Raw genomic sequence first — 56,082 nt, 5'->3', positions numbered from 1 at the left:
GTTGGAAGAAGGAAACGACATGATCATTGGAAATACAACGATTAAAATTCAACCGATTTATTCTCCGGGGCACACGATTGGGTCCACTTCTTTCATTGTCGATGATCTGTATCTTCTTTCAGGTGATATTTTGTTTATTGATTCAATTGGCAGACCAGACTTAGCCGGTATGGCAGAAGATTGGGTAGGGGATTTAAGAAAAACGCTTTATAGCCGTTACAAAGCGTTATCAAAGGATTTAATTGTATTACCAGCACACTTTACGATCATTGACGAGCTAAATGAGGATGGAAGTGTTGGTAAAAAACTAAGTACATTATTTAGCGAGAACCATGGTTTGAACATTGCGGATGAAACAGAATTTAGACACCTAGTAACAGATCATTTGCCTCCGCAACCAAATGCATACCAAGAGATTCGAGAAACAAACATGGGGAAAATCAGCCCAGATGAAGAAAAACAGCGTGAAATGGAGATTGGTCCAAACCGCTGTGCAATACGGTAACACAAGTTTCTATTAAAAAGAGGAGAGATGAACATGAAATCAGATAAAGTATTAGACGCAAAAGGCCTGGCATGCCCAATGCCAATCGTCAGGACAAAAAAAGCGATGAATGAACTGGAATCAGGTCAAATATTAGAAGTGCATGCAACAGATAAGGGAGCTAAAAGTGATCTTGCAGCTTGGTCTAAATCAGGCGGGCATGACCTTTTAGAGCAAACTGATGAAGGTGATGTATTTAAATTCTGGATTAAAAAAGGCTAATAATGTGAAAGGGTATCGAATAAAAAGATACCCTTTTCCTTTGAAAGGAGGAAACCAAAGTGGATATTGCCTTTATCACAACTCTTTTCATTATAGGGTTTATTGGTGCCTTTATTTCCGGAATGATTGGTATTGGCGGAGCAGTTATTAATTATCCAATGCTATTGTACATTCCTTCTTTAGTGGGAGTGATGTCATTAACTGCCCATGAAGTTTCAGGGATAGGGGCTATTCAAGTTTTCTTTGCGACACTCGGCGGTGTTTGGGCTTATCGTAAGAGTGGTCTTCTAAATAAAGCATTAATTATTTACATGGGAAGCAGCATCCTTTTAGGGAGTGTATTGGGGAGTTACTTTTCTCATTACATATCTGAAAAAGGAATTAACTTTATATACGGAATTCTGGCTATTTTAGCAGTTATTTTAATGTTGATACCTAAAAAAGGACAAGAACATAGCGAAGACAAAGAAGTGATATTTAATAAATGGTTGGCTTCGTCCCTAGCGTTAATCATAGGTGGTGTATCAGGTATTTTAGGAGCTGGCGGCGCCTTTATCCTGGTCCCCATTATGTTATCGATTTTAAATATTCCTGTTAGAATCACAGTCGCTTCATCTCTTGCGATTACATTTCTTTCATCTATTGGCGCAACAGTTGGAAAAGTAATCACGGGCCAGGTTCTTTTTGTACCAGCTCTGGTTCTTATGATTGCTAGTTTAATTGCATCTCCTATTGGTGCATCAGTTGGGCAAAAAGTAAATACAAAATTCCTGCAATGGGTTTTAGCGCAATTAATAGGTGCGACAGCTATTAAAATTTGGTTAGAGCTCCTTTGATATGAGCCAGCGGGTAAAATGAAAGATTAAAAGATTCATCACTCGTTGGTTTCTTATTAATGTTATGACACTTGGCCGCGTTCAATAAATGTTTCAAGTGTTTGATGAAATTCATTTTGATAATGGTGACTTGGACAAGTCTTGACTATAGTACCATGAAATGCATTTGACTTAGTGGTGTCCAGTGTTGTTTTGCATTAAGACAGCATTCATAAAATAAAAGAGACCATAACTTAATCTTTGATCACCTTTTTTAAAACATTTTAATCCTGATTGGTTTAAGGGGTATGGTATGTGATGGGTATAATGAGTCAATATAAATTATGTCTATTTTGTGCCCAAAATAAATAGAGGGACTCGAACTAAAAAAGAGGATGCCAAACTATATAGGTATCTTTGTTTGCTTTAGAGTTATTATATTTGAATATGACATGCCACGTAACAACACGTTATTGCACATATAATTAAGAAGCAACTACTAAGGCAGATTCTTCTCTCTTTTAACACCATATCCAATCAGCCTCAAATGTAATATAATGTTGCCAAACCATATTGGTTGTGGCACCGAGGAGGAAATGATAGGTGGTTTATTTCGTAGCATTTTTTTGTTTTGCTATTACACTTCATAATATTGAGGAAGCTATTTGGTTACCTGAGTGGTCACAACAATCTTCAAAGTTTCAAAAGCCAGTAACTTCAAATGAATTTCATTTTGCTGTCATTGTTATAACTATGTTGGCTTATTTATCTGCATTTGGTTTTTTATATATGCCAGAATCAGATATTGCAAAATGGATTTTCATTGGCTTTCTAGGTTCTATGGTTATCAACGCTATTTTTCCACATCTTATCGCAACTGTTGTAATGAAAAAGTATGCACCTGGACTTCTTACGGGCTTATTGCTTAACATTCCAGTAAACTCATTAGTTATTTATCAAATGTTTTTAAAGAATTTGATTGTATGGAAGGAGTTAATAATATCTACGTTGGTTGTAGGAATTATTTTATTAGCACTTATTCCATTATTATTTAAAGTTGGTGATAAAGTATCTCCTTAATGAGTTTAAATTGGTAAGGATTGAGGGAAAAGATGGAAATTTTCTAAATAATGGATTATTCTGTATATCGGATTTCTACAAAACAATGTCTTAAGTCATCATTGATTTTGGTGCCCAATTAGTTGCCCTGAATTCATGAAAAAGGATAAAATAGGTGTAAATAAAGTTGCTATTTTAAAATTAGAATCAATTCATTATCGTAAAAAATAATAACTAATTGGCAAAGAAAGGATAATCAGTCAAATGAAAACATTAGTTATCGTTGTACACCCTAATTTGGAAACGTCTGTTGTCAACAAAACCTGGATGAATCGTTTAAAGCAAGAGAATGACATTACGGTTCATGACCTGTACGGTGAATACCCTAATTTTATCATTGATGTAGAAAAAGAGCGGCAGCTCCTGGTAGATCATGAGCGTATCGTTTTTCAGTTCCCAATGTATTGGTACAGCAGTCCCGCGTTACTCAAACAATGGGAAGATGATGTGTTAACACATGGCTGGGCTTATGGAACTGGAGGAACTAAATTGCATGGAAAAGAACTACTCTTAGCTATCTCCTTAGGCGCACAGGAATCTGATTATCAAGCAGGCGGAGAATATAATATCACGATCAGCGAGCTTATCAGACCGTTTCAAGTCACTGCTAACTATATAGGAATGCGTTTTCTTCCTGCGTTTACACAATATGGGACACTTCATCTTTCAAAAGAAGATGTTAAGAACAGTGCGGAGAGATTGGTTGACTATCTTAAAGCCGAGCATTAATCCGGTATTCGCGAGGGAAGCTGAAACAAATGATGTGTTATGAAATAAGGGTTTGTGACAGATTTTCATAAACTTAATTTCAAAGTTACATCAAATACTTAATTCAGGGGGGGGGCATAGTGCGAGGGCTTAAAATTAATTAAAGCAGGGCAATGAGTACGTATTTCTTAATGAAATGTAGAGTTCCTTGGCCTCTAATAGGTACCCGATTTGTGTCCAGAATTCTGAAAAATGATGAAAATAAGTATAAATAAAATAAACATATGCTTTGAATAAAAGCTTTTGTAACTCATGATATGTTTTTACTATGTTGAGGGACTAGTGGGCGTGGTATATGTCAGAAAAGAAACCGATGATTCAAAGGTGTTTTGACCCCTGTTTATGAGACAGGGATCAAAACACCTTTTAAACATCATTATTACCTTCCTCTGATAATGAAATATAAAAAAGTTACCAGCAACTCTCTGCGGCATCTCGCCGTGTTCAATTGTTTAGTCCTTTTTTTTCATAATCTTTACAAATCTGAAAAAGTCATCATCATTCAGTAGGGGCTTGTCATCTTCACGTCCATTGCGATGCATATGCGGATCAGAGTGATGTTCATTGTAGAACTCTACGATATGAAATCCACACTTATTCACATAGAAGTTGATATTTCGCTTTTCGAAATAAGGTGTCACGGTTTCCCAAAGCACAGTATCCGGATACTGTGCTTCAATGGCTTTCCAAGCAGAAAGACCAATCCCTTGGCTGTGATATTCTGGAGATACATAGAATAAATCTAGCGAATTATGATTTGTTTGGCTGTTGATACGTACTACTGCACCACCGACATTCTTACCATCCTGAAGAATATGATATACCACTGCTCCGGGAGCATTGAAAGACTCCTGAACATCATTGTCCGATGGAATCGGCCCATCTTCGCAATCACCGAACGTTTCAATCACGGCGATCGCAAAGGCTTCTTGTAATTTTTTTTGGAATTCTGGCAGATCAGATTCCTTTGCTAGTTCCAGAATAACTTTTGGTTCATTTTTAGTTTTCATGATTGTTCACTCCCTCAGTTGCTAAAATATAGAGTTCAGTCGTTCAGTAAAACATTCGAGCTGCTCTGCGAGGCCTTTTCACAAAAAAGTGATTCCATCGCTCTTTCTTCCGCGGTAAATTTGGCGTTAAAATACTTCAAAAGCTTTCTCCTGTCTTTTTGTATGATTCTTTTTCTTTGTTTCATTGGAAAACAAGCTGCATGTAACCCTAATTTACTATTGTTCACTACCGTATTAAGTGTCGTATGCGGGATTTGTCATCATTCTCGAATTTTTCCTGCGAAAAGTTACAAAAATAGTCGAATGAGGCGCCTTTGACTATGAACATGCGTAAAAGATTCAATTTAGATTCGATCATGAGCAATGCACATTGAGTAAACTCTGGTGGATTTATTAGCCCAAAGAAGCCTAAATGATATAAAAATAACTAGTCCATATATCAAATCTGTCCGTTTAATGCCCGCTTCATTCAACAACACTAATTTGAAGTCATGCAATCTGTGCAAGAGGGTTATTTCTGAATAGATTTTTCCGAATGCAGCGGAGTTGCTTTGGGACTCCCGTTTACTTTGCCGTACGTCAGCTTGCGCCATACTAATTCCATCGGACCGTACCTAAACCGTTTCAACCACAATGTACTAAAGCTCATAAGAACGAAGTACACGGCCAGACTGAACATGAACGTGCCGGCGGATTGAATATGATCCGCAAGCCCGAATCCGTACCTGAGGAATAGAACTGTTCCAATGATAGAGTGAAGCAGATAACAGGTCAATGACATCCGTCCGACTTTGGTGAATATCATCATAGGGCCTCGCAGCTGAGGAAGGTATAGAAACAGCATTGCAAAAGTGCTCATATAAAACATACTTCCGGTTAAGCCGCCATTTTGACCCAAGACAGAGGAAATGTCCTTCCACAGCATATTCTCAGAAAGATTAAACATGTCTAGTAATATACTGCTTTGTGTTATTAGAAAAGCGATTGTGCTAATGATCCAGATACGCTTCCATATAGGCTTTTTCGCTTCCATGTCTTTGAAAAATTCCATCTTAACAAAGTACACGCCCAGCAGAAACATGAGAAACATGGAATAGATCATAGAGAAAGAGCCGGCAGCCATCGTGACCATATCTGTCCACCGAGTGCTGATGGATTCCATGTAGGTAAGGCTGCTGTGGCTAAACAAAGTAAACTCTGAAAAATTCGGGTTTTTTGACCCTGCAGTATTGATGACATTGTACAACATTGTGAAAACAGGAGTCAGGAATTGAAACACGATAAGTGCGATAATCCATCTAAGCACCGTTTTGGCCGTGCGTTTATAGAAGGCGAGTAACAGGAAGCCACTTACGGCGTAAAAGGCCAATATGTCACCGACCCAAACAAATGTGATGTGCAAAATGCCAAATCCCAACAGGATAGATAACCTGCGGGCAAACAGCTTGTTGGGACTCTCTACCTTCTGCGCGGCTCGATCCATAAAGATCATAAACCCGACTCCGAACAGGAAGGAGAATAACGTAACGAATTTCCCTTCGGCAAACCAGGAAACCAGCTTATGCAGTACGTCATCGGAGGCCATTTCGAATCCCTTTACTGAATCTACGATCAGAAAATAATTGACAATAATAATGCCAAGCAAGGCAAATCCTCGTACGATGTCCAGAAAATGAACCCGTTCCCGCAGACTCACCGGTTGCCCGCGTCCTTCTTTTTGTACAATCATATCAATACTCCTTTCCCATTTATCACGGCAATGTGTAGTGCGGATCTGAAAAACTTGAGCCTTACAATGGATAAATATAAAGACCGAATCTTAACAATTTATGAAGAGTCATCATTTTTTTTAGAAAATGTGACAAATTTGTGGCGAGCATCAGCTTTCATAAATTGTTAAGATTTACGTAGTATCTTATAACGTACTTATTACTATGAACGATATATAGTAAGGACACACGAGAAATAACAACAAGAATCATGAGGTGAGAGAGACATGGCCTATCGAATATTAGTCGTAGAGGATGATGAGGATATTGGTGATCTTTTGGAGGAATCCCTTACACGTGCAGGTTACGAGGTGCTAAGAGCCAAGGATGGAAAGCGAGCATTGCAACTTGTGAATGACTCGCTTGATTTGGTTATTTTGGATATTATGATGCCAGGCATTTCGGGAATTGAAACATGTCAGCACATCAGGAAATCCTCTAACGTCCCGATTCTGTTTCTGACGGCCAGATCGAGTACACTCGATAAAACTGAGGGATTACTCGCCGGCGGCGATGATTATATGACTAAACCATTCTCGGAAGAGGAACTTCACGCTAGAGTGATTGCTCAATTACGCAGATATACTATCTATCAGGAAAAGAAGGAACAGGAAGAAACATTTCTTATCGGGGGCAAACTAAGAGTGAGCGAAGAATTTAATGAGGTGTGGAAAGAGGAGAAGCAAATCAAGTTGTCAGATCTGGAGTATCGTATCCTGAAACTTCTGATGAACAAACGCAACAAAATATTTTCTGCCCAAAATATATATGAGAGTGTGTGGGGACAGCCTTACTTTTACTGTTCCAACAATACGGTGATGGTGCATATACGGAAGCTGCGCTCCAAAATTGAGGATGATCCGGCACGTCCGGTTTATATAAAAACTGAATGGGGAAGAGGATATCGATTTGGCGCATCTTAAATTTACGCTAACCAAAAAACTGGCTTTGCTGATAATGGTTGCTGCGATTGTGAGTGGTGTGATCTTTCTGACGTTGCAAAAGATCACAGATGATCTGATCGAGGGATATCTGAGTTCGGAAGAGTATTATCACGAGGAGTCAGCAAGATACATTCAAAAATTCAGCAAGTACGTTTCAGAAAATGAGTTGTCTACATCAGATAGAAAAGCGTTTGGCGAGTGGGTCAAAAAAGAAAATTACATTAACCTCACCATATTCAAGGATCAGGAGCTGCAATATGATTCTATTTATTCCGAATCGGATTATGGAAAGGAAAAGCTGACTCAGTACGCTCAAAATCATTCACATCCTGTCAAGTTTAGCGATGGTGAAGGACGAGTCATTATCGACGGTTTCTACTCTTCCCGATATTATGATCTGGCCTTTGCATTGGATTTGCTCGGGGCAACCCTCATCTTTTTAATCATTGTTCTCTTCGGAATTCGCCAAAGTCTTCGCTACCTTAAAACGATTCATCAAGAGATTCATATTCTTGAAGGGGGCGAACTGGACTACGAGATGACGATAAAAGGGCATGATGAATTAGCGATGATTGCAAAGAGCATTGAGGATCTGCGGAAAGCTTTCCTGGATAAACTTAAAGCTATCGAGGAATTGCAAGCTGAGAGCCGCAGCCTGGTTACCGAAATGTCGCACGATATGCGCACACCGCTGACGTCGCTGATCATGAATCTGGAGTTTGCCAAAAAAGAGGGAGGCGAAGCGGGTGCCAGCAAAGATCGGTATGTAGCCAATGCTTATGGTAAAGCACTGCAATTAAAAAGCTTGTCTGACAATCTGTTTGCGTATTTCCTGCTGAACAAGGAATATGAGGCCGATCTGGAGACCGTTGCAGTGAAAGAAGTGATCTACGATCTAATATCAGATCAGATTGCTATCCTTCATCAGGAGCATTTTCGGGTCCATATTTCAGGCGAGCTGCCGGAAACCTATATTAACGTGAATTTGGAGGAGCTTGGTCGTGTATTTGATAATGTGATGTCAAACTTATTGAAATACGCAGATCCGGAAGAAAAAATCAGTATCACGTTTGTATCGGATCAAGAGATATTTGAGATCCATGTTAGCAATACGATTAAACTTGCAGATATAACACCGGAAAGCAACGGACTCGGTGAAAGAAGCATTGCGCGAATGATGTCCCGCATGCAGGGACAGTTTCACAGTATACAAAAGAATTCTAAGTACTACATTGTGCTACGATTTTGGAACACCAAGATGTAGGCTGAGAATAAAAACCACGAATATATTGAAATAGGAGACAACATGATGAGATTTTCTAACAAATTCAAAAAGGTGCCTTACCTGTTACAAGCGCTTCTCAACGTCTGTCTGTTCTTTCTGGCGTTAGCCTTAAGCGCACTTCTGATCAGCGAGACTTGGTACATTGTGCTATTCGTATACAAGTCACTGTTCAACAAAGTGGACAGCTATTATGAGATGCTTGGAGAACTGCTTATATTCTTCATGTACTTTGAGTTCATTGCTTTGATTATCAAATACTTCAAATCAGACTTTCATTTTCCGCTTCGCTACTTCATTTATATTGGCATCACAGCTGTCATTCGTTTGATTATCATCGATCATGATCAGGCGATCTCAACGTTCTGGTGGGCGATGGCCATTCTTGCAATGATTTGTGGATTCTTTATTGCCAATAGACGAAATTCTGTTGTTGAACATTAATAAATTAGTTCGCATTATGCCGAAACGCCGCCGAAATGTCCTAATTGTGAAAGGGAACTGGTACAGATTTTTATAACTCTATCTGTTTAATGTCAGCTCAGAAATCTGTAGTGGATCAAATTGAATCGTGGTTGTAAGTGGATATCCGAATGTATTTATTGGCTACTTTAACAGACATGTCCCGATGAAATAGCATTAACTGTTTGGAGATGAAAATCGCTTCTTTATTTCACAAGGAAGAGGTTAAAATTCTTAATAAATAAGATGAAAAAGTTAGGTTGGACGTTTATTGGGTTTTTGTAACCATTTTTTACCATAATTGATATAAACGTATAGAAATGATAACAAATGAATATATAGTGTGTAATGAAAATAAGCTTTCATAACCAATGAGCTAGATTTACTATATTGAGGGCCTAGTGATATAGAAAACAGATCGATGGTACAAACCATCGGTTTTTTTATTTGTTTTCATACTCATTGAAAATCACCTCATTAGGACAAACAGGTATTACGCAGCATTACCCAAGGGGTGATGTATTTTATGAAGGTAATAATCATCGAGGGACTGCAAACTGACAAATGCATGAACGATTGCTATCATTATTTAATAAAACTTTATAGGCAGGAGATCCAGGGTGATAGCAATATATCGTGGAACAAGCGATCAAGGGATCGAGCATCGACAGCCAGATCGAGGCCTGTATAAAGAAAGCAGGGACTAAAGATGTACTGAAGTATACCGATCTAAGGATTTTCTCAGGAGAGCTTTTAGAACGTCCGGCTTTGAATGCCTGCGGGAGGATTATAAGTCAAGTTATTTGTTACGATCCTGCCTGTCTTTCTCGGAGAGCTTATCAGCGATGAAAAAAATGATTTTCATAACTCTTTCAAATAGAGAAAGCCGGAGTATGAGATCCGGCTTCTTCTGCATTATTTCCCCTTCGCCTTCTTCCGCTTTTCCTTCTCTGCCCGATAAAACTCATGAAACATCTTCATCAGCGCCCGCTTTTCAATCCGCGATACATAGCTGCGTGAGATACCGAGTTCTTTGGCAATCTCTCGCTGCGTTTTTTCCTTCTTCAAATCAAGTCCAAACCGCCCGACAATCACTTCCTTCTCACGGTCATCTAAAATGTCAATGTATTGTTTCACTTTTTCAAGCTCCATATTGAGCTGGATCGTATCTATCACGTCTTCGTTTTCTGATTTCAAAACGTCAATCAGGCTTATTTCATTCCCTTCCTTATCCTGCCCGATCGGATCGTGAAGGGAGACGTCTTTTTTTGTTTTTTTCAATGCGCGCAAATGCATGAGGATTTCATTATTCATTACAAAAGGGGGGTGCATAAATTTCCCATAACAGTTTGACTAAATAAATGTTGAGTCAGTTTCCTGTAATAAATGCTCAAACGTTTCTTAGCGAATGAAGGGGATACCTTAAATAACCAAGCTACATTTTCAATTGCATGTGATTGTATGTACGAAAGATTAATATTACGCAACATGAAAGTTGGAATGCAAAAGTGATATGTAAAATAATTCGACTGCCACTCCAAATAATCAGTCCAGGTTGCAGGCATTGTTTTTTTATCGCCTTCATGTCTATATATATGGCAAAATTCATGAGCAAAATCATACCATTGATCAACTCGGCTTTTTCGGCTGTCCAAGCATATGTTATAAATTCCGCTGTGTTTAAGTGCGAAGCTTGTAACAGGTTTAAACGAAAGCCTGATATCTAATGACTCAGCAATCCGTTCAAAATTAATTTGTTCAGGTTCTGTAATATCAATCTTTCTGTATAAGTTTTCAATCCAATCCTCTAAATGACTGTTTGTATACCTCAAGATAAAAAACCTCCTTAAAGACGACAATCTAAAAATTGGATTCGTTTAAATATTATAGGGAAATCAAGACTTTTTTCATAGGAAAATGCGTCTAATGAGATGGAATATGAATAACACGCATCTGGATTTCTCTAGAAAAGTAAAGGTCTTTAGGGATTTATGTCAAAATAATAGTAGGTACCTTATGCAACAAACAGCGAGTTTGGTTGCTTAATAAGGAGGGGGAAGTATGAAAAAAAATATTCACATATTGGGAGCCTCTGGTGTCGGAACTTCAACATTGGGTGCTGCATTGTCAAAGTGTTTGCCTCATACGCATCTTGATACTGATAATTACTATTGGTTAGATAAATTCACTAAAAAAAGAGAAATTCCTGAAAGACGAAAGTTGCTTGAAAAAGACTTAACAATAAATGAGAAATGGATTCTTTCTGGTGCAGTGTGTGGCTGGGGCGATAATCTAAAAAGTTATTTTGACCTTGTCGTCTTCTTATGGATTCCACAAGATATACGGCTTGAGAGACTAAGGTACAGGGAATTTCAGCGTTATGGAAACGAAGTGTTAGCCGGTGGCAGTAAATATGAACAATCAAAAACATTTTTAGAGTGGGCTTCTTTATATGATAATGCTGGAATGGAAGTTAGAAGTAGAGCTTTGCATGAACATTGGATGGCAGATTTATCTTGTCCAGTATTAAAAATTGAAGGCGATTGCTCAGTCAACGAAAGAGTTCACCGCGTCTTGGATTATTTGAATTCTAATTAAACTAACGGCTAGCGATTGAAAAAGAAGAACACGGAGCTGATTCACTTGCTCTTGTTGAGGGCAAGTGTTGACAACCCTATTGTGGTTTAATTAAAGAAGGAGTATAAAACCTGTATCAAAGATGTTACTAAATATCTACGACACAGGTTTTATATGTAGGTAACTAATATTCTTATATTTAACTTTGCATTTTTTTTTCTGCAATAGTCGATTCTATTTCTGCTTTCAATTTTTCAAACCACTCTAAATTAACCAAGTGATGTGAACGGGAATTTTCGTTCATACGGCGAAAGTAATCGATTGTGCCGGGAATTTCTTGAGTGATGGACAGGTATTCATCAAGGAGCTCGATTCGAGTTTTAGTCTGATCGATTTGTGATTGGATCAGCTCCAGTAATTTATTTTTGTCGAATTCATCTGCAAAGAGTAACGCCCCATAAAATTGCAGGTTCACATATTCCGATTTGGCGCCGTATTTGATCATTAATTTTTCGAATTCTGCCCTTCCCGAATCTGTGACTTTGTAGTTACGGATTTCACGCCCGCTGGTTGAGGGTTTCTGCTCAATCTGTTCAATAAAACACTTTTCTTCAAGCTGCTGCAGATTGTAATAAAATGAACCTTTCGTGAAGTTAACAATGTATTTGTAATGACGCTTTTCCATTAAGGCCAGAAGTTCATAGCCGTGAGCTCCGGGGTTTTGGATTAGCAGGCCAAGGATAAGTAAGGGAATCATGGTTTCATCACCTTCGCCATCCGCGCCTCAAATTCCGCGTACGTGATTTTACCCGAAGCCAAATCCATACTATGAAGGTAAATCTGTTCTGTTTTAGAATAGTCACCATTCACTTTCAGCGATTGCTCCTCTCCCGAAATGGGTTTCAGGATATGGTGCTTTTTCGAAAAAGCCTCGAAATAGCGGTAACCGAATTTGCGTTGTGAAGCTGCGTCTAAATGAATGCCATCAGGATTCGCAGTTAAACCTGCTGCAGTAACAAAATAACAATTCTGTTTTTCATTAGCAAAACGCAGCAATTGTTCATTAACCTGTCGAAATTCAGTCGCGTGCTGTCCAAAACCGGTCTTTCCAAGAAAGTCACCAAGCCCTCCAATAATCAACGGTACCTCATCAAGTTCCAACTCGTTTCTTAGCGTCTCAATGATAAGAGTTAATTTCTCGTAATAAGTTTCATGTAGCGAACGATAACTGTCACTCTCACCTTGGTGCCAAAGGATTCCACAAATTTGACTGGACCGGAGGGCGAAGCGGGCTTCGGACAAAGCATGCTGAAAAAGGATGCCTTCCGGATGCCAGTCATTCAATGAACTGCCACCTTCGGCACAAGGGATCAAGCCAATTTCTTCATCAGGATGAGCTTTCGACCAAGCATCTGCAAAAGATGCCGCCAGGCCAACGCCGGAAACCGGACGGTCATAATTAATCGGCTCTGTCATCATCTGCCACTGTCCATTGCGCAGCATTTTTATTTTTTCATTATAGATCGGGTCTACTTCATTCAAAAATCCACGGCCCGCCATATTCGACTGCCCCAACATTAAAAAAGACTTTATCATCTAATTTTTCACTTCTTTACATCAATATTTTAGTCTAATTAGACTATAGTCGATTCAGTTTTTCTTGTAAAGTTTTAATAAGGTTTTACTTTTATTATTAGTATGTATGAAAAACAAACTAACATTGAACATTTGGTGGATGTATTTGAGAAATAGCAAGTTCTTTTGCTATTTCTTATCCCACTATCGGGGGCGATTATTGAACAAAAACTAAAGGAGTGATACATATTAGTCATGTATAATATGTATCACTCCATATTTTTTATAGCTTTTTTTGATTTAGATCTTGATAGACAATGAAAAAACAACAAAAACCCTGTCATGTAAGGGTTCCTATGAGCTTCAAAATCATTTTTCATAGGAAATACGTTCAATGATGGGGGTGTATCCCAAATGAAATGGATTGTTAAAAAGGGAGGACTATGTTGAAGAGGTTAAATATCAATAAAAAAGTATTAAAAAGGTTAACGATTGTACCAATTCTATTCATTTGTTATGTTTTATTTTTAAATCCTGAAGTTATACTTGAAGAGCAATGTCCTAATAAGCCTTATAGTTTAACAATCGTAAAGCACGGGACAGGTATATTTGATAAGAAAATTGTTCTAATATATTACAAAATCAACGGAAAAACAGTAGCTGTTGGAAATTTGGTGTTTTTTGAGAATTTGGGAAGAGATATAGATGTTACTTGGGATACTAATACTGATGATGGAACTTGGTGGATAGATAAAAGCGTACATTTAACCATGACCTATGCTAAAAATTTTAAGGGGGATTTAGACAAGAAAGATATTGATTTTGATTATGGTACTGTCCAATAATAATGAAGCAGTTTATTTAAAATAGGAATATACACTAAAAGAACCGCCAGTCGCGGTTCTTTTGTGTTTAGATTTAAACGGGTTTAGGAGCAGTTTTCTTTTCTTGCAAGTACCATGATTCCAGAAGATTATCATAAGTATTGCTGGTAATAAGTAGAACAAATCAATACATAACTTGACTACTTAGTAGTAAAACTCGATGCCATGAGAAAGGTTGAAGTCCTACTCATTTATGACTTATTTAAACCAATAAACGGTCAACCGAGAGTAACCGATTGGCAGGTTGAAATCCAGTCAGTTTTAAATTATCGATATTTAAATCACAAACCTTTGCTGATTTCTTCGGAGTTAACAGTCGATGAGATTTTGGATATAGACGAGGCTCTTGGTTCACGGATTCACCAGATGTGTCGTGATTACATAGTGATTATTAAAGGCGATCGAATGCAATTAAATCATAGGTAAGGTGATTGGGAATGAAGGAGGAAACGAATGTGAAAGTAATTGGTGGACTTTATATATTTGGACCTTCAAATCCAACTGAAGGTAAAGATCTTACACCAACAATCCGTTTACTTGAGGAAAAAATAAAGCAAATGGAGCGGATGCTGAGTGCTTAAAGCAGTCGTGTCTCTGTTGGCAATTTTACTCTCCGCACCGAGAATAGAAAAAGAAATTGAGCTATGGGAACAGCTTGACGGGAGGTAAAGAACAGTTGTATTGCATTAAGTTCACTGTTTATGGTGAGCCAGTCGCACAAGGACAGCCGCGTGGATCAATACGAGAAATGGGAAGGTGCATATGCGAAATCCAGCGAAATCAAAGTATTTTAAGCAGTATGTAGCTTTGGTTGCGTCTCAGCATCGACCAGAAACAATTATTACTGGTCCTGTTTCAAAGTGTACAGACCAATGCCTAAGTCAGTTTCAAACTCAAAAAAAAAGAAAGAGAAAGCTGAAAATGGTCTTTTGCGGCCTACTACAAAGCCTGATGTTGATAACTATGTAAAGGGTGTGAAAGTGCTTTGAATCAGTTGATATACAAAGATGATAATCAGGTGGTGGATTTGAAAGTCAGTAAGTTTTATAGCGAAGAGCCGAGGGTGGAAATCATGATAAAAGAGGTTTCTGCCTAAAAATAAAACACAACGAAGCGCTTAGCCTCAGTGTTCTCGATAGGGAACTGGTACTTCTATCAAAACACAGGGGGGACCTTTGAGTGTACAATCCAAGAGAAATAAACATCAAAAAAGACTTAACTATTCAGCAGAAGATTGACCCAGGGAGAGTTCAAATCATTGTTTTATATGGAAATCAAGGTACAGCCCATGTCTAAGATGCTCCGGAGCACGGGAAAACAGTGATTCAAACTGTAAAGGGCAGTTTTGCGCGAGTTGATCATGAGATAGGTTACAAAATCAAATAGCAGTGGCTTTCCACTGCGGGGGGAGGAACGGTATGGATAAATTATAGGAAATTTAGTGACATCCACGAAAGATGACAGTTGAGCAGGAGGCGGAATATTTGAAAGTGCATCCGGATTACATAGCGATACTCGTGCCGAAGGTAGAGAAAAAAGATCGGTGATGAAACAATTATTGCAAAGTGTGATAGGACAAACGATTGGCTCCTTGGTGCTATCGCTGCGGTTTTATTATTTGCGATTGCAGTCCTGCCGGGATGGGGGATAAAGGCATTGCAAGAATTCGAGAAGTGGCATAATTTAAAAGAAGGCTGGAATAAAAAAAGGGGGAGCTATCTCCCCCTATATATTAGTAACATATATTAGTAACAACGTTCATAATTTCCATACCATATCCCACTCCAAGAGGTAACACCTTTCAGATACCACTTATAAACGCCGTCATCATAGACGTTAGGTATTTCATTTCTTGAATTATAAGGACCGAATTGTTCTACTATACAAGTTTTTAGTGCGTTTGCCTCGGTAGTTGTGTTTGTGGTCGAAGAAGTGGTTGCAAATGCAGGAGCTGCTGAAACAAGTAAAGCAAGTGATAAAGCTGAACCAGTTAACACTTTTTTCAATTTCATTTTAAACACTCCCTTTGTTTTTTTAATACAACTGTATTATCTCATGCTATCCAGAAATATCCAAGTTATTTTTTGTTAATGTTTTGTGAACTTAGTTGAAATAAAGAAATCTGCCCGAATGCCTGTACCCCGAAAAGGGGGCACAGCATGGGCGATGAGGAGGTAATATTGTCCAAGACGGAAAACCTGCGGACACTGAACTTACAGCATTTACGCTGTTTGTTTGGTGTTCGTTTTTTATTTGAAAAAGGGGGATACAATCATGAATCAAAAAGAAATTGAAACTCTAATCACTGGATGGTGAAAGAGGTTCGTCGTTTGCAAAAGGTACTCTATGGTTCAGTAATTCCCATGAAGAATTGGAGTGTTGCACAATATGGATTAGAATCAGCTATGCCAAAAGGAAGTCCCGGGAAGAGTCAGGCAGAATTGCGGCAAATGGAATGAGAGAGGAACGTCTTTTCAAACGTCTTAAGTATTATGAAGAACGAGTCTATGCGGTTGAGTTGGGGGCAGAAAAGATCAAAGGGGAGCAGCACAAAGTTATTTATGATTGCATGATGGAGGGGATGAGTTATCGTGCAATAGGTCTTCATCTTGGCATTTCAAGGGAAACTGTACGCAAAATGAAAGATGAGTTCATCAGCCATTTATGCCAAGATTGCCACTTTGAGCGCTTGTTGAATCTGAAAAAATCTGTGGTGTAAAATGGGAGGCAGGATCGGCGCGGCGGATTATTCCTGCGTCACCACTACATTCATGGAATGAGAAAACCCCCCAGCGATAAGCGAGGATCAACTCAACTGGGAGGTTTTATACAGTTAATTCGGGTGATAAAACACCAGCAGTATTGCGTAAAAATTAATATTCCCGACAAAAACAAAATAAAGCCTCATGTTTGATGATGATAAGGATTGAATGTGCTCTATCAAACGAGGCTTTTAGAGCGAATTCACTAATAACGGGTGCATTCGTTCGTAGGAGGATTATTTCCAAGAAAAATGGGTTCTATTCATATTGAGGAGCGCTTTTCATAATAAAACCCCACGTTGATCATAAAGAGTTGGAGAAACGTGGGGCAGAGCGATGGGGTATTTATGTGGAGAGTTGCTCTAATAAGTAATCTATACAGCTTTTGTTGTGATGTGCATGGTTTTGTTTGCTAAATCCTCATGGAGCGGTAAATAGGTGGTTGTAATAGTACTAGTAGATGCTTCTGAACATAGTTTATAACAGATAAAAAATAATGAAGGGAGAAGAAAATATGCATCATTTCAAAATTTTACCTCCAATTGTGCATCCGACTAAGTGTTGTGAACATCATACGTTCTCAAATACAATTGTTCCTCACATTCATCCGCAACATACAACTAGCGTGAATCATCAACATTATGAGCATGTTCATTACTTTCCGCATAGTTACTCAAGTTACGATCCTGTCACTGAGCATCATAAGTATTGCGGAAAACCTTGTTGTTAAGGATTTCCGAAAACAATTAATTAAAAAAGAGAGGTTTTAAAGTGGCCTCTCTTTTTATTGTCTATCCTATTTTTACAATTTAAGGATATTGTTAATAACATTGCAAAACGCCATAAAAACTTCTTATGGCGTCTTCGTACAGGGAGGTGAAATTCAAAAGGCCGCTTTGGATTAAAGTGCCTAAAGACTAATAAAGGAATGCAGCACCAACAATGATTAATAGAATGAATAGCACTACGATTAATGCGAAAGTGCTACCATAACCATTCGAGTATCCCATATAGTTACCTCCTTTAATAGTAGATTAAAATATTTCAAGACTAATAAAGGAATGAAGCACCCACAATGATTAACAGGATGAACAACACCACAACTAACACGAAGGAGCTATTGTAACCATTTGACATATTATCACCTCTTTTAGTGGAGTTAGTATAAGATATGTCAAACAATAATTTTCGACATAGATTTAAGTCTAAATAAGAAAAAATGAATATTTTGTCTAAAGGTGCAGTAGTAGACACATCAGAAAAAAACTATTAAAACAAACACAAACTCAAACATGAGATCCGGAGGTGGGTAAGATGTAATGCCAAGACCACGAGATCCACGCAGAGACAAAGCTTTTCGTTTGTGGGAAGAGAGCGGCGGGAGTAAGAAGTTAAAAGACATTGCTGAGCAATTAAACGTAACAAGTAGCACTGTCCGAAAATGGAAAGCAAACGATAAATGGGAAGAAAAAATAAAAGGGAGCGCTCCTAAATCGAAAGGGAGCGCTCTTTTGCGTCGAGGCGCACCTAAAGGGAACAAAAATGCAAAAGGAAATAAGGGAGGAAGAGCACCGCTTGGAAATAAAAATGCATTAGGAAATAAAGGTGGTGCAGCTCCACTGAGAAATCAAAACGCTGTGACTCATGGATTCTTCTCTAAGTTCCTGCCAGAAGAAACGCTATCGATCATGGAAGGAATACAGGAGCGATCCCCTGTTGATATGATATGGGACCAAATTCAGATTCAATATGCCGCAATTATAAGAGCGCAAAAAATCATGTTCGTTTCCAGGAAATGATTAAGGAACTGAAAAAGAAAAAGACTATCCTATCTGAGCCAAACGAAGTCGAAGAGGAAGAATACGAATTCCAATTTTCTTGGGATCGTCATGCCACATTCTTAAATGCTCAATCTCGGGCTATGACAAAGCTCAGGAACTTAATTAAACAATTTGATGAATTAGCCCATTCGGAAGACGAACGACGCCTTAAATTGGAGCATATGCGTTTAAATATCAACAAGAAAAAATTATAGATTGAAGAACTTACAGAAGAAGATAAACCTTTTGAAATCACCATTGTGAACAAAGGTGATGATAAATGATTAAACAAGTAAACCCACATTTTAAAGAATTTCTCTTTGATTGGAATCAAAAGTTTCAGTTTCTTGTGGGTGGTTATGGATCATCCAAAAGCTATCATGTGGCACTCAAAATTGTACTGAAATTGCTTCAAGAAAAACGAACTGCACTTGTTATCAGAGAGGTGTACGACACACATAGGGATATTTTACCTACGTGCGTCAGGAAGCTGTCGCTAATGAAGGATTGTCAATAACTGAAAACTTAGCACAGATCGGTGTTAAAGTCCCATCAACAATAACAGATCGATTACAAACAATGGAGAACGAAAAAGAACAGAGTAAGAATAACGCTGACAGAGCTGCTGGCTAAGCCAGTGGCTTTTTTTATTACACAGACAGAAGGAGAGAGGATATATGGCCATCAAAGTTGTAAAGAATTTAGTTTCTAAATCAAAATATGGATTGAAATGTCCTAACCCAATGAAAGCTGAGTATATCACTATCCATAACACTGCGAATGATGCTTCAGCAGCCAATGAGATTTCTTACATGAAGAATAACTCTAGCTCAACGAGTTTTCACTTTGCAGTAGACGATAAACAAGTCATTCAAGGAATTCCAACGAATCGTAACGCTTGGCACACAGGAGATGGAACAAACGGTACAGGCAATCGTAAGTCGATTGGTGTCGAAATTTGTTATAGCAAGTCGGGAGGTGCTAAATACTACGCTGCTGAAAAGCTGGCCATCAAGTTTGTGGCGCAGCTGCTTAAAGAACGCGGATGGGGTGTTGATCGAGTTCGTAAACATCAAGACTGGAATGGTAAGTATTGCCCGCACCGTATTTTGTCAGAGGGAAGATGGAATCAAGTTAAGGTTGCCATTGAAAAAGAATTAAAAGCGCTAGGTGGGAAAACAAGCACAAGTAAAACATGTACAGCTAAAAAGAAAACAACAAAATTAAGCAGCAAGAAAACGTCATATGCGCTGCCTTCCGGTATTTTTAAAGTGAAGAGCCCAATGATGAAAGGAGAAAAGGTAACACAAATTCAAAAAGCACTGGCTGCACTATACTTCTACCCGGATAAAGGAGCGAAAAACAACGGCATTGACGGCTATTATGGCGAACGCGGTTAAACGATTTCAGTTGATGCATGGGCTTTCTGCTGATGGAATTTATGGACCTAAGACTAGAGCAAAAATTGAAGCATCATTGAAGTGAAAAAGAGCCCATCTCTTTACGAGAGGGCTTCATTCATATTCATACTATTTTCACAAAAAACTTTTACAGATTATTGAATATAAAGGGAATATTTTGTATTATAATCTCGTAATTTAATAAAGGAGGATGTATATGAAAGGTTTAAAAAACTTGTTTTGTAGCATTGTTTTAAGTTTAATAGTAGTTGTCTCTATTTTCTCAGTTCCGGCCAAGGCTACTACAGAAAACCTCATAGAGGCTAAAAAACCAATTACATATGAAGAACAAGAGGTTTTGAAGGTCAATAAAAATGGAGAGACCGAAAGCTTAAACAGAAGTGATAGATCTTCTGTCATTCAAAAATCTAAACAACTGTTCAATAACAATATTAAAAGTGAAATAAACTATAATAATCCCCTTGTAAAACAAGAAAATAATGTAGTGAACGTTCCCGTTGTTGATATAAAAGATAACAATGCAAAAACCTCAGCAAAAACACCTAGTCTGGTTACAATGTCTTACCTTACAACTTATGACCCCAATAAAAAAACAATCACGACAAAAATCGCAATAAAAAATATAGTCGGCGAAAAGCCGGTTGTTATAGAAGCGTCAAATGATCTTTATGCAAGTAATACGTATTCCGGGAAATATCAAAGGGTTTTTATTCACAGTAGAGAGTTTTTAGGTGCTAATATAAAAGTTGGTAAATCATATTCTAAGTCATATAGTGTAAAATCAACTAAATTTTATATTTCTAGACACACTACAGTGGCTGGATGGAAAGGTTCACTCCCTGATACATCTACTGGACAATTAGCTCCTACTTTAGCTAATAAGATTGGTGAGATCTATCCAGCGATTATCAATCATCATAACAACAAAATGCTTCCACTACCGAGTAGAGCAGACTTGCCTAAAGTGCCTGAAAAAGATAGAGTTGATTGGGATAGCAGCAAGGATCGTGGGGCCTATATAAAGAAATATATAGACACATACGGAAATCCTAAATGGGACTGGTCCGCAATAGATATTCACCATGTTATCCCTAGAGAACGTGGGGGGAACAATAGCTTTAATAACTTGTACCCTTTACCAAGGACTATGCATCAGCAGCTTTTAAATCCGTGGTGGGCTAGATATTAATTTTATGTGAGGTGTCGATATGGCTGTTTTTATTGAAAAAACACTGGAAGGTTTAAAAGAATTACTTGATGAAAGAGGGCAAATGAAAATCTTAGGTAAAGAAGGGACCCTCAGCGAAGTGGAATGTCAATTTTTTGCAAGAGCTACAGATCAAGAAATAACGGAATTTGAAAAGAAGCTAAACGTTACTCTTCCAGAAGATTATAGAGTATTTTTGAAAACACATAACGGCGCCAGAATATATGATGTAATGATTTATGGCAGTAATGTTGGTGGCGGACTTCACATTTTAAGTTTAAAAGAGATATATGAGAGTATGCAGACAATAGCTTTATTGAAGCCAACCTTTATTCCTGTCGCTCATTTATTAGATGGCTGTTATTTGTTAATCGATAAAACAAAGGCATCAACAGATCCAAACTATTTATGGTTACTTAATCAAACGGAGTATGAATTTCTGAACTTGAATTTCGAGCTCTTTGTAGACAGGTATATTGTTTCGCAAGGAGCGAATTTTTGGAAATGGAATCTGTATTCAGCTGAAAATTATTATAGAACAAATTAAAGAAATTTCAAAAAACGTCTAGTTAAACACTAATGACCAGAACATATTGACGGTATTTGTGTAAGAAAGCCTTCTCGTTATGAGAAGGCTTTCTGCATATTTAATATGGAGTATACATTGCCGGACAAAGTTATCCCTTGCTTAAATATAAAGAGCCTTTCTCCTCAAAAAGAAGGGGAAAGGCTTTATCCGTTTATCCCTCGTATAGTTTATTAATCAACTCTGTAAATGAATCACAAACATAGCTAATGGAACTTTCCTTATCTTCATAAGCTATCTCATGATCCCAAAAAACAATTACGGGTTCTTGAGAGCAGACATTCTGTAATCAAAACAAAAGAGGTTTCCCCCTGCATCTGTAGCAAAAGGTATGATCTTATCAACTAACCGGTCTTTAACATTATCAATGGTACTAAGGAGATCAATTGGTCGAGTAGGATCTCCTATGCTCAGTAAATTGTTGATTGATTCTCGAGAATCTTGGAATAAAACAACCTTTTTATCTATAGGGGAACATCCATTATGGTCTTTAATGAATTCTTTGTAATCTGTCGGGAACTTGATTTTTAATTTCTCTTCTACCTCTTCGATCTGACTGTTTGTCGCCTCTTGAAAAGTGCGTCGTTTTCTCCATTTAATACTTTGCATTGGTTACCTCCCACTAGTCATATACCGGACAAAGTTATCCCTTGTATTAAATAAAAAGAGCCTTTCTCTTCAAATAGAAGGGGAAAGGCTTTATCTGTTTATTCCTCGTATAGTTTATTAACCAACTCTGTAAAAGAATCACATACAGGACTTAAAGCTCTTTCAGGATCTTCAAATGCCATTTCATGATCCCAAAATACAATAGAAGGACTACTGAGTCTTTTTCTAAAATCGAAGCAGATTTCATTGCCAAACACGTCATCAGCAATCGGTATTACTTTATCTGGCATTCTGCCGTCTCGATAACGATTAGAAACGTTAACTATATATGACTCACTTTCTTTATGGAAGCTATGTAAGTATCCGAATGCAATTTTTTCCCTATCTTCAAGATCAAAAGTTTCAGGAGAGGGGGTAGCGCCAGAATAGATTTTGACATATTCTAAATAATCTTTTGGGAACTTTACTTGTAACAGGTTTTCTACTTCAATAATTTCCTCGTTACTAACAGGATGCTCTCCGAAATCCCATTCAACCATATGGTATCTCCGCCTCGATATGTAAAACCCTTCTTTATGTAAGAAGGGTTTTAATTTTATTCAACCTTTAAATATATCTGGAATCTTATCTCGCCATATTAATAGCAATTCTCTAAATTGATCGGTTTCAATTGAGTTTTCATAGGGTTCTTCTACCCTAAAAGAGTTTTCAACAATTGTCACATCTTTCTTGATGAGCACACTTGTAGCATTTAACTCAATCTCAAAATCTTCATATATCCCTTCTGAAACCTTCTCAATGTAATCTATATACTCGTTGGCTTGTTCTTCTGTAGCGATGTTTTCAATGAAAACAGAGAAAATACTGATTTCTTCTGGCAATACTATTCCTACATCACCAAATGGATCTTCTTCAAATTTGTATGGATATTTCATATGTTATTTCCCTTAAAGATTATTATTTATATAACGGATATGAAGTTTTATTTATACCTTAATATCATACTTTTCCTTAATTCTTTTCATGTAGTTCTCTACCTCGGGTTTATTTTCTGGGTGTCGTTCTACATATTCCCTAACAAATTCATTTAAATATTTATAGAAATTTTCGTAATCTAATATGACTTCTTCATCTTCCTCGACTGCTGGGTAATCGAAATAAAAAGCTATACCCTCATCTCCAAAATAATCTTCTTCCCACTCTTCGTAGTCATCAGCAAATACACACCAGACATTCTCTATTCCATAACCCTCTCCGTTGGAGAATTTCTCTAAAATGCGTAAAAAACGTTCATCACCCATAACTTGAAAAAAATAGTTGATTAAGTCTTTGTTTTTATTATCCATTTCACTTTCACTCCGAATTATTTAATCATTTAAGGTAGGGAAAAAATTTGTTATTTCTCCAGTAGCTTCATCAATATAACCTTCAAACTTGAGACCATTTTTAGCGTATCCAGTTACTTTTCTCCCGACTACTTCTCCATTTTTCATTGCTTCTTCTCCCCACTGCAACATTTGTTCGTTTGAGATCTTCTCGGGATCATAAACTGTCTTTGGAGTACGGACTTTTTTTAGTTCTCCAGGTTTGATATTTCCTTCTCTATCTAATGCAGGTAAACCATATTCAATTTCATAGATACCATCAATTGTGGGGTGTTCTCTTTTTGAAATTATACAACTCTCTAAATCCCAACCTTTATCAATAAATGCCTTTTCAAAATTCTGTAGATTGTGACCGCCGACAATTCCTTTATTTTTCTTTCTAACTATATCTTCTACCTCAACTAAATGGGTATCATATCCTTGCCTAAAAGTAACATTTATTTTGTGAAAAGCATTATTTTTTTCTTCTTCAATTATACTTTTTAACAGTGGTGTGTTTTTAACGTTATGAGTATTCTCAATATCTTGTGCAATTCCTACAAGTGCAGGTTCATATCTGTTTTTAAAAAAGGGATTAATAGGGTTGTTTCCTTTTGTAATTCCTTTATTCACATGAGAAGCGGCTGTTCCACCTTCAACCACTTTACCCACTTTTGAGAGCTTAATAGTGGTTTGCACTGCAGCACCTGCACCTTTTGGACCAACGATATTACCGACCGCATAACTGATATAATGTGCTCTTGTGTATGCATCGCCATTTATCATTTTATCATTCCATGAATCGACGATGTTTGTCCAAATTATTTTAGGGTAGGAGGGGACACTTAAGACTGTTGTGATTGTTTTTGCAAGTTTTAGTTCCATAGGGAGCTGTGAAAATTCCCATGCGCCTACAACCAAGTCCTTGATGCCATATATCGTATCATCAATCGCATCGTTAAGCCCATCATTAACCCCATCGATGATATCCAATGCCGTTTTACCCGCATTGATTACACTTTCACCGACGGACTTCAGCTGTTTTGCTTGTTCTAGCTGCACCACATACTGTAACTGTGCAGGTTCAAGGTTCTCATACCCGATCTTCTTCGCAATTTCTAAATACTCATCCGGATCTGAGACACCATTCGCAAGCTTTTTCTTTAAGTCTTTTATCTCGCGTTCCTTCGCTTCCTCTTTCTTAATCGTCAAATAAGCTTCTGTACGCTTTTCAATATCGCCTTTTTTCTTATGTATGTCACTCTCACGGTACGCCTTAGCGTTGTAGTGGATGGGCGTAGCGTTTTTGCCTTTGCCTGTTGCTTCTTGGAGCTTTTGGAAATCTGACTTGATGAATTGTTCATTTGGCTCTGACAGGGCATATTCTGTCAGTAAATCTTCGTCAAGGTCACCTAGTTTTTCAATGGTTTTTTTGCGTTTGTCATTGGCATCTGCAAGCTCATTCTTGAAGTTTTCTGTTGAAAACAAGTCGAGCGGAAGGATGTCGTCAATGTCGTTTAGGATATCTTTCATGGCTTTTTTCTGTTCAGACATGATGGACTTTGATTTTTTATGGGCGTTAGCCAGTTCATGTTCTAAAAAAGACTCTTCAATATAAGCATCTGAGAGGCCCTTGTCCTCGACAGCTCCGGCAATGCTGTTAAAGAATGCGATTTTCATGTCAATGTAGTCGATCCATTGATCAGTGACACCAACATGATCGTGATAGAATGCTTTAATGTTATTAGCGCCTTTACCTGAGAATTCGCTGTCGTCAAGTTCAGCGACGCTTTGTAAAGCTTTTCTCAAGTTGACCATTTGCGTCCTTAGTTCTTTATATTCTTTGGCGCGGTCTGTAGCTTCAGACATAAGTGTTTTAGCTTCAAAGACTTTCATAATCATACCCTTTCATTTAATCATATATCAAAATATTACCATGGGAGAAAGAAGAAACGAACCTAAAATTAACTTGATTGATCGTATCAAAGATAGCGAATAAAAAGTTTGCGGTTTTTTTGCGGTCCGAACACTTTTTGGAAATGTTAGAATATTACATAAAAAGACATAAAAGGAGGGGTCCTGTGAATCCGGTTTTATCATCGTCAGAAGTTGGCGTAAAGATCAATGAATGGTATAAAATGATACGTCAATTTAGTGTTCCGGATGCAGAGATTTTAAAGGCAGAGGTGGAGCAAGAAATCCAACGGATGGAGGAAGATGAGTATTTACTCATTTACTTCTCCCTAATGAAATTCCGTCATCAGCTCATGTTAGATTATTTGGAACCAGTTACAACAAGAATCAGACCAACTATTGATGAACTGCTTGAAAAAATAGAAGCATCCAATAAGGGGATAACTGGTCTGTTGTCTTACTACTCTCTGTTTTTTCGTGGAATGTATGAGTTTGATAAGAGGGAATATGTCAAAGCAATTGGTTTTTATCGAGAAGCAGAAAAACACCTTACTCATGTTAATGATGATATTGAGAAGGCGGAATTTCATTTTAAGTTGGCTGAAGCTTACTATATTATGAAGCAAAATCATATCTCGATGCACCATGTTAAACAAGCGATGGACATTTATAATCAATATGAACTTTATAAAGTGCGAAAAATACAATGTCATTTCGTGATATCTGGAAATTACGTTGATTTTAAACATTTCGAGAAAAGCTTGCCGCACCTTGAAAAAGCCTTAGAGTTGTCCAAACAATTAGAGCGCAATGAAAGGCTGCTTAGCTCGGCTTACTACAATCTCGGAAAGAATTACGCAGATTTAGGAATAAATGATAAAGCAGATCATTTCTTAAATAAGGCTGCCAAGGTATCAGAAGATGCTAAGTTGAGCAATTTACCACATTCCCTGTTTACGTACGCTAAATTCCTTTTTAAGCAAGGGAAAACAAGTGAAGCAATAAAAATGAGTAAAAAAGGTTTATCCGCTGCAATATCCCAAGGTGATAAACTTTTTGTGTCCCTGCAAAAGTATTTGGAAGCACTTTATATTAATGCAGTAGATCAAGCGGGAATCAAAAAAACGATTGATTACTTAGAAAGAAATAAGAATTATGCGTATGTGGAAGATATCGCAATTGATACGGCTGAAGTTTTTGCAAAATCAAAGGAATTTGAAACATCATATGTTTATCATCAAAAAATGCTTGAAACGCAAAAACAAATTCAGAGGGGAGAATGCCTGTATGAATTTTAAAAAGGGCGTAATCATTACTCTTACTGTAGTTACTTTAAGTTTAGGACTCGTTACTAATTTTACTGTAGAGCACAGTGAAGCATATCATCAACTTTCTGACCGAAATCAGACATGAAAACTGATAGGTATAATAACCTTATTTTTGCGGAGAGAAAAAGGCAATAGGGCACCGCAATTTAAATTTTCGGTGAGACCGCAATAACTTTTTAGCTTCGTATTAAGGAGCTTGATTATATGCTAGGTAAACGGGGAAAGTGACAGACAGGTTGGGCTGTCAAAGAAAACACCAGAATATGCAGAAGCAAAAGGTAAAGCAACTAAGTTAGAGGAGTAAACCATGTGTTTGCTCCTCTTTTTTCTGTTTATAAAAGGATTGTTGCGGAATCGTCATCAAGTCGCAAAAGTATTGTTGAGCTCTATTGTTGGTGACTATTGGGGAGTATTTCAAACATTTATTTTAAAAATCGTTTCGAAGAAAGGAAAAAAGAGAGTGAAAAAATGGTTCACCTCTTTATATCGATAATAAACAAACCAGATAAATAGGAAAAAAGAATTCAATACAAAAGAAAAAGTTTATTTTATAGACTGTTAGGCATATATAAAAACAGGAAAACTGTCTGATGTAAGAAGGTAGTTTTAGGTTTAATATAGTTAATGCCCAAAAAATGGAGATTTATAATGGGTAATGTAATATCTCGAAGGAAAACTCTCTTAATTTAAAACTGAAAGGAGAATCATAAACTACTAGGAGAAAGATAGATTAAATTGTTAGTGAATTAATCTTAAGAGAATTAATGATTAGTAATCCTAAAAACAAAGAAGATGGAGAATATGTATGTTTAAAAAAATTAGTATTTTTATATTACTTTCTTCAATAATCATTTCAGCTTTTTCACAGACAGCATCTGCTCATACAGTCAACCCTGTGAATCCTAATGCTCAGGCGACAACGAAAGAGTTGATGAATTGGCTAGCTCATCTACCAAACCGATCTGAAAATCGCATACTGTCAGGTGCATTCGGCGGATTCACAAATGCTTCGTTTTCCATGAAAGAAGCCAACCGAATTAAGAATGCTACAGGCCAGTTACCCGCAATTTATGGTTGTGACTATTCCAGTGGATGGTTGGAGAAGCCCTATATTTCTGATATTACTGAGACGATCGACTATAGTTGCAACAGTGACTTAATCTCATATTGGAAAAGTGGTGGAATACCACAGATTAGCTTACATCTAGCTAATCCTGCATCCAGTACTTTTGGGAAAAATGCTTCCCATATTTCAAACAGTGAGTATGAAAAAATCTTAGACTCATCAACTACAGAGGGTAAGCGATTAGAGGCTGTTCTGAGCAAAGTTGCAGATGGCCTTGATCAGTTAAAAAATGAAGGTGTACCTGTTCTATTCAGGCCTCTTCATGAAATGAATGGAGAATGGTTTTGGTGGGGACTAACCGAATATAACAAAAAAGACAGCCAGCGCATCTCACTTTACAAACAACTTTATCAAAAAATCTATCATTATATGACTGATACAAGAGGTTTGGACAACCTGATTTGGGTATATGCACCAGACGCTAACAGAGATTTTAAGATAGATTTTTATCCTGGCTCATCATATGTTGACATTGTGGGATTAGATGCATATTTCTCAGATGCTTATTCGATTAAAGGATATGACGAGTTAACGGCTCTGGATAAGCCATTTGCTTTTACAGAAGTTGGTCCGCAAACAAAAAATGGCAGCCTGGATTATTCACAATTTATCAATGCAGTTAAACAAAAATATCCTAAAACCATCTATTTCTTAGCTTGGGATGAGGATTGGAGCCCTGTGGCTAATCAAGGTGCCTCTAATCTCTATAATGACAGTTGGACACTGAATAAGGGCGAAGTGTGGAGTGGTAGTTCACTTACACCAATAGTTGAATAACTGAAATGACAAAGGACATAAACAATTTCTTCATGTCGTTGAGTAACACTTGCTGAATTTCTTACAGAAAAATTCATCTCATCATAGAAGAAATTGACGTTATGGTTTCCAAAAGAAGATACTAGACGTTGTGCAAAGAAAAACGTTAAGGAGCAGACATGAGTTTGCTCCTCTTTTTTTGTTTATAAAAGGATTGTCGTGATGTTGATAAATTTTCGGTGAGACCGCAATAACTTTTTGGTTTCAATGAAAAATTTACAGGCAGGGAATTAAGTGGTTTTGAGGGTTACTTAATAAAAAACTCCTTCTTAGATGAAGATCAAATGGTGGTTTCAAAATAGCTGCAGATCGAGTTTGTGCATAAAGAGGAAGGGTATTGTACCTTCCTTTATTATATGATGTATTTTTGAAGACCTGCTTATACCTTGAACTCAAAATGATTGACTTTAAATGCTTGACTTTAAATGCTTGAAATAACAGACATTTGTAACTGAATATACACTCCCACTTTATAGAGACCTAGTGGGTTTAGTAAAAACTCTAGAAAACAACGATGGTTTCAAACTATCGTTGTTTTTATTTGTTTTCAACTCTTAAAAATCACCTCATTAGGACAAACAGTTATTACATAGCATTACCCAAGGGGTGATGCATTTTATGAAGGTAATAATCATCGAGGGACCGCAAGCTGACAAATGCATTAACGATTGCTATCATTATTTAATAAAACTTTATAGGAAGGAGATCCAGGGTGATAGCAATATATGTAAGGGTATCGACCGAGGAGCAAGCGATCAAGGGATCGAGCATCGACAGCCAGATCGAGGCCTGTATAAAGAAAGCAGGGACTAAGGATGTGCTGAAGTATGCCGATGAAGGATTTTCAGGAGAGCTTTTAGAACGTCCGGCTTTGAATCGCTTGAGGGAGGATGCGAGTAAAGGACTTATAAGTCAAGTTATTTGTTACGATCCTGACCGTCTTTCTCGGAAATTAATGAATCAGCTTATCATTGATGATGAACTCCGAAAGCGAAATATACCCTTGATTTTTGTTAATGGAGAATACGCCAATTCTCCAGAGGGTCAATTGTTTTTCGCAATGCGGGGGGCAATCTCAGAATTTGAAAAAGCCAAAATCAAAGAACGGACATCAAGCGGCCGACTTCAAAAAATGAAAAAAGGCATGATCATTAAAGATTCCAAGCTATATGGCTATAAATTTGTTAAAGAGAAAAGAACTCTTGAGATATTTGAAGAGGAAGCAAAAATTATTCGGATGATTTTCAATTACTTCACCGATCATAAAAGCCCTTTTTTCGGCAGAGTAAATGGTATTGCTCTACATTTAACTCAGATGGGGGTTAAAACAAAAAAAGGCGCCAAAGTATGGCACAGGCAGGTTGTTAGACAGATATTAATGAACTCTTCTTATAAGGGTGAACATAAGCAGTATAAATATGATACAGAGGGTTCCTATGTTTCAAAACAGGCAGGAAACAAATCTATAATTAAAATAAGACCTGAAGCAGAGCAAATCACTGTTTCAATTCCAGCAATAATCCCAGCCGAACAATGGGATTATGCTCAAGAACTCTTAGGTCAAAGTAAAAGAAAACACTTGAGTATCAGCCCTCACAATTACTTGTTATCGGGTTTGGTTAGATGCGGAAAATGCGGAAATACCATGACAGGGAAGAAAAGAAAATCACATGGTAAAGACTACTATGTATATACTTGCCGGAAAAATTATTCTGGCGCAAAGGATCGCGGCTGCGGAAAAGAAATGTCTGAGAATAAATTAAACCGGCATGTATGGGATGAAATTTTTAAATTCATCACAAATCCCCAAAAGTATGCTTCTTTTAAAGAGATTGAACAATCAAATCACCTGTCTGATGAATTAGAACTCATTCAAAAAGAGATAGAGAAAACAAAAAAAGGCCGCAAGCGTCTTTTAACGCTAATCAGCCTAAGCGATGACGATGATTTAGATATTGATGAAATCAAAGCACAAATTATTGAGCTGCAAAAAAAACAAAACCAGCTTACTGAAAAGTGTAACGAAATTCAATCAAAAATGAAAGTCCTGGATGATACAAGCTCAAGTGAAAATGCTCTAAAAAGAGCTATAGACTATTTTCAATCAATCGGTGCAGATAATTTAACCCTTGATGATAAAAAAACAATTGTTAACTTTATCGTGAAAGAAGTTACCGTTGTGGATTCTGACACTATATATATTGAAACGTATTAAAGAGGGTTATTGCCCTCTTTTTGTAATTAAAACCTCTGAAGTAGATCCAGACATCGAAGAAAACAGATAGCCAATCAAATTAGTAAGCGCCTTTCTAAATGGGCTTATGAAACTGGTGCACATTACATGTATCAACATTTATCCAAACAAACCATTCGGCAGTCGAGTATTCAAGTGCAGATTTCTTTATTGTGGATGCTTTTTATGTGTGAGAAATAGACTTGGGATGAAGATTACCGCAAGGACAATGGCGGATACTAAGAATCCGGCATGGTAACCTTTTAAGTCATTCGCAATCGTTGGTTGCAATCCTTGTATAGTAGTTGCGACAACAGTTGCGATAACAGCTGAACCAAAACTTGAACCAAGGTTTTCAATAATATTAATACCGACACCTGCTTCTGGAAGTTGTTTGCTGTCAAGTCCTGTATAAGCATCACTTGTTAACGGAAGCATAATTCCTCCAAAACTGGTCCCGCGGATGAATAATATGATAGAAATCCACATCATACTTGTTTTATCGGTGATAAAGATAAGTGGAAAAGATCCGATAAGCGAAAGAACAAGACTGACCATAACCACGTATTTTGCACCGATCTTATCAATCATTTTTCCAATCATTGGCCGAGTAACGAGCATCCCAACTCCTTGAGGGATTAATGCAAGCGCAGCTTCGATTGCCGTGAAATGACGGAAGTTTTGAAAGAACAATGGAAGTATTAACATGGGTCCCATGACGGCAATATTCGCTAATAATAACCCGACGCTGGATGTTAAGAAGTTTTTGTGTGCAAACAAATTTATAGGGAGTACGGTTTGATTTTTTCTGATTCGATTATATACGATGTAAATTAAAGCTAAAGCGAGGCCGAAGCCCACCCATAGGATTGTTTCGCTATTGTTAAATGATGCATGGTCTGCTGCTTTTGTAATTCCGTATATCATTGCTGCACTCATTAAGGATAGATTGATAATTCCAAAAATATCAAGTTTGCTATCTTTGTTGAATGGCTCAAAGTTTGGAAGAGTTTTCATCATCAGTGGTGCAGCAATCAAAACGATGAACACGTTGATGAAGAAAATCCAATGCCATGATGTAGCTTGAACGATGAAGCCCCCGATTACAGGTCCTAAGATTGGGCCCAAAATCATAGGTGTGCTGACGATAGCCATAACTTTTCCTATATTCTCTGGACCTGCTGTTTTAACCAAGAGTGTTGACATAAGTGGAGTAATAATCCCAGCGCTAAATCCTTGAAGCAAACGGAATAAGATAAAGCTAGAAACATCCCAACTAATTCCAGCAAAAACAGAAGTTACACCAAAGGCAATGACTGCGCCGATTAAGATTTTCTTTCCATTAAATTTGTTCATAAGCCATCCGGATACTGGAACTGCAATAGCAAGAGCTAAAACATAACCTGTAATGGACCATTGAATGGTATCCAACGTCGTACTGAAATCCTTATTTAATTTGTCGATGGCAATGTTCACCATAGTTGAGTCAAGCATTGGGGCAATTGCTCCAAGTGCAATAGCCCAGGCAGCCATGAGGATTTCTTTTGGTAATCCTGGTTCCTTTACTTTGCCTTTTAACATATTATTCTCCTCTCAAAAGTTGTATTTTTGTTTCCTGGTCAACAAAAAATAACATAATTTTGTTTCCTCGTCAACAAAATAACGGTAATAAAAAGGCAGCCGAAACTCAATAGAGTTGGCTGCCTGTGGTTACATTTTCATTATTTAAATTTATTCCGACTTAATATCAACACCATGTTTTTTTATTTCTGCATCCAAATGTCTATTATACTTTTCCGCAAAGTTAATCATAAAATCAAATTGTTCCTCGGTTACCTGTTCAAATACTGCCTTATCACGCTCTAGAAACTCTTTGTGCAGTTTATCATGGATTTTATAAATTTCTTTCCCTTGCTCGGTAAGCCTAAAATGAATTTCTTTCTTGTTATCTGGCTTCTGGTAGCTCTCGATTAAGCCTTTTTCTATGAGCTTTTTAGTCATTTTACTTATGGCGCCCCTCGTCATATAAAGGGACTCAGCCAGTTTTGTCACATTAGTATTTCCATGTTCAATGGATTCTATACAATGTACTTCAGAAGGCTTATACCCTTTAAGACAGACTTCCATCTTTGGCTTATTAAGCCAAGCCATCTTGTTAAACAAATCCCTGAAATTCATTAGGAGCAGTTCTTTTTTGTTCATGGCGAGTCCTCCCACCCGTTGGTGCATCAGCAATAGTGTAATGGATTTTTGTTTCCGTTTCAATAATAAACCAAGAGAGGAGAAGAGATCACCGAATATATGTAAACGTATTAAAGAGGAGTATGCACCCCCCTTTTGTAATTACAATCTCATTTTCAATACACCTCGCAGCATACGTCGCCAGCTTTGTCCCTTTACCAGCGGAATAGCTTTCAATTCCTTTTATCAGCCCGATCGTTCCGATGGAGATTAAGTCCTCTGCATCCTCACCTGTATTTTCAAATTTTTTCACAATATGGGCGACCAAGCGAAGATTATGCTCAATCAGCATGTTTCTGGCATGTTCATCCCCTTTAGCCATGAGCTCTAAGTATTTTTTTTCCTCGCTGCTTGAGAGCGGTTGTGGAAAGGCATTGTTTTTCACGTAAGATACTAAAAAGACAAGCTCTTTAACAACAAAGCCGAGCGCTGCGAAAACACCTGTCACCATCGTCACCTCCACAAAAGTATGTAGGCAAAAGCCTATATGTAAATGTATGTGACCTGGAGGCTGTCTGTGTCTGTACCGGGAAATTTCTCGCGGGGGAGTCCGGCTTTTGTAAGCAGCATACTAACTTCAAATGTTAAAAATATTCTTCATCAAGCGCCCATACATTGAAATGAACAAAGGTATGGGGGGATGGGAATGAAAAAATGGATGGCAGGCCTGTTTCTTGCTGCAGCAGTTCTTCTTTGTTTAATGGTTCCGCAACAGATCCAAGGCGCATCTTCGTATGACAAAGTGTTATATTTTCCGCTGTCTCGTTATCCGGAAACCGGCAGTCATATTAGGGATGCGATTGCAGAGGGACATCCAGATATTTGTACCATTGACAGAGATGGAGCAGACAAAAGGCGGGAGGAATCTTTAAAGGGAATCCCGACCAAGCCGGGCTATGACCGGGATGAGTGGCCGATGGCGGTCTGCGAGGAAGGCGGTGCAGGGGCTGATGTCCGATATGTGACGCCTTCTGATAATCGCGGCGCCGGCTCGTGGGTAGGGAATCAAATGAGCAGCTACCCTGACGGCACCAGAGTGCTGTTTATTGTGCAGTAATAAAGAAGAGGCTCTTTCTTGAGCCTCTGTTGTTACAATCCTTCGCCGAGCTGAATTTTCGGGGGATAGGTTTCTGCTTTTCGCCAATATTGGCGTGTGCCTTCGTCCCGTACAACGATGCCCAGCTGTGCCAGTTCGAGACGGAATTCTTCAATATCGTCTTTTTCTTCGTCCTGCAGCGCTTTGTGACGAGCTTTTAATAAGGCATGGGCGCCTTGCGATAGGTCTGGTGCATCAGGAATCCATCGGCGAAATTGATCTTTAAACGGATCACCATCTGTTGCCCATTCGTAATGATGCTGTCTAAAGGCCTTCTCAACGTTTACTGGTTTTTCATCAATTTCTTCCCGTACCAATTCATATCCGGCTGTTCCCAGGAGGACAAGCCGTTTGTGATCCATAAATACAAGAGCGATGTCATCGGAATGAATTGTTTGCACTTTTTTTCCTTTGATGAATTCCACTGTGTGATCTGTAATTTTGACAGACAGCAGCATTGCAATAACAGAATGAGCGAACCAAATCCCCGCACACATACCGAGAAGAGCAGTGATAAATGAAGCTGTAGATCCCTGAAAAGAGGTAATGAGCCGAAGCGGTCCTTCAAGAGGGATCCAGGGGAGGGATAATGCCCATTTCGCAATCTGCGGAATAAAATACCCGATTGCAAAACCGATGATTGCAAGTGCAGCGTATAAAAAGAATACAGCGGTTTTCGTAACTCCGATAAGAGTATGAGATTGATTCTGCAACATGTCACCTTCTTTTTACTAAAAAAATCGAATACCTTCCCATATTTTAACTTAAACTGATGGTAAATCAAGGATAAAGTGATAATTATGGATATAAAGAGATTCAGTAATAGAACTGGCAGGCACAGTCAGTCATGAAAAATAAAATTTACATGCGCAGACGATGTAAGCCCCATTTGTTTTCTGCGTATCACAATACAGTCCAAAGGGAACATAAAGAGTAAAGGCTTTTTAGACAATCAGGAGGAACAGATATGAAAATCGGATTAATCGGCTTAGGGAAAATGGGCATAAACATAGGAAAGCAATTCATTGACCGCAATCATCAAGCGGTTGGATATGATGTAAATCAAGCGGCTGTTGATGAACTGAAAGCATACGGGGCTGAGGGGACAACGAATCTTAAAGAGTTAATTTCTTTATTAGACCCGCCGCGTATCCTATGGGTTATGGTACCGCATGGCATTGTCGATGCTGTTTTGCGTGATGTATCACCTTTATTAAGTAAAGGCGATATGATTATCGAAGCTGGAAACTCTCATTATAAAGAATCAATTCGCCGCTACAATCAAATGAAAGAAGCGGGTATCCATTATCTCGATGCCGGAACGTCGGGCGGAATGGAAGGCGCACGGCATGGAGCCTGTTTTATGGTGGGGGGCGATCATGAAGCATGGGAGATTGTGGAGCCGCTTTTTCGTGATACCGCCGTCGAAAATGGTTATCTATACGCTGGTGAAGCGGGAAGCGGACATTTTTTAAAAATGATCCATAATGGAATTGAGTATGGAATGATGGCCGCGATTGGTGAAGGATTCGAAGTGCTTGAAAACAGCCAATTTGATTTTGACTACGAGAAGGTTGCCAGAGTGTGGAATCATGGTTCTGTCATTCGTTCTTGGCTTATGGGACTGACTGAGCGAGCTTTCTCTAAGGATGCGAAACTGGATCAGATCAAGGGCATTATGCATTCCTCAGGTGAAGGAAAATGGACCGTGGAAACCGCGCTTGATCTGCAGACGGCAACGCCGGTCATCGCCATGTCACTGATGATGAGATACCGTTCTTTAACGGACGATACGTTTACAGGAAAGGTTGTCGCTGCGCTTCGAAATGAATTTGGAGGCCATGCGACAGAAAAAAAGTAAGGGGGCCAACAAGCCTCCTTATTTTTTTGGCACCTTTAGAAGGTGAGGGAACTTTTTATAAATGACCAGCATGATGATCAGAATATATGTACCGTAAATGCTGATAGACAATAATTTATTGCTGGTGAAATTGGCACCTGCAATAGTGACAACAACAATATTGGGGATTTTCCCTATTAAAGACGCAAAGAAAAAAACATGCCAGCGAACCTGGCTCAGCCCGCAGATCACGTTCATTACAAGTGAAGGTATGACAGGTATCAGCCTTCCTAATAAAACAGCGGTAAAAGCGTTTTTGTTGAAGGAAGCCTCGTAGCTTTGTATGGCAGGATAGGCCTGAACTTTTTTTCTGGCCCAATCTCTAAAACTGTACCTGGCGAGAAAAAACAGCAATATTGTACCAAGCATTGAGCCGGTCAGTGTAATCCAAATTCCATTTGCAGTCCCGAACACTGCGCCATTTAAAGCAGCAATCAAAGCAAACGGCACTATTGGGAAAAAAACATCGGCAGCAATCAGCAGCATACTAAATAAAACGGAAAACATCCCTCCTGCTTTGATTGCATCAAGCCAAGCTTCTTTCTGAAAAAAACCGACTGCAATGATAGCGATAATCACAAGTATACCTATTACTTTTTTTAACATGTCTATGGTCACTCCCAACTTAGGTGATGTCAGGAGCTAAAACCTCCGTCATCTAAATTAGTATAACTGGTGCCATTTCAGCGGTTCAACTGAAAACCAGGTTAAGAACACAATTCTTTTTAACCTCATAAAAAAGGCTGTCCATCTCTCTGTTTTCTGCATTCTTAATAATAGGGAGGGATAGAAATGGTAACCATAAAAAAGGATTTTATACCGCTATCAAATGATAATCGTCCTGGCTATGCGATGACGCCTGCTTATATTACGGTGCATAATACAGCGAATACAGCAAAAGGCGCTGATGCGAAAATGCACGCCAATTTTGTAAAAAACCCGAGTACATCCGAAAGCTGGCATTTTACAGTTGACGATTCAGTCATTTATCAGCATCTCCCGATAGATGAAAACGGCTAGCATGCGGGAGACGGTACAAACGGGACAGGAAACCGCAAATCGATCGGGATTGAAATCTGCGAAAATGCTGACGGCGATTTTGAAAAAGCAACATCAAATGCCCAGTGGCTGATCAGAAAGCTGATGAAGGAAAACAATATTCCGTTACATCGTGTTGTTCCCCACAAAAAATGGTCCGGGAAAGAATGTCCGCGGAAACTCTTGGACCACTGGAACTCTTTTATAAACGGAATTTCTTCCTCGGATACACCTCCAAAAGAATCTTCACCATCATATCCTCTGCCGTCTGGGGTTATAAAGCTCACTTCGCCTTATCGAAAGGGCACAAACATTCTCCAGCTACAAAAGGCTTTAGCTGCACTTCACTTTTACCCTGATAAGGGAGCCAAAAACAATGGCATAGATGGAGTTTACGGACCGAAAACAGCGAATGCCGTCAAGCGTTTTCAGCTCATGAACGGATTAACTGCAGACGGGATTTATGGGCCAAAAACAAAGGCCAAGCTTAAATCGAAGCTAAAGTAAATGCAGGATTTAACGGATAACCTGTTTCCAGTGCGGATTCAGGTTATTTTCTTTTCTTTGGTTTGTGTGTTTTTCAGATTGGAAAGAAGGGAATTTTAAAAAATCATCAGCTGCGCCGCAATGAAAGCAGAATGATATTCACTGAGGGGGACACGTTAACTATAGGAAAAAACAGTGATAGCGAAAAACTCTTCGTTGAACGAAGAGAAACAGAGGTATAACATTAAGGTGAGGCTTTTGGGGGTGTAAAGATGAAACATTTTATCATCCTTTTCCTTCTGCTGTTCGTTACAGCAGGATGCGAGGGAAGGGGATACGAAGACGTTGTAGCATTTGGTGACAGCAATACGCGTGGCTCTAATTGGGATTATCGCGATTATCCAAAAGCACAGCAGTGGGTCAATATATTAAAAACAGCTGAGCGCGGTAACCTTGATATACTCAATGCGGGAATCGGCGGACAGACGACAGAGGATGCCCGTCTCCGATTTCAGACAGATGTGCTGGATCAAAAACCGAAGTATTTGTTTATTATGTTCGGCACCAATGACGCTGCCATACTGACTGAGGGGAAACCGAGAGTGTCGAAGCAGCGTTTTAGAGAAAATCTGGTTTATTTTATCGAAGAAAGCAGAAAACACGGGATCAAGCCAATCTTAATGACGTGTATCCCAATTATAGAAGGTAATGGGAAGCATCATTTGTTTTACTATTCCAGATATCAAGCAGCTGCTTTTGAACCAAAAGGCGGAGCAAGGAAATGGCACAACTCATATAACGATATTACAAGAGATGTGTCGAAGTGCCTGGATGTCCCTCTTGTAGATAACTGGAAGCATTTTATAGAAGCAGACGGCGGAAAAGCAACTGATGAAGCGCTTATCCAATCTGGTCTTATAGATCCTTCTGGAAATCATATGACACCTAAAGGGGCAAGGATCGTATATGAAGGAATACAAGATGGGCAGATCCTGCAGCGTTGAGCCGGACAACCGCCTAGTCCGATTTATTTCTCCTACATAGGCTGTTATAAAACCTTATTAAGGAGGCGCTTCACATGTATGGCGCAGGCAGAGCATATGGATACGCTTTTATTGTTGTTTTAGTTGTTGTTCTCCTGGTTGTGGGCGGCATATACTGGTTAGCATAATAACCGGCCCTTTAAAACACCTCTTTTTAGGGGTGTTTTTTGCTGAAAATAGTAGTAAAGCGCGCAGCCAAAGTGATATAATATCAGTCATCTGAGTAAAAAAAGGAAATACGCCCGGAAAAAATAGACAAATTCCTATTAAGAAGATACGGAAATAATATGTCCGAGCGATCTTCTTTTTATTTCGTTTTCAATTAACTCGATAAAGTCACGGTTTAAATTCATTTCGGTGGCTTTGAAATAAGATTCTATTAGTAATTCATCAGACAGTTTTCTCATGCTAGGAACCCAATTAATGGGAGAGGCACCTCCTTAAAAGTTGGAATCATTCATGATTTTAACGCATACAATGATAAGTTGCGTTCATCTGAGGTTGAAGTTATCTTTAATCTACCATGAAATGCATATAAGAACAATCGTTCTGTTATCCACACCAAAAAGTGGATAACTTGTGAGTATCGTGTTTATAATTTGTCTAAAGAGTGATGTAATAAGAGTGGATAGTGTGTGTAAATTTATCCACACCTGGTGAAGAAACCCAATTTTTGTCGAAATTTTTTTGCTCAGTTTTTCTTTAGGCGCAAGTTCGATTTTTTTCGACAATCATTTTGAAAGAAAGAAAAAGGGAAGGGTGCGGGTTTTGTTAAAAAAGTTTTTTTTACCTGACGAGTTTGTAAAAAATATTTTTCATATTACACCTGAGAAATTAAAGGAACGAAATGTAAAAGGGATTATTACTGACCTGGATAATACGCTTGTTGAATGGGACAGGCCGAACGCGACGCCGCGATTGATCGAGTGGTTTGAAGAAATGAAGGAACACGGCATTAAAGTGACAATTGTCTCTAATAATAACGAAAGAAGAGTGAAACTTTTCTCAGAACCGCTTGGAATCCCATTCATCTATAAAGCAAGAAAACCGATGGGTAAAGCCTTTAATAGAGCGGTGCGTAATATGGAGCTGAAAAAAGAGGACTGCGTTGTCATTGGAGACCAGCTGCTGACCGATGTACTCGGGGGAAACCGAAACGGCTACCATACGATTTTGGTCGTGCCAGTCGCTTCCTCTGACGGATTCATTACGCGCTTTAACCGCCAGGTCGAACGCAGAATACTGAGTGCTCTCAAACGAAAAGGGCACATTCAGTGGGAGGAGTAAGAAATGGAAAAGGTTGTTTGTATCGGGTGCGGAGTTACGATCCAAACCGAGGACAAAACAGGTTTGGGGTACGCGCCGCCTGCATCGCTTACGAAAGAAAATGTGATTTGCCAGCGTTGCTTCAGACTGAAAAACTATAATGAAATACAAGATGTCTCCTTAACTGATGATGATTTTTTGAACATTCTTCACGGTATTGGAGAAACGGACTCTCTTGTCGTAAAAATTGTTGATATTTTTGATTTTAACGGCAGCTGGATTAATGGGCTGCAGCGCTTGGTGGGGGGAAACCCTATCTTATTAGTTGGCAATAAAGCGGATATTTTGCCTAAGTCACTGAAAAGAGAGCGTCTGATCCAATGGATGAAGCGTGAAGCGAAAGAGCTTGGCTTAAAACCGGTTGACGTATTTTTGGTCAGTGCGGGACGCGGCCAGGGAATAAGAGAAGTAATTGACGCGATTGAGCATTACCGCAACGGAAAAGACGTCTATGTTGTCGGATGTACAAATGTAGGAAAGTCAACCTTTATTAACCGGATTATTAAAGAAGTGTCAGGTGAAGAAGATATTATTACAACATCCCAATTTCCTGGCACAACCCTTGATGCGATTGAAATCCCGCTGGATGACGGTTCATCGCTTTATGATACACCGGGAATTATCAACAACCATCAAATGGCGCATTATGTCAATAAAAAGGATCTGAAAATATTATCTCCTAAAAAGGAGCTGAAGCCTCGCACATTCCAGCTTAATGATCAGCAAACACTGTATTTTGGCGGACTTGCAAGGTTTGATTATGTGTCTGGGGAAAGATCTCCTTTTATTTGCTATATGCCGAATGAGCTGATGATTCATAGAACAAAACTTGAAAATGCAGACGCGCTTTATGAAAAGCATGCAGGGGAATTGCTCACACCTCCGGGTAAAGATGAAATGGATGAGTTTCCTGAATTGGTCGCCCATACGTTTACAATAAAAGACAAAAAGACAGATATCGTTTTCTCTGGGTTAGGCTGGGTTACTGTCCATGACGCCGATAAAAAGGTAACTGCATATGCGCCAAAAGGCGTTCATGTATTTGTTCGGCGTTCATTAATTTAAGAAAAGGGGAGAGGAGTATGAAAAAGCTGTACGGGGTTATCGGAAATCCGATTGGCCATTCTATGTCACCTGATATTCATAACGCATCATTGAAAGACCTCGGGCTTGACGGACATTATCATGCCTTCAAGGTAGAAGAGAATGATCTGGAGGATGCGGTAAAAGGAATAAGAGCTCTAGGCGTACAAGGAATCAATGTGACTGTTCCGCACAAGGTTTCCATTATGGATTATCTGGATCATATTGATGAGAGTGCAAAAGTGATCGGTGCCGTAAACACGGTCAGAAGAGAGGGAGATAAGCTTGTCGGATACAATACCGATGGGGAAGGCTTCGTGAAGTCATTAATGAAGGTATTAGACAAGCCCACCTCTGAACTGTCATTCTTAATGATCGGCGCTGGCGGAGCGGCGAGAGCCATTTTTACAACAATTGTCCGAAATACCCCGAAAAAATTTGACATTTGCAACCGGACGTTAGAAAAAGCAAAGCGGCTTACAGAAGCTACTCCCTCTTTTCACAATAAAGAAGTATTAAGCATAAAAGAAGCAGAAGAACGTCTTGAGCAGTATGATGTTATCATCCATACAACGTCTGTGGGCATGTATCCGAACGTGGACGATGTGCCGCTTTCATTACAGCGTGCCGCGAGCAGTGCCGTCGTATGTGATATCGTGTATAATCCAATACAGACGGCACTTTTAAAAGAAGCAAGCCAAAAAGGCTTGAAAACACTCGATGGTGTGGGCATGTTTGTTGAACAGGCAGCATTGTCTTTCCAATTGTGGACTGGACAAGAGCCTGATATTGAAAAAATGAGATCTATTGTAATAGGAAAATTAGGAGGAACAGAATGTTAACAGGTAAACAAAAACGTTTTTTGCGTTCAAAAGCGCATCATTTAACGCCGATTTTTCAAGTAGGTAAAGGCGGAGTAAACGACAACATGATTAAACAAATTGCTGAGGCGCTTGAAGCGAGAGAGCTGATTAAAGTCAGCGTGCTTCAGAATTGCGAAGAGGATAAAAACGATGTAGCGGAAGCTCTTGTAAAAGGAAGCCGCTCTCAATTGGTGCAGACAATCGGCAATACGATTGTGTTATATAAGGAATCAAAGGAAAATAAACAAATCGAGCTTCCTTAAAGGTGGTTGAAATGAAGAAAATCGGAATTTTCGGAGGCACGTTTGACCCTCCGCATAATGGTCACCTCTTAATGGCGAATGAGGTGCTGTACCAGGCGGGGCTTGATGAAATTTGGTTTATGCCTAATCAAATTCCGCCGCATAAACAGAACGAAGACTATACCGACAGCTTTCATCGCGTGGAAATGCTAAAGCTTGCAATTCAATCTAATCCGTCCTTTAAGCTGGAGCTTGTTGAAATGGAAAGAGAAGGGCCATCATATACCTTTGATACCGTTTCTTTACTGAAGCAGCGTTATCCAAATGATCAGCTGTTCTTTATTATCGGCGCTGATATGATTGAATATTTGCCGAAATGGTATAAGCTGGACGAGCTGCTGAACCTCATTCAATTTATTGGAGTAAAGCGCCCCGGTTTTCATGTTGAAACCCCTTATCCGCTTCTCTTTGCAGACGTTCCGGAATTTGAGGTATCATCAACTATGATAAGGGAACGGTTTAAAAGCAAGAAGCCCACTGACTACTTAATCCCTGATAAAGTGAAGAAGTATGTAGAGGAGAATGGTTTATATGAATCGTGAGGAGGCACTTGCATGCGTGAAGCAGCAATTGACCGAACACCGATATATCCATACGGTTGGCGTGATGAACACGGCGATCGAACTTGCGGAGCGTTTTGGAGCCGATTCTAAAAAAGCGGAAACAGCGGCAATCTTTCATGATTACGCCAAATTCCGCCCGAAAGAAGAAATGAAACAAATTATTGCGCGTGAAAAAATGCCCGCGCATTTATTGGATCATAATCCGGAGCTCTGGCACGCTCCGGTCGGCGCTTATTTGGTCCAAAGAGAGGCAGGGGTTCAAGATGAAGACATTCTTGACGCCATTAGGTATCATACCTCAGGCCGCCCCGGCATGACACTTTTAGAAAAAGTCATTTACGTTGCCGATTACATTGAGCCAAACCGGGCATTTCCCGGTGTCGATGAGGTGCGTAAGCTTGCTGAGACAGATTTGAATCAAGCGCTGATTCAGTCCATTAAAAATACAATGGTTTTTCTTATGAAAAAAAATCAACCGGTTTTTCCAGACACATTTTTAACGTATAACTGGCTTGTGTCTGGCAGCTGAACAGGAGGAATTTGTGAATGAATCAAAAGTCCATTTTAAAGATCGCAGCTGCGGCTTGCGATGATAAACGGGCAGAGGATATTTTAGCACTGGATATGGAAGGTATTTCTCTGGTTGCTGATTATTTTCTGATCTGCCACGGAAATTCAGATAAACAGGTACAGGCTATTGCCCGTGAAATCAAGGATCAAGCTGATGAAAACGGCATTCAAGTCAAAAAGATGGAAGGCTTTGATGAAGCAAGATGGGTTCTCGTTGATCTAGGCGATGTAATTGTCCATGTCTTCCACAAGGATGAAAGAAGCTACTACAACCTTGAAAAGCTGTGGGGAGACGCTCCGCTCGCAGATCTTGACTTTGGAATGAATCAATGATTTATCAAGGCTTTGCAAGCGTGTATGACGAGTTAATGTCACACGCGCCTTACGATCAATGGACAAAATGGATTGAAGCATCTCTCCCGGAAAAAGGCCGTATTCTCGATCTGGCATGCGGCACGGGGGAAATCTCCATCCGGCTTGCCGAAAAAGGCTTCGAGGTTACAGGCATCGATCTCAGCGAAGAGATGCTTTCTTTCGCCCAGCAAAAGGTATCGAGTAGCCAGCCTATTTTATTTCTTCAGCAGGATATGAGAGAGATTACCGGCTTTGACGGTCAGTTTGACGCTGTTGTGATATGCTGTGACTCATTAAATTATTTAAAAACAAAAAATGATGTGATCGAAACCTTTAAAAGTGTATTTCGGGTATTAAAGCCTGAAGGCATTTTGCTGTTTGATGTTCATTCATCTTATAAAATTGCGGAAGTCTTTCCGGATAGCACATTTGCTGACCAGGACGAAGATATCAGCTATATTTGGCAGAGCTTTGCCGGAAGTGGCGAGCTTTCTGTCATTCATGATATGTCGTTTTTTGTGTGGAACGGAGAAGCGTATGATCGTTTTGATGAGACACACGAGCAAAGAACGTTCCCGGTGGAAGAATACGAAGAAATGCTTAAGAGCTGCGGCTTTCAGCTCCATCGCGTGACAGCTGATTTTACGGATACCGAGCCATCAGCACAATCAGAACGCCTATTTTTCAAGGCGCAGAAATCAAAAACCATCGTTTCTTAAAAACGATGGTTTTTTAAAATGCTTTTTTATGCTTTTGCAATACAGACGAAAGTGTGACATACTCGTCTACACATGAAACTGCTTTTTCACTGCGGAAATATCCTCCTCGTACTTCATATGGGTGTTTTGAAATACCCGGTGAAACATATCCTGTACACCGCTTTCCAGCGCTTTAATGCCTTCTCCTGTTACACCGCCTTTAACGCAAACCTTTTCCTGTAATGCAGGCAGGGTATACAATTCGGTTTCTAACAGTTTCCCCATTCCGACAAGCATTTCCTTACACATCAAAATCGCGTCCTGTTTAGAAACTGATGTTTCCGAGACAGCTGCTTCTATAAACCGCTGAATCAGATAGCTCATAAAAGCGGGGCCGCAGCTTACGATGTCTGATGCAACCCTGGTGATGTCACTTTCAATTTGCAGCGGATGAGAGATATGCTGCATCAACTCATTGATTTTCGCTTTTGCAGATTCGCCGCAGCTTGTGCCGAAAGTGACGAGAGAAACACCTGCCAGCGCTCTGTTCGTAATACTTGGGATCACTCGAGCCACTTGACACGGCACATATTGTTCGAGCTGTTCGGTTTGAACGGGGCTTGTAATTGAGATGAGAATATGATCTTTTCTTAAATAAGGTAACGCTCTTGCCAGTAAAGGATATATATCAAGCGGCTTAACACAAATAAAAATCATCTCGTTTTCAGAAACGAGCTTTTCGAGACTTTCGGTAACGTTTATGCTGTTGTAGCGGTTTTTTATGTGCAACGCTTTTTCAATTGTGCGGTTTGTGATTGTCATGTTTGAGGGATCGGCCGCTTTTGATTCAATAAATGATTCGATAAGGATCGTACCCATATTTCCTGTGCCGATAAAGCCTATCTTCAATGGTTTCCCCTCCTTTGAGCTATTATCCTCTAAACCATATGTGTTATGAAAATAAAATATGACGAAAGCGGGGAACATGCACGATGAATTGGTTGAATCAGCATAAGAAAGCAATTATTTTAGCGGCTTCTGCGGCTGTTTTCACAGCGATTATGATCTTTCTGGCCACAGGGAAAAATAAAGAGCCGGTGAAGCAAGCTGTACCAACAGAGGCAGAAAATACAGTGGTAAAGCAGGAAGCAAACAACGACGAGTCAAGCGAAACAATTGTGATAGACATCAAAGGTGCTGTTCGGCATCCTGGCGTTTATGAAATGCGAACAGGGGACAGAGTATCTCAGGCAATTGAGAAAGCGGGCGGGACCAGTGAACAAGCAGACGAAGCGCAAGTAAATTTGGCGGAGATTCTGCAGGACGGGACAGTGGTGTACATCCCGAAAAAGGGAGAGGAAACAGCAGTGCAGCAAGGTGGCGGAGGGTCTGTCCAAAGCGATGGAGGGAAGGGAGCGCTGGTGAATATCAATACAGCAACCTTAGAGGAGTTACAAGGCATCTCAGGGGTGGGGCCATCCAAAGCTGAAGCTATTATTGCATACCGGGAAGAAAACGGGCGTTTCCAAACAATTGAAGATATCACTAAGGTTTCAGGAATAGGTGAAAAGTCATTTGAGAAAATAAAGTCTTCCATTACAGTAAAGTGATTTGACGGTTATGCATTATGATAGGTAAACTAAAGGTCAGGCAACACAACATTTGGAGGGAACAACGTGGAACGAATTTCATGGAATCAATACTTTATGGCTCAAAGCCATTTATTGGCGCTGCGCAGCACATGTCCGAGATTATCTGTCGGCGCTACTATAGTCAGAGACAAACGCATGATAGCAGGAGGCTACAATGGGTCAATCGCGGGCGGCGTACATTGTGCAGATGAAGGATGCTTAATGATAGATGATCATTGCGCAAGAACGATTCACGCTGAAATGAATGCGATTCTTCAATGCTCCAAGTTTGGGGTGCCGACTGATGGAGCCGAGATTTATGTGACGCATTATCCGTGCATTCAATGCTGCAAATCTATTATTCAAGCTGGTATCAAAACGGTTTATTATGCTGAGGATTACAAAACACATCCGTATGCGCAGGAATTATTTGAACAGGCGGGTGTAACTGTTGAACAGGTTGAACTCGATGAAATGATCGTTGATCTGAAAAACAGAGAAAAGCTTTCATTTGTAGCGGGTCTAATAGGGAAATTGGCCGATGCCGGTTTAGCGGAGGAAGAATTGAAAAAGATACATGAACAGGCGAATACACTTTTCACGAGCTACGTGTGATGAATGCGTAATTCGCGTTTGTTATTGCCTATGGCGGCAGCTTCGGCAACGGCTGGAATTACTGCCGCCGCTTATTTCCCCGCTATTTTTCTTTTCATCCTCTTTCTCCTCATCATTTTAATCAAAACGAGGCACGCTTTTCTTATTATTGTTTGTTTCTTCTCTTTTATATTGTTTTTTGTACTGTATGCAGTCACAGATTCTCAGAATGTCTCTTCCTATCGGCAGGGAACCTATCAATTCAAGGCAGTGATTGACACTATTCCCAAAATTGACGGCGACCGTATGTCTATGATGGTTGAGACACCCGATAAGGAAAAATGGGCTGCTGCGTATCGCATTCAGTCTGCTGGTGAAAAAGAACAGCTGTTATACATAGAACCAGGAATGTCATGTGAGTTGACTGGTACATTGGAAGAACCGAATCACGCAACTGTGCCGGGTGCATTTGATTATAACGAGTATCTTTATCGGCAGCATATTCATTGGAACTACTCTGTCACGTCTATCCAAAACTGCAGCGAACCTGAAAATTTTAAGTACAAGGTGCTCAGCTTGAGAAAACATATCATATCATTCACAAACAGCCTTTTGCCTCCTGATTCGGCAGGGATTGTACAGGCACTTACAGTTGGTGACAGATTTTATGTGGAGGATGAAGTGCTTACCGCGTATCAAAAGCTTGGTGTTGTCCATCTCTTGGCAATATCAGGACTCCACGTGGGGATTTTGACAGCAGGTTTGTTTTATATCATGATTCGCCTTGGTATAACTAGAGAAAAGGCGTCAATTCTGTTGCTGTTATTTCTGCCGCTCTATGTGATGTTGACCGGCGCTGCTCCTTCAGTGCTACGCGCCGCTCTCATGTCGGGTGTATACTTAGCTGGAAGCCTTGTCAAATGGCGTGTCCACTCTGCAACTGCAATTTGTCTTTCATACATCGTCCTTCTGCTCTTCAATCCTTATCATCTCTTTGAAGCCGGTTTTCAGCTATCGTTCGCCGTCAGTTTTTCTTTAATTCTATCCTCTTCTATTTTTCAGCAGGTTAAAACCTCCTTGGGGCAGCTGACAATTGTATCACTCATCGCTCAGCTGGGCTCGCTTCCGATTCTCCTGTATCATTTTCATCAGTTTTCTATCATCAGCGTACCGATGAATATGTTGATGGTACCATTTTATACCTTCTGTATTTTGCCGGGAGCTGTAGCAGGTGTTCTTCTATTAAGTCTTTCCGCTTCGTTTGGGAGATTGTTTTTCAGCTGGTTTGATTTATTGATAAGCTGGACCAATAGGCTAATCACAAACATTGCAGATGTTGATGTGTTCACGATTATGATCGCACATCCTGCACCTGTTTTGCTTTTTTTATTCACAGTCACGATCATCCTATTGCTTATGGCGATTGAAAAACGCTCCTTGTTGCAGTTGATGGTAACCGGAGGCATTTGCTGCACGGTGCTGTTTCTGCTCTTTATATATCCGTGTCTTAGTTCCGAAGGAGAAGTGGATATGATAGATATTGGACAGGGTGACAGCATGTTTGTAGGTGCTCCGCATCAGCGGGGGCGTGTCTTAATTGATACCGGCGGCACTTTGTCTTACTCGTCAGAGCCTTGGCGCGAAAAACAGCATCCGTTTTCACTGGGGGAAAAGGTGCTGATTCCGTTTTTAACTGCTAAGGGAATCAAACAGCTTGACGCTTTAATTCTGACGCACGCTGACCAAGATCATATCGGAGAGGCGGAGACTCTGCTGAAGCATCATAAAGTAAAGCGCCTCGTGATTCCGAAAGGGTTCGTTTCTGAACCTAAAGATGAGAAAGTGCTGCAGACAGCCAGAGAAGAGGGAGTGACAATTGAAGAGGTGAAGCGAGGCGATGTATTGCAAATAAAGGATTTGCAGTTCCATGTACTGTCACCTGAAACACCTGATCCAGCAAGCAAAAATAATTCCTCTCTCGTTCTGTGGATGGAGACGGGCGTTCTGAGCTGGATTTTGACGGGTGATCTGGAGAAAGAAGGGGAACAGGAGGTGATGGACGTGTTTCCAAATATTAAAGCAGATGTCTTAAAGGTGGGGCACCATGGGAGCAAAGGCTCTACCGGTGAAGAATTCATCCAACAGCTTCAGCCGAAAACGGCCATTATCTCAGCCGGGAAAAACAATCGGTACCATCATCCTCATCAAAAAGTTCTGCAACTATTACAGAGACATTCTATCCGCGTGCTGCGAACAGATCAAAACGGAACGATCCAATATAGATACAAAAACAGAGTTGGAACCTTTTCTGTCTATCCTCCATATGATACATCAGATATAACAGAGACGAACTAAAAAAGACTGCTGAGAAATCAGCAGCCCGGGCAGTCGCTGTTATGAACCAACTAGGTGAATAACCGTTGCCATGACAAACAAGAAGGCGAAAAATCCGAAGGACACAACAAAACCAACAGCTGAATCTACAGCATCATTTCGTTTGCTTTGAACGTTTTTTTCAAAATCATTCAACTTTATCCCTCCTGACTGACTTAAGTATAATGGAATTGTTTTGAAAAATCTAGAAGCTAAGGTAACGTTTTCTGTTCTGGTGATTATCGCCTTTTTACAAGCTGTCCCGGGGGCTTGCGAACAGGCGTTTAATATAAATGGGGAAGCAGCAGTCAGGCTTCCTCTTTACTATTTTGCAAACTCAATTTAGGATAGAAGGGGATGATGAAAGAGAGGAAGTCGTACAACAATGGTATTTGATGTGTGGAAAAGCCTGAAAAAAGGAGAGGTCCATCCAGTTTATTGTTTATACGGAAAAGAGACATATCTGCTGCAAGAAACCGTCAGCAGGATCAGACAGACGGTCGTTGATCAGGAGACAAAGGATTTCAATCTATCCGTTTTTGATCTGGAAGAGGACCCGCTGGATCAAGCGATTGCAGATGCTGAAACGTTTCCGTTTATGGGGGAGCGGCGTCTTGTCATTGTGAAAAATCCATATTTTTTAACAGGTGAAAAGAAAAAAGAAAAAATTGAGCACAACGTCAGTGCGCTTGAATCATATATACAATCACCTGCTCCTTACACAGTCTTTGTCCTGCTTGCTCCGTATGAAAAGCTTGATGAGCGGAAAAAGCTGACGAAAGCGTTAAAGAAGCACGCGTTTATGATGGAGGCGAAGGAATTAAACGCAAAGGAAACGACAGACTTTACTGTCAACCTTGCAAAAACAGAGCAGAAAACAATCGGCACGGAAGCGGCGGAGCACTTGGTTCTGCTTGTGAACGGGCATCTGTCATCGATTTTTCAGGAGATTCAAAAGCTCTGCACGTTTATTGGAGATCGTGAAGAAATTACGCTGGATGATGTGAAAATGCTTGTTGCTAGAAGCCTTGAACAAAATATTTTTGAGCTGATCAATAAAATCGTCAACCGAAAACGAACAGAGAGTCTGCAAATTTTTTATGATTTGCTTAAACAAAATGAAGAACCGATCAAAATTATGGCGCTTATTTCGAACCAGTTCCGGCTGATTCTGCAGACAAAATACTTCGCGGAACAGGGATACGGACAAAAACAAATCGCTTCTAATCTAAAAGTTCACCCATTTCGGGTAAAGCTGGCGATGGATCAAGCAAGGCTTTTTTCAGAGGAGGAGCTCCGTTCAATTATTGAACAGCTTGCCGTCATGGACTATGAGATGAAAACCGGGAAAAAGGACAAGCAGCTCCTGCTCGAACTGTTCCTTTTACAGCTGTTAAAAAGAAATGAAAAAAACGATCCCCATTATTGAGGATCGTTTTTATATTATGCAGAAAGTCCGTTCACTTTTTTCGCTAGTCTTGATTTGTATCGAGCTGCGGTATTTTTGTGTACAAGACCTGTTTTCACTGCTTTATCAATACGTTTAGCTGCTTCAGTAAGAGCAGTTTTCGCTTTGTCAGCTTCGTTGTTGGCAACAGAAGCTTCAACTTGTTTGATTGCAGTACGCATAGCAGATTTGATTGTCGCGTTATGAACGCGGCGTTCGTTGTTTGTTTTTGTACGTTTAATCGCTGATTTAATGTTTGGCATGTGTTTCACCTCCTAAGATACAACCTGTAGCACAGTGTCTTAAGGTTAAATCTTCTTCACAATAGAACAAATTGTATTCTATCAAACACACCTTTAGATTGCAATATAAATGTAAAGTATTTTTCATTGAAGGTTCTCTTTTTAGCATGATTCATTCAGCAAATGGCAACAATATAGGTACTTAATGTGAAGGAGGCCCCTGTATGAAAAAGAGTGAGCTGGATGTGAATCAGTATTTGATACGTACCGATTTGGCAGTGGAAACGAAGGAAGCAATGGCCAATCAGCAGGCTGTGCCGACAAAAGAAATTAAAGGCTTTATTGAAAAAGAGCGTGATCACGGCGGCATTAAAGTCCGCACAGTTGATGTTACAAAGGAAGGCGCAGAGCTTTCGGGAAAAAAAGAAGGGCGCTATTTAACGCTTGAAGCACAGGGAATCAGGGAGAATGATTCGGAAATGCAAGAGAAGGTCTCTGCTGTCTTTGCGGAGGAATTCTCAGCTTTTCTTGAAAACCTTAATATCTCAAAAGATGCGAGCTGTTTGATCGTTGGGCTCGGCAACTGGAACGTGACACCTGATGCGCTTGGACCGATGGCAGTAGAAAATCTGTTGGTAACAAGGCACTTGTTTAAGCTTCAGCCGGAAAACGTACAGGAGGGTTACAGGCCTGTCAGTGCTTTTGCACCGGGTGTAATGGGGATAACAGGAATCGAAACAAGTGACATTATTAAAGGTGTGATTGAGCAATCGAAGCCTGATTTTGTCATCGCCATTGATGCGTTGGCGGCGCGGGCGGTGGAAAGGGTCAACACAACCATTCAAATATCGGATACAGGCATTCACCCGGGATCTGGAGTGGGGAATAAACGAAAAGATTTAAGCAAAGACACGCTTGGTGTTCCGGTGATTGCTATCGGTGTTCCGACAGTAGTTGATGCCGTGACAATTGCCAGCGACACGGTGGACTACATATTAAAACATTTTGGCAGAGAAATGAAGGATAACAGGCCATCAAGATCGCTTGTTCCGGCAGGCATGACGTTTGGGAAAAAGAAAGTGCTCACTGAAGAAGATCTTCCCGATCAAAAGCAGCGCCAATCGTTCCTAGGGATTGTCGGAACCCTTCAAGAAGATGAAAAACGGCAGCTCATTCACGAGGTGCTTTCGCCTTTAGGGCACAACTTAATGGTTACACCGAAGGAAGTCGATTCATTTATCGACGATATGGCAAATGTTTTAGCGAACGGATTAAACACAGCGCTTCATGAAAAAGTGTCACAAGAAAACAAAGGCTCCTACAATCACTAAACAGTTCTACTTCCTCTAGCTTGTTCATAGAGTAATTACTAGACAAGCGCTGGAGGGATTCAATGAGAAATAAACGCAGAAACAGACAGATTGTTGTTGCGGTAAATGGAGGGAAAGCGGTAAAAGCCATCTTTCTATTTATCGTAAGCCTTATCGTGATTTTTGTTCTATCCGGTGTGCTGACGTCTCTCCGGCCGGAACTTAGGCCGTCGTCTGACTCTTTTTATGGGATTGCTGAAGAATTGCCGGGTGACGTATTTGCACATTTGCTGCGGATGGAAAACCATTATTTCGCTTCTGACCTCTCTCAAACAGACAGCTCATTTCATCTTTCTCGTCTTTCTTTAAAGCTGGCGACGAGCATTAACCTCGAAGATCCGCGGAGCTTTCTCGGTCGGGAGCTGCCGGGGTTTGCACAATTTGATACCGAGATTTTGTTAGCTGGACAAGGAACCGATTATACGAATATGCCTGCGGAATCGCCGCCGCCGTCTAAGGTGATGGAGGAAGAAAGAGAAGCGAATTTGGCAGAGATTGAAAAACAGCAAACGCAATCAGATAATGCGCAAAAAGATCCGCCCAAACAAACAACAGGTGATAAAAAGGTCGTGTTTATCTATCACACGCACAATACCGAATCATATCTCCCTCTATTAAAAGGCGAGACCGATCCTGACATGGCGCGCCATTCTAAAGCCAACGTCACGCTTGTAGGAGATATGTTCGGACAAGCGCTTGAATCCCAGGGAATCGGAGCCACAGTGAATAAAACCGATATACAGTCAAAATTAAATAAAAAAGGCCTAAACTATGCCAGGTCCTATGATGAATCAAGGCCGGTCGTGAAAGACGCCCTTGCTTCAAACAAAAATCTGCAATATATCATTGACATCCACAGGGACTCACGGCGCAAAAAAGACACAACCGCAACGATTAAAGGAAAAAGCTATGCCAGGGTAGCCTTTGTCGTCGGGAAAAAAAGCAAAAACTTCGAAGAAAACTATAAAATTGCGAGTGAGCTTCATAAACTGATGGAGAAAAAATACCCCGGACTTAGCACAGGTGTCTTTTCCAAAGGCTCGCCAGGCGATAATGGTGTTTACAATCAGGATTTAACCGATAGAGCGCTTTTGCTCGAGTTTGGCGGAGTGGATAATAATCTCGAAGAGCTGCAGCGTGCGGCTAACGCGGCCGCGGACGTATTCAGCGAAATGTACTGGGATGCTGAAAAGGTCAACGCAGCGAGCGGGGAGACGAAAAAACAATAAGAAATAGGTGGTTGATTTGATTGCATACTTTGGAAAGTGCTTACTGCTTGTCACGATCATGTTTTTAGGCGTTCTGTTCGGCATGCAGCAGGCAAACAACGGGATGCTGAGTATGAAAGGCTATCATGACCCTTCACTGAAGGGGGCGTTTACGCTCACCGACGGAAAAGATAATGAAAAAGAAGCCTCAATCCTAGGAGAAACAGTCACGGCAAAAGATTTAGAAGAAAAACAAAAAGAGCTGGAAAAGGTGGAGACATTCAATATGTTTTCAAAAGCCGGAAAAGCGCTTTCGGACACCGTAACCAATACTGCCCAGTCAATGTATGAATGGATACGGGATATGAATCAATAAGTACGTGAAAGAGAAAAGCAGCCCAGATATGATAGGGAACTTTTCTCTTTCTTGTTTTACATTGAATCTTTACAATCCTATTGATATAATCTAAGCTAGTGTATTTTGCGTTTAATAGTAGGAGTGATAGATTGTGACAGATAAAGAAAAGCGTTTAGAGAGGCAATCGAGAATACGGAATTTCTCTATCATTGCCCATATTGACCACGGAAAATCGACCTTAGCGGATCGTATTTTAGAAAAAACGTCGGCAATCACTCAACGAGAAATGAAAGAACAATTGCTCGATTCTATGGATCTTGAACGTGAGCGGGGCATAACCATTAAATTAAACTCTGTTCAGCTTAAATATAAAGCAAAAGACGGAGAAGAATATATCTTTCATCTAATCGATACGCCGGGACACGTCGACTTCACGTATGAAGTATCCCGAAGCCTTGCTGCCTGCGAGGGAGCGATTCTTGTCGTGGATGCAGCCCAGGGGATTGAAGCGCAGACGCTCGCCAATGTCTACTTAGCGCTTGACAACGATCTTGAAATCCTTCCGGTCATCAATAAAATCGACCTTCCGAGCGCCGAGCCCGAACGTGTGCGCCAAGAGGTAGAAGACGTTATCGGCCTTGACGCATCAGAAGCCGTGCTTGCTTCAGCAAAAGCCGGTATCGGGATTGAGGAGATTTTAGAACAAATCGTAGAAAAGGTGCCAGCTCCGACCGGAGATCCGGAGGCGCCGCTCAAAGCGCTGATCTTCGACTCGCTTTATGACGCCTACCGCGGTGTCGTGGCTTATATCAGAGTCGTTGAAGGAACGGTAAAGCCGGGACAAAAAATCAAAATGATGGCAACCGGCAAAGAATTCGAAGTAACAGAGGTGGGCGTGTTCACGCCGAAAGCAACTCCGACAAATGAACTGACGGTCGGTGATGTAGGCTTCCTGACTGCCTCAATCAAAAATGTCGGTGACACACGTGTCGGTGATACAATAACGAGCGCTGCCAATCCTGCAGAAGAAGCGCTGCCGGGATACCGCAAGCTAAACCCGATGGTGTACTGTGGTTTGTATCCGATTGATACAGCGAAGTATAATGATTTAAGGGAAGCTCTTGAAAAGCTTGAGCTGAATGATTCCTCCCTTCAATATGAAGCGGAAACTTCGCAAGCGCTTGGATTCGGGTTCCGCTGCGGATTTTTAGGCATGCTTCACATGGAGATCATTCAGGAGCGAATTGAGCGTGAGTTCAACATCGACCTGATTACAACAGCGCCAAGCGTTATCTATGACGTGTATATGACAGACGGCGAAAAGGTCGTTGTCGACAACCCGTCCAACATGCCGGATCCTCAAAAGATCGAAAGGGTTGAGGAGCCATACGTAAAAGCGACGATGATGGTGCCGAATGACTATGTCGGCGCTGTAATGGAGCTTTGCCAAGGAAAACGCGGCAATTTTATTGATATGCAGTATTTAGACGCAAACCGTGTCAGCATCATTTATGATATGCCATTAGCGGAAATCGTATATGAGTTTTTTGATCAGCTGAAATCAAGCACTAAAGGCTATGCGTCCTTTGATTATGAACTGATCGGCTACAAACCGTCCAAGCTTGTGAAAATGGACATTATGCTGAATGGTGAAAAAATCGATGCCCTTTCCTTTATCGTGCATCGTGATTACGCATATGAACGCGGAAAAGTGATCGTTGAAAAACTGAAAGAACTCATTCCGCGCCAGCAGTTTGAAGTTCCGGTACAAGCCGCAATCGGCCAGAAAATCGTGGCCCGCTCCACCATAAAAGCAATGCGTAAAAACGTATTGGCTAAATGTTACGGAGGGGACATCTCGCGTAAACGGAAACTTCTTGAAAAACAAAAAGAAGGAAAACGCCGTATGAAGCAGGTCGGCTCAGTTGAAGTGCCGCAAGAAGCATTTATGGCAGTTCTGAAAATGGACGACAGTCCGAAAAAACAATAGAAGCCGCCGCAGTCTTGTACTGCGGCTTCTTTCTGTAAAGAAGGTGAATCCATTTGAAATCAGCTTATATCCATATCCCATTTTGTGAGCATATTTGCCACTACTGCGATTTCAATAAATATTTTATTCAAAGTCAGCCAGTCGACGGG

Annotated in this window: 61 protein-coding genes and 16 pseudogenes (2 of these 77 cut by a window edge); 52 read left to right on the top strand and 25 right to left on the bottom strand. The window is 39.8% G+C overall.

Translation table 11 applies throughout. The features are described 5' to 3' along the window. The 5 genes and pseudogenes from MKX71_RS13090 to MKX71_RS13070 all read left to right on the top strand — a co-directional run. Positions 1–505 (top strand): annotated as a pseudogene (locus MKX71_RS13090) (MBL fold metallo-hydrolase); it begins 630 nt to the left of the window's first position. Positions 506–538: 33 nt separating this feature from the next. After that, on the top strand, positions 539–766 hold the full coding sequence (locus MKX71_RS13085) for a sulfurtransferase TusA family protein (protein ID WP_032722201.1): 228 nt from the start codon (positions 539–541) through the stop codon (positions 764–766). Positions 767–825: 59 nt separating this feature from the next. After that, a complete protein-coding gene (locus MKX71_RS13080; RefSeq protein ID WP_029318134.1) occupies positions 826–1,602 on the top strand; it encodes a sulfite exporter TauE/SafE family protein in 777 nt (258 codons plus the stop codon). A gap of 582 nt (positions 1,603–2,184) precedes the next feature. Beyond that, the gene (locus MKX71_RS13075; RefSeq protein WP_004398792.1) at positions 2,185–2,661 is read left to right on the top strand and encodes an HXXEE domain-containing protein; all 477 of its coding nucleotides are present in this window, start codon (positions 2,185–2,187) and stop codon (positions 2,659–2,661) included. Positions 2,662–2,904: 243 nt separating this feature from the next. Beyond that, positions 2,905–3,429: an NAD(P)H-dependent oxidoreductase gene (locus MKX71_RS13070; protein ID WP_339231187.1), complete on the top strand. Its 525-nt coding sequence runs from the start codon at positions 2,905–2,907 to the stop codon at positions 3,427–3,429. Between the two features lie 491 nt (positions 3,430–3,920). On the opposite strand, the gene MKX71_RS13065 is transcribed toward MKX71_RS13070, so the two are convergent. The 3 genes from MKX71_RS13065 to MKX71_RS13055 all read right to left on the bottom strand — a co-directional run bounded on the left by MKX71_RS13065 (position 3,921) and on the right by MKX71_RS13055 (position 6,207). Then, positions 3,921–4,478 (bottom strand): GNAT family N-acetyltransferase, encoded by a 558-nt coding sequence (locus MKX71_RS13065; protein ID WP_029318133.1) that lies wholly within the window; start codon positions 4,476–4,478, stop codon positions 3,921–3,923. 344 nt (positions 4,479–4,822) lie between these two features. Continuing rightward, positions 4,823–5,071: a hypothetical protein gene (locus MKX71_RS13060; RefSeq protein WP_339231186.1), complete on the bottom strand. Its 249-nt coding sequence runs from the start codon at positions 5,069–5,071 to the stop codon at positions 4,823–4,825. After that, positions 4,990–6,207: a DUF418 domain-containing protein gene (locus tag MKX71_RS13055; RefSeq protein WP_003229894.1), complete on the bottom strand. Its 1,218-nt coding sequence runs from the start codon at positions 6,205–6,207 to the stop codon at positions 4,990–4,992. Before MKX71_RS13055 ends, MKX71_RS13060 begins: the two co-directional genes overlap by 82 nt. A gap of 267 nt (positions 6,208–6,474) precedes the next feature. On the opposite strand from MKX71_RS13055, the gene yrkP reads away from it, so the two are divergent. The 5 genes and pseudogenes from yrkP to MKX71_RS13030 form a co-directional block, all read left to right on the top strand. Further along, on the top strand, positions 6,475–7,170 hold the full coding sequence (yrkP, locus tag MKX71_RS13050; protein ID WP_003229895.1) for a two-component response regulator YrkP: 696 nt from the start codon (positions 6,475–6,477) through the stop codon (positions 7,168–7,170). Then, positions 7,157–8,455, top strand: a complete 1,299-nt coding sequence (gene yrkQ / locus MKX71_RS13045; RefSeq protein ID WP_003246194.1) for a two-component system sensor histidine kinase YrkQ — start codon at positions 7,157–7,159, stop codon at positions 8,453–8,455. Before yrkP ends, yrkQ begins: the two co-directional genes overlap by 14 nt. A 45-nt stretch (positions 8,456–8,500) precedes the next feature. Continuing rightward, positions 8,501–8,917 carry a phosphate-starvation-inducible protein PsiE gene (gene psiE / locus MKX71_RS13040; RefSeq protein ID WP_003246154.1) on the top strand — a complete coding sequence of 139 codons (417 nt, stop codon included), beginning with the start codon at positions 8,501–8,503 and terminating at the stop codon, positions 8,915–8,917. Positions 8,918–9,461: 544 nt separating this feature from the next. After that, positions 9,462–9,626, top strand: a complete 165-nt coding sequence (locus tag MKX71_RS13035) for a hypothetical protein (RefSeq protein ID WP_010886576.1) — start codon at positions 9,462–9,464, stop codon at positions 9,624–9,626. Next, positions 9,569–9,769: pseudogene (locus MKX71_RS13030) on the top strand (recombinase family protein); the annotation flags it as partial. The gene MKX71_RS13035 and the pseudogene MKX71_RS13030, both read left to right, overlap by 58 nt. On the opposite strand, the gene MKX71_RS13025 reads toward MKX71_RS13030, so the two are convergent. The 3 genes and pseudogenes from MKX71_RS13025 to MKX71_RS13015 all read right to left on the bottom strand — a co-directional run bounded on the left by MKX71_RS13025 (position 9,735) and on the right by MKX71_RS13015 (position 10,767). After that, complete coding sequence (locus MKX71_RS13025; protein ID WP_003229898.1) at positions 9,735–9,851, bottom strand: hypothetical protein; 117 nt, start codon at positions 9,849–9,851, stop codon at positions 9,735–9,737. The pseudogene MKX71_RS13030 and the gene MKX71_RS13025 sit on opposite strands and share 35 nt — an antisense overlap. Then, a pseudogene (locus tag MKX71_RS13020) lies at positions 9,851–10,243 on the bottom strand (sigma-70 family RNA polymerase sigma factor); the annotation flags it as partial. The gene MKX71_RS13025 and the pseudogene MKX71_RS13020, both read right to left, overlap by 1 nt. A 5-nt stretch (positions 10,244–10,248) precedes the next feature. Next, positions 10,249–10,767: an ImmA/IrrE family metallo-endopeptidase gene (locus MKX71_RS13015; protein ID WP_339231185.1), complete on the bottom strand. Its 519-nt coding sequence runs from the start codon at positions 10,765–10,767 to the stop codon at positions 10,249–10,251. Between the two features lie 229 nt (positions 10,768–10,996). On the opposite strand from MKX71_RS13015, the gene MKX71_RS13010 reads away from it, so the two are divergent. After that, on the top strand, positions 10,997–11,533 hold the full coding sequence (locus tag MKX71_RS13010) for an AAA family ATPase (protein ID WP_339231184.1): 537 nt from the start codon (positions 10,997–10,999) through the stop codon (positions 11,531–11,533). Between the two features lie 178 nt (positions 11,534–11,711). Here MKX71_RS13010 and MKX71_RS13005 read toward each other — a convergent pair whose 3' ends face one another. Together MKX71_RS13005 and MKX71_RS13000 are read right to left on the bottom strand one after the other, a co-directional pair. Continuing rightward, positions 11,712–12,269, bottom strand: a complete 558-nt coding sequence (locus MKX71_RS13005; RefSeq protein WP_103803722.1) for a PadR family transcriptional regulator — start codon at positions 12,267–12,269, stop codon at positions 11,712–11,714. Further along, positions 12,266–13,108, bottom strand: coding sequence for a sialate O-acetylesterase (locus MKX71_RS13000; protein WP_116316512.1), 843 nt, complete (start codon positions 13,106–13,108; stop codon positions 12,266–12,268). The genes MKX71_RS13005 and MKX71_RS13000 overlap by 4 nt, the downstream gene beginning before the upstream one ends. 425 nt (positions 13,109–13,533) lie before the next feature. Between MKX71_RS13000 and MKX71_RS12995 the strand changes: the two genes are divergently transcribed. The 6 genes and pseudogenes from MKX71_RS12995 to MKX71_RS12970 all read left to right on the top strand — a co-directional run. After that, entirely contained in the window at positions 13,534–13,932 is a 399-nt protein-coding gene (locus MKX71_RS12995) for a hypothetical protein (protein WP_029318116.1), read from the top strand. Between the two features lie 192 nt (positions 13,933–14,124). After that, positions 14,125–14,397 (top strand): annotated as a pseudogene (locus MKX71_RS12990) (ATP-binding protein); the annotation flags it as partial. A gap of 5 nt (positions 14,398–14,402) precedes the next feature. Further along, positions 14,403–14,552: a hypothetical protein gene (locus MKX71_RS12985; RefSeq protein WP_076458162.1), complete on the top strand. Its 150-nt coding sequence runs from the start codon at positions 14,403–14,405 to the stop codon at positions 14,550–14,552. Positions 14,553–14,647: 95 nt separating this feature from the next. Further along, a pseudogene (locus tag MKX71_RS12980) lies at positions 14,648–15,067 on the top strand (RusA family crossover junction endodeoxyribonuclease). Between the two features lie 83 nt (positions 15,068–15,150). Then, a pseudogene (locus tag MKX71_RS12975) lies at positions 15,151–15,357 on the top strand (XtrA/YqaO family protein). Positions 15,358–15,428: 71 nt separating this feature from the next. Next, positions 15,429–15,612, top strand: a pseudogene (locus MKX71_RS12970) (hypothetical protein); the annotation flags it as partial. A 104-nt stretch (positions 15,613–15,716) separates the two neighbouring features. Here the strand turns inward: MKX71_RS12970 and MKX71_RS12965 are convergent. Continuing rightward, on the bottom strand, positions 15,717–15,983 hold the full coding sequence (locus tag MKX71_RS12965) for a hypothetical protein (RefSeq protein ID WP_029318115.1): 267 nt from the start codon (positions 15,981–15,983) through the stop codon (positions 15,717–15,719). Between the two features lie 297 nt (positions 15,984–16,280). Here MKX71_RS12965 and MKX71_RS12960 point away from each other — a divergent pair. Together MKX71_RS12960 and MKX71_RS12955 are read left to right on the top strand one after the other, a co-directional pair. Continuing rightward, positions 16,281–16,690 (top strand): annotated as a pseudogene (locus MKX71_RS12960) (sigma factor-like helix-turn-helix DNA-binding protein). Positions 16,691–17,247: 557 nt separating this feature from the next. Then, the gene (locus tag MKX71_RS12955) at positions 17,248–17,463 is read left to right on the top strand and encodes a CotD family spore coat protein (protein ID WP_273796126.1); all 216 of its coding nucleotides are present in this window, start codon (positions 17,248–17,250) and stop codon (positions 17,461–17,463) included. 187 nt (positions 17,464–17,650) lie between these two features. Here the strand turns inward: MKX71_RS12955 and MKX71_RS12950 are convergent, their stop codons facing one another. Continuing rightward, positions 17,651–17,743, bottom strand: coding sequence for a YjcZ family sporulation protein (locus MKX71_RS12950; protein WP_088326573.1), 93 nt, complete (start codon positions 17,741–17,743; stop codon positions 17,651–17,653). A 40-nt stretch (positions 17,744–17,783) separates the two neighbouring features. Continuing rightward, entirely contained in the window at positions 17,784–17,870 is an 87-nt protein-coding gene (locus MKX71_RS12945) for a YjcZ family sporulation protein (protein WP_073991391.1), read from the bottom strand. A 182-nt stretch (positions 17,871–18,052) separates the two neighbouring features. On the opposite strand from MKX71_RS12945, the pseudogene terS reads away from it, so the two are divergent. The 6 genes and pseudogenes from terS (at position 18,053) to MKX71_RS12915 (ending at position 21,728) form a co-directional block, all read left to right on the top strand. After that, positions 18,053–18,837: pseudogene (gene terS, locus MKX71_RS12940) on the top strand (phage terminase small subunit). Then, a pseudogene (locus MKX71_RS12935) lies at positions 18,834–19,019 on the top strand (phage terminase large subunit); the annotation flags it as partial. The pseudogenes terS and MKX71_RS12935, both read left to right, overlap by 4 nt. Positions 19,020–19,045: 26 nt before the next feature. Beyond that, positions 19,046–19,186: pseudogene (locus MKX71_RS12930) on the top strand (phage holin family protein); the annotation flags it as partial. Between the two features lie 44 nt (positions 19,187–19,230). Then, a pseudogene (locus tag MKX71_RS12925) lies at positions 19,231–20,038 on the top strand (N-acetylmuramoyl-L-alanine amidase). Positions 20,039–20,170: 132 nt separating this feature from the next. Then, on the top strand, positions 20,171–21,163 hold the full coding sequence (locus MKX71_RS12920; RefSeq protein WP_339231182.1) for an HNH endonuclease signature motif containing protein: 993 nt from the start codon (positions 20,171–20,173) through the stop codon (positions 21,161–21,163). Positions 21,164–21,182: 19 nt separating this feature from the next. Continuing rightward, entirely contained in the window at positions 21,183–21,728 is a 546-nt protein-coding gene (locus tag MKX71_RS12915; protein WP_069322772.1) for an SMI1/KNR4 family protein, read from the top strand. Between the two features lie 297 nt (positions 21,729–22,025). On the opposite strand, the gene MKX71_RS12910 is transcribed toward MKX71_RS12915, so the two are convergent. The 5 genes from MKX71_RS12910 to MKX71_RS12890 form a co-directional block, all read right to left on the bottom strand. Continuing rightward, positions 22,026–22,376 carry an SMI1/KNR4 family protein gene (locus MKX71_RS12910; protein ID WP_236823988.1) on the bottom strand — a complete coding sequence of 117 codons (351 nt, stop codon included), beginning with the start codon at positions 22,374–22,376 and terminating at the stop codon, positions 22,026–22,028. Positions 22,377–22,474: 98 nt separating this feature from the next. Beyond that, positions 22,475–22,915 (bottom strand): SMI1/KNR4 family protein, encoded by a 441-nt coding sequence (locus tag MKX71_RS12905; RefSeq protein ID WP_069322771.1) that lies wholly within the window; start codon positions 22,913–22,915, stop codon positions 22,475–22,477. A gap of 60 nt (positions 22,916–22,975) precedes the next feature. Beyond that, entirely contained in the window at positions 22,976–23,311 is a 336-nt protein-coding gene (locus MKX71_RS12900) for a tRNA-Val4 (RefSeq protein ID WP_069322770.1), read from the bottom strand. A gap of 51 nt (positions 23,312–23,362) precedes the next feature. After that, positions 23,363–23,722 (bottom strand): ribonuclease toxin immunity protein CdiI, encoded by a 360-nt coding sequence (cdiI, locus tag MKX71_RS12895; protein ID WP_040082462.1) that lies wholly within the window; start codon positions 23,720–23,722, stop codon positions 23,363–23,365. A 21-nt stretch (positions 23,723–23,743) separates the two neighbouring features. Next, positions 23,744–25,636 (bottom strand): T7SS effector LXG polymorphic toxin, encoded by a 1,893-nt coding sequence (locus MKX71_RS12890; protein ID WP_069322769.1) that lies wholly within the window; start codon positions 25,634–25,636, stop codon positions 23,744–23,746. Positions 25,637–25,821: 185 nt separating this feature from the next. On the opposite strand from MKX71_RS12890, the gene MKX71_RS12885 reads away from it, so the two are divergent. The 5 genes and pseudogenes from MKX71_RS12885 (at position 25,822) to spoIVCA (ending at position 31,139) form a co-directional block, all read left to right on the top strand. Beyond that, positions 25,822–26,952 (top strand): hypothetical protein, encoded by a 1,131-nt coding sequence (locus tag MKX71_RS12885; protein WP_032726212.1) that lies wholly within the window; start codon positions 25,822–25,824, stop codon positions 26,950–26,952. A gap of 244 nt (positions 26,953–27,196) precedes the next feature. After that, positions 27,197–27,286 (top strand): annotated as a pseudogene (locus MKX71_RS12880) (hypothetical protein); the annotation flags it as partial. Positions 27,287–27,787: 501 nt separating this feature from the next. Next, a complete protein-coding gene (locus MKX71_RS12875; RefSeq protein WP_032726210.1) occupies positions 27,788–28,885 on the top strand; it encodes a glycosyl hydrolase in 1,098 nt (365 codons plus the stop codon). A gap of 657 nt (positions 28,886–29,542) precedes the next feature. Beyond that, positions 29,543–29,721: pseudogene (locus MKX71_RS12870) on the top strand (hypothetical protein). Next, entirely contained in the window at positions 29,679–31,139 is a 1,461-nt protein-coding gene (gene spoIVCA / locus MKX71_RS12865; RefSeq protein ID WP_277737219.1) for a site-specific DNA recombinase SpoIVCA, read from the top strand. The pseudogene MKX71_RS12870 and the gene spoIVCA overlap by 43 nt, the downstream one beginning before the upstream one ends. A 186-nt stretch (positions 31,140–31,325) precedes the next feature. Here spoIVCA and MKX71_RS12860 read toward each other — a convergent pair whose 3' ends face one another. The 3 genes and pseudogenes from MKX71_RS12860 to MKX71_RS12850 form a co-directional block, all read right to left on the bottom strand. Next, complete coding sequence (locus tag MKX71_RS12860) at positions 31,326–32,738, bottom strand: MDR family MFS transporter (protein WP_327842652.1); 1,413 nt, start codon at positions 32,736–32,738, stop codon at positions 31,326–31,328. A gap of 150 nt (positions 32,739–32,888) precedes the next feature. Further along, positions 32,889–33,359: a MarR family transcriptional regulator gene (locus MKX71_RS12855; protein WP_033884465.1), complete on the bottom strand. Its 471-nt coding sequence runs from the start codon at positions 33,357–33,359 to the stop codon at positions 32,889–32,891. Between the two features lie 139 nt (positions 33,360–33,498). Next, positions 33,499–33,849 (bottom strand): annotated as a pseudogene (locus tag MKX71_RS12850) (sigma-70 family RNA polymerase sigma factor); the annotation flags it as partial. Positions 33,850–34,044: 195 nt separating this feature from the next. On the opposite strand from MKX71_RS12850, the gene nucB reads away from it, so the two are divergent. Next, on the top strand, positions 34,045–34,455 hold the full coding sequence (gene nucB / locus MKX71_RS12845) for a sporulation-specific Dnase NucB (RefSeq protein WP_009967785.1): 411 nt from the start codon (positions 34,045–34,047) through the stop codon (positions 34,453–34,455). Positions 34,456–34,487: 32 nt separating this feature from the next. Here the strand turns inward: nucB and MKX71_RS12840 are convergent, their stop codons facing one another. Beyond that, on the bottom strand, positions 34,488–35,210 hold the full coding sequence (locus tag MKX71_RS12840) for a hypothetical protein (protein ID WP_010886572.1): 723 nt from the start codon (positions 35,208–35,210) through the stop codon (positions 34,488–34,490). Positions 35,211–35,461: 251 nt separating this feature from the next. Between MKX71_RS12840 and gnd the strand changes: the two genes are divergently transcribed. Beyond that, positions 35,462–36,355, top strand: a complete 894-nt coding sequence (gene gnd, locus MKX71_RS12835) for a phosphogluconate dehydrogenase (NAD(+)-dependent, decarboxylating) (protein WP_038829699.1) — start codon at positions 35,462–35,464, stop codon at positions 36,353–36,355. Positions 36,356–36,373: 18 nt separating this feature from the next. Here the strand turns inward: gnd and MKX71_RS12830 are convergent, their stop codons facing one another. Continuing rightward, positions 36,374–37,000, bottom strand: a complete 627-nt coding sequence (locus tag MKX71_RS12830; protein WP_024572279.1) for a TVP38/TMEM64 family protein — start codon at positions 36,998–37,000, stop codon at positions 36,374–36,376. Positions 37,001–37,186: 186 nt separating this feature from the next. Here MKX71_RS12830 and cwlH point away from each other — a divergent pair. Next, a pseudogene (gene cwlH / locus MKX71_RS12825) lies at positions 37,187–37,939 on the top strand (N-acetylmuramoyl-L-alanine amidase CwlH). A 251-nt stretch (positions 37,940–38,190) separates the two neighbouring features. Continuing rightward, positions 38,191–38,922, top strand: coding sequence for an SGNH/GDSL hydrolase family protein (locus MKX71_RS12820; protein ID WP_043857847.1), 732 nt, complete (start codon positions 38,191–38,193; stop codon positions 38,920–38,922). 305 nt (positions 38,923–39,227) lie between these two features. Here MKX71_RS12820 and MKX71_RS12815 read toward each other — a convergent pair whose 3' ends face one another. After that, entirely contained in the window at positions 39,228–39,368 is a 141-nt protein-coding gene (locus MKX71_RS12815) for a sporulation histidine kinase inhibitor Sda (protein ID WP_003226124.1), read from the bottom strand. A 361-nt stretch (positions 39,369–39,729) separates the two neighbouring features. Here MKX71_RS12815 and MKX71_RS12810 point away from each other — a divergent pair, with 361 nt between their 5' ends. The 8 genes from MKX71_RS12810 to MKX71_RS12775 are packed head-to-tail and all read left to right on the top strand — an operon-like array spanning position 39,730 to position 44,741. Further along, entirely contained in the window at positions 39,730–40,248 is a 519-nt protein-coding gene (locus tag MKX71_RS12810) for a YqeG family HAD IIIA-type phosphatase (RefSeq protein ID WP_003226126.1), read from the top strand. A 3-nt stretch (positions 40,249–40,251) separates the two neighbouring features. Continuing rightward, positions 40,252–41,352, top strand: coding sequence for a ribosome biogenesis GTPase YqeH (gene yqeH, locus MKX71_RS12805; RefSeq protein ID WP_003229966.1), 1,101 nt, complete (start codon positions 40,252–40,254; stop codon positions 41,350–41,352). A 17-nt stretch (positions 41,353–41,369) separates the two neighbouring features. After that, positions 41,370–42,212 carry a shikimate dehydrogenase gene (gene aroE / locus MKX71_RS12800; protein ID WP_144483109.1) on the top strand — a complete coding sequence of 281 codons (843 nt, stop codon included), beginning with the start codon at positions 41,370–41,372 and terminating at the stop codon, positions 42,210–42,212. Then, positions 42,206–42,496, top strand: coding sequence for a ribosome assembly RNA-binding protein YhbY (gene yhbY / locus MKX71_RS12795; protein ID WP_003226133.1), 291 nt, complete (start codon positions 42,206–42,208; stop codon positions 42,494–42,496). The genes aroE and yhbY overlap by 7 nt, the downstream gene beginning before the upstream one ends. Positions 42,497–42,507: 11 nt before the next feature. Further along, positions 42,508–43,077: a nicotinate-nucleotide adenylyltransferase gene (locus MKX71_RS12790; RefSeq protein ID WP_004398676.1), complete on the top strand. Its 570-nt coding sequence runs from the start codon at positions 42,508–42,510 to the stop codon at positions 43,075–43,077. Next, complete coding sequence (gene yqeK, locus MKX71_RS12785) at positions 43,067–43,627, top strand: bis(5'-nucleosyl)-tetraphosphatase (symmetrical) YqeK (protein ID WP_014480316.1); 561 nt, start codon at positions 43,067–43,069, stop codon at positions 43,625–43,627. Before MKX71_RS12790 ends, yqeK begins: the two co-directional genes overlap by 11 nt. Positions 43,628–43,644: 17 nt before the next feature. Further along, positions 43,645–44,001 (top strand): ribosome silencing factor, encoded by a 357-nt coding sequence (rsfS, locus tag MKX71_RS12780; RefSeq protein WP_014477391.1) that lies wholly within the window; start codon positions 43,645–43,647, stop codon positions 43,999–44,001. Beyond that, positions 43,998–44,741 (top strand): class I SAM-dependent methyltransferase, encoded by a 744-nt coding sequence (locus MKX71_RS12775; protein WP_015714290.1) that lies wholly within the window; start codon positions 43,998–44,000, stop codon positions 44,739–44,741. The genes rsfS and MKX71_RS12775 overlap by 4 nt, the downstream gene beginning before the upstream one ends. Positions 44,742–44,807: 66 nt before the next feature. On the opposite strand, the gene comER is transcribed toward MKX71_RS12775, so the two are convergent. Further along, positions 44,808–45,629 (bottom strand): late competence protein ComER, encoded by an 822-nt coding sequence (gene comER, locus MKX71_RS12770; RefSeq protein ID WP_087961327.1) that lies wholly within the window; start codon positions 45,627–45,629, stop codon positions 44,808–44,810. Between the two features lie 83 nt (positions 45,630–45,712). On the opposite strand from comER, the gene comEA reads away from it, so the two are divergent. From comEA to MKX71_RS12755, 3 genes are all read left to right on the top strand, one after another. Next, entirely contained in the window at positions 45,713–46,330 is a 618-nt protein-coding gene (comEA, locus tag MKX71_RS12765; RefSeq protein ID WP_144483108.1) for a competence protein ComEA, read from the top strand. Between the two features lie 66 nt (positions 46,331–46,396). After that, the gene (locus tag MKX71_RS12760) at positions 46,397–46,966 is read left to right on the top strand and encodes a ComE operon protein 2 (protein WP_003229978.1); all 570 of its coding nucleotides are present in this window, start codon (positions 46,397–46,399) and stop codon (positions 46,964–46,966) included. 3 nt (positions 46,967–46,969) lie between these two features. Next, the gene (locus MKX71_RS12755; protein WP_339231180.1) at positions 46,970–49,300 is read left to right on the top strand and encodes a DNA internalization-related competence protein ComEC/Rec2; all 2,331 of its coding nucleotides are present in this window, start codon (positions 46,970–46,972) and stop codon (positions 49,298–49,300) included. 39 nt (positions 49,301–49,339) lie between these two features. On the opposite strand, the gene MKX71_RS12750 is transcribed toward MKX71_RS12755, so the two are convergent. Continuing rightward, positions 49,340–49,474: a YqzM family protein gene (locus MKX71_RS12750; RefSeq protein ID WP_003229983.1), complete on the bottom strand. Its 135-nt coding sequence runs from the start codon at positions 49,472–49,474 to the stop codon at positions 49,340–49,342. A 40-nt stretch (positions 49,475–49,514) separates the two neighbouring features. Here MKX71_RS12750 and MKX71_RS12745 point away from each other — a divergent pair, with 40 nt between their 5' ends. Both MKX71_RS12745 and holA read left to right on the top strand, forming a co-directional pair. Then, complete coding sequence (locus tag MKX71_RS12745; RefSeq protein ID WP_003229985.1) at positions 49,515–49,664, top strand: hypothetical protein; 150 nt, start codon at positions 49,515–49,517, stop codon at positions 49,662–49,664. Between the two features lie 39 nt (positions 49,665–49,703). Beyond that, positions 49,704–50,747 (top strand): DNA polymerase III subunit delta, encoded by a 1,044-nt coding sequence (gene holA, locus MKX71_RS12740; protein WP_015714286.1) that lies wholly within the window; start codon positions 49,704–49,706, stop codon positions 50,745–50,747. Between the two features lie 14 nt (positions 50,748–50,761). On the opposite strand, the gene rpsT is transcribed toward holA, so the two are convergent. Next, positions 50,762–51,028, bottom strand: a complete 267-nt coding sequence (rpsT, locus tag MKX71_RS12735) for a 30S ribosomal protein S20 (protein WP_003229989.1) — start codon at positions 51,026–51,028, stop codon at positions 50,762–50,764. Between the two features lie 203 nt (positions 51,029–51,231). Between rpsT and gpr the strand changes: the two genes are divergently transcribed. The 5 genes from gpr to hemW all read left to right on the top strand — a co-directional run. Further along, complete coding sequence (gene gpr / locus MKX71_RS12730; protein ID WP_326227571.1) at positions 51,232–52,338, top strand: GPR endopeptidase; 1,107 nt, start codon at positions 51,232–51,234, stop codon at positions 52,336–52,338. Positions 52,339–52,400: 62 nt separating this feature from the next. Then, a complete protein-coding gene (gene spoIIP, locus MKX71_RS12725) occupies positions 52,401–53,606 on the top strand; it encodes a spore autolysin SpoIIP (protein ID WP_014477383.1) in 1,206 nt (401 codons plus the stop codon). A 16-nt stretch (positions 53,607–53,622) separates the two neighbouring features. Next, positions 53,623–53,961: a YqxA family protein gene (locus MKX71_RS12720; RefSeq protein WP_014477382.1), complete on the top strand. Its 339-nt coding sequence runs from the start codon at positions 53,623–53,625 to the stop codon at positions 53,959–53,961. Between the two features lie 133 nt (positions 53,962–54,094). Then, entirely contained in the window at positions 54,095–55,933 is a 1,839-nt protein-coding gene (gene lepA, locus MKX71_RS12715) for a translation elongation factor 4 (RefSeq protein ID WP_003229999.1), read from the top strand. Positions 55,934–55,986: 53 nt separating this feature from the next. Next, positions 55,987–56,082 carry the beginning of a radical SAM family heme chaperone HemW gene (hemW, locus tag MKX71_RS12710; RefSeq protein ID WP_339231178.1) on the top strand. The gene runs 1,044 nt beyond the window's last position, so 96 of the gene's 1,140 nt are visible here — the first part of the coding sequence; it begins with the start codon at positions 55,987–55,989; the stop codon falls past the right edge of the window.

Origin of the sequence: Bacillus sp. FSL M8-0071 (assembly GCF_037975455.1) — a bacterium.
Classification (GTDB): domain Bacteria; phylum Bacillota; class Bacilli; order Bacillales; family Bacillaceae; genus Bacillus; species Bacillus subtilis.
The sequence above is the reverse complement of the archived record's forward strand: the minus strand, read 5'-3'. Positions and strand labels throughout refer to the sequence as shown.

Bases quoted from the DNA above. Each gene is read 5' to 3' on its own strand.
- MKX71_RS13085 (WP_032722201.1), top strand. From the start codon at position 539: ATGAAATCAGATAAAGTATTAGACGCAAAAGGCCTGGCATGCCCAATG.
- MKX71_RS13070 (WP_339231187.1), top strand. From the start codon at position 2,905: ATGAAAACATTAGTTATCGTTGTACACCCTAATTTGGAAACGTCTGTT.
- MKX71_RS13065 (WP_029318133.1), bottom strand. From the start codon at position 4,478: ATGAAAACTAAAAATGAACCAAAAGTTATTCTGGAACTAGCAAAGGAA.
- MKX71_RS13060 (WP_339231186.1), bottom strand. From the start codon at position 5,071: ATGGCGCAAGCTGACGTACGGCAAAGTAAACGGGAGTCCCAAAGCAAC.
- MKX71_RS13055 (WP_003229894.1), bottom strand. From the start codon at position 6,207: ATGATTGTACAAAAAGAAGGACGCGGGCAACCGGTGAGTCTGCGGGAA.
- yrkP (WP_003229895.1), top strand. From the start codon at position 6,475: ATGGCCTATCGAATATTAGTCGTAGAGGATGATGAGGATATTGGTGAT.
- psiE (WP_003246154.1), top strand. From the start codon at position 8,501: ATGAGATTTTCTAACAAATTCAAAAAGGTGCCTTACCTGTTACAAGCG.
- MKX71_RS13035 (WP_010886576.1), top strand. From the start codon at position 9,462: ATGAAGGTAATAATCATCGAGGGACTGCAAACTGACAAATGCATGAAC.
- MKX71_RS13025 (WP_003229898.1), bottom strand. From the start codon at position 9,851: ATGCAGAAGAAGCCGGATCTCATACTCCGGCTTTCTCTATTTGAAAGA.
- MKX71_RS13010 (WP_339231184.1), top strand. From the start codon at position 10,997: ATGAAAAAAAATATTCACATATTGGGAGCCTCTGGTGTCGGAACTTCA.
- MKX71_RS13005 (WP_103803722.1), bottom strand. From the start codon at position 12,269: ATGATTCCCTTACTTATCCTTGGCCTGCTAATCCAAAACCCCGGAGCT.
- MKX71_RS13000 (WP_116316512.1), bottom strand. From the start codon at position 13,108: ATGATAAAGTCTTTTTTAATGTTGGGGCAGTCGAATATGGCGGGCCGT.
- MKX71_RS12965 (WP_029318115.1), bottom strand. From the start codon at position 15,983: ATGAAATTGAAAAAAGTGTTAACTGGTTCAGCTTTATCACTTGCTTTA.
- MKX71_RS12955 (WP_273796126.1), top strand. From the start codon at position 17,248: ATGCATCATTTCAAAATTTTACCTCCAATTGTGCATCCGACTAAGTGT.
- MKX71_RS12950 (WP_088326573.1), bottom strand. From the start codon at position 17,743: ATGGGATACTCGAATGGTTATGGTAGCACTTTCGCATTAATCGTAGTG.
- MKX71_RS12945 (WP_073991391.1), bottom strand. From the start codon at position 17,870: ATGTCAAATGGTTACAATAGCTCCTTCGTGTTAGTTGTGGTGTTGTTC.
- MKX71_RS12920 (WP_339231182.1), top strand. From the start codon at position 20,171: ATGAAAGGTTTAAAAAACTTGTTTTGTAGCATTGTTTTAAGTTTAATA.
- MKX71_RS12915 (WP_069322772.1), top strand. From the start codon at position 21,183: ATGGCTGTTTTTATTGAAAAAACACTGGAAGGTTTAAAAGAATTACTT.
- MKX71_RS12910 (WP_236823988.1), bottom strand. From the start codon at position 22,376: ATGCAAAGTATTAAATGGAGAAAACGACGCACTTTTCAAGAGGCGACA.
- MKX71_RS12905 (WP_069322771.1), bottom strand. From the start codon at position 22,915: ATGGTTGAATGGGATTTCGGAGAGCATCCTGTTAGTAACGAGGAAATT.
- MKX71_RS12900 (WP_069322770.1), bottom strand. From the start codon at position 23,311: ATGAAATATCCATACAAATTTGAAGAAGATCCATTTGGTGATGTAGGA.
- cdiI (WP_040082462.1), bottom strand. From the start codon at position 23,722: ATGGATAATAAAAACAAAGACTTAATCAACTATTTTTTTCAAGTTATG.
- MKX71_RS12890 (WP_069322769.1), bottom strand. From the start codon at position 25,636: ATGAAAGTCTTTGAAGCTAAAACACTTATGTCTGAAGCTACAGACCGC.
- MKX71_RS12875 (WP_032726210.1), top strand. From the start codon at position 27,788: ATGTTTAAAAAAATTAGTATTTTTATATTACTTTCTTCAATAATCATT.
- MKX71_RS12860 (WP_327842652.1), bottom strand. From the start codon at position 32,738: ATGTTAAAAGGCAAAGTAAAGGAACCAGGATTACCAAAAGAAATCCTC.
- MKX71_RS12855 (WP_033884465.1), bottom strand. From the start codon at position 33,359: ATGAACAAAAAAGAACTGCTCCTAATGAATTTCAGGGATTTGTTTAAC.
- nucB (WP_009967785.1), top strand. From the start codon at position 34,045: ATGAAAAAATGGATGGCAGGCCTGTTTCTTGCTGCAGCAGTTCTTCTT.
- MKX71_RS12840 (WP_010886572.1), bottom strand. From the start codon at position 35,210: ATGTTGCAGAATCAATCTCATACTCTTATCGGAGTTACGAAAACCGCT.
- gnd (WP_038829699.1), top strand. From the start codon at position 35,462: ATGAAAATCGGATTAATCGGCTTAGGGAAAATGGGCATAAACATAGGA.
- MKX71_RS12830 (WP_024572279.1), bottom strand. From the start codon at position 37,000: ATGTTAAAAAAAGTAATAGGTATACTTGTGATTATCGCTATCATTGCA.
- MKX71_RS12820 (WP_043857847.1), top strand. From the start codon at position 38,191: ATGAAACATTTTATCATCCTTTTCCTTCTGCTGTTCGTTACAGCAGGA.
- MKX71_RS12815 (WP_003226124.1), bottom strand. From the start codon at position 39,368: ATGAGAAAACTGTCTGATGAATTACTAATAGAATCTTATTTCAAAGCC.
- yqeH (WP_003229966.1), top strand. From the start codon at position 40,252: ATGGAAAAGGTTGTTTGTATCGGGTGCGGAGTTACGATCCAAACCGAG.
- aroE (WP_144483109.1), top strand. From the start codon at position 41,370: ATGAAAAAGCTGTACGGGGTTATCGGAAATCCGATTGGCCATTCTATG.
- yhbY (WP_003226133.1), top strand. From the start codon at position 42,206: ATGTTAACAGGTAAACAAAAACGTTTTTTGCGTTCAAAAGCGCATCAT.
- MKX71_RS12790 (WP_004398676.1), top strand. From the start codon at position 42,508: ATGAAGAAAATCGGAATTTTCGGAGGCACGTTTGACCCTCCGCATAAT.
- yqeK (WP_014480316.1), top strand. From the start codon at position 43,067: ATGAATCGTGAGGAGGCACTTGCATGCGTGAAGCAGCAATTGACCGAA.
- rsfS (WP_014477391.1), top strand. From the start codon at position 43,645: ATGAATCAAAAGTCCATTTTAAAGATCGCAGCTGCGGCTTGCGATGAT.
- MKX71_RS12775 (WP_015714290.1), top strand. From the start codon at position 43,998: ATGATTTATCAAGGCTTTGCAAGCGTGTATGACGAGTTAATGTCACAC.
- comEA (WP_144483108.1), top strand. From the start codon at position 45,713: ATGAATTGGTTGAATCAGCATAAGAAAGCAATTATTTTAGCGGCTTCT.
- MKX71_RS12755 (WP_339231180.1), top strand. From the start codon at position 46,970: ATGCGTAATTCGCGTTTGTTATTGCCTATGGCGGCAGCTTCGGCAACG.
- holA (WP_015714286.1), top strand. From the start codon at position 49,704: ATGGTATTTGATGTGTGGAAAAGCCTGAAAAAAGGAGAGGTCCATCCA.
- rpsT (WP_003229989.1), bottom strand. From the start codon at position 51,028: ATGCCAAACATTAAATCAGCGATTAAACGTACAAAAACAAACAACGAA.
- gpr (WP_326227571.1), top strand. From the start codon at position 51,232: ATGAAAAAGAGTGAGCTGGATGTGAATCAGTATTTGATACGTACCGAT.
- spoIIP (WP_014477383.1), top strand. From the start codon at position 52,401: ATGAGAAATAAACGCAGAAACAGACAGATTGTTGTTGCGGTAAATGGA.